Here is a 57671-nt window from a genome sequence, read left to right on the forward strand (position 1 = left end):
TCATCCCTTTTAAATAATGCACTGCTAAATATAATATTGCTAATAGCAAGATTAAACCGTGAAAATGGCTTCAAGTTCCATGCTCCCGAAATAGCACCAAACTTGGCTGCCTTGCAATAGACTAATTTTAAATTCTTATTCTGAATAAATGCTTTAACAGCTTGATGCAAATAGTCCTTTCCTATTTTATCATCAGCATCCAAAGGCAAAATATAGCTGCCTTTTGCTGTTTTAATACCATTATTTCTAGCAGTACTTACCCCATAATTGACTTGCTCTAAATATCCAAATCGTGCATCCAGCTTTGTCCAGTACTCAGATTTCGTTTTAGTATTGTCGGTCGATCCATCATTAATTATAATGCACTCCCAATTAGTATAGACCTGATCCAAAACAGACTGTAAAGCATCATCCAAGAACGCAGCTTGGTTGAAACACGGCACAATTACTGATACTAAAGGGTTTTTATCATACATTTTTTAACAAAATGTCTTTATAGGCTTGGTTAAATGTATTAATATTAAACGTTGCTTTGGCATATCGTTGTGAATTTAAGGATAATCTTTCTAGCAAAGCTCTATCTTGATAAAGTTTATTTAAAGCGCCTATCATATCTCTTACTATATATTTTTCATTTGAAAAATTTTCAATAATATAACCTGTTTCATCATTTTTCACATGTTCAAAAATACTTCCAATGTTTGTGGAAATAACCACAACTCCCATTAACATTGCCTCTATCACGGCCAATGGCATGCCTTCTCGGTAGGATGTGATCAACAAAACATCTATATCATTGTAAAAGCAAACCATGCTTTTATCATTTAAAATACCTTTATAAGATATGTTAAATTCATCTTTATTGCTAATATCTAAAGGATCAAACCCTGTCATTAAAAATTGGGCTTCTAATTTTTTTGTGCAAAATGCATTGGCTACTTTAATAAATAATTCTGGTCTTTTTTCCTTTGCCCAACGCCCTACATAACCCACATTAAATGTATTAAACCTTTCTTTTTTACTATTGAAAGTACTTTTAATAGCATTTTCTATTGTTACGATGTTTTTTATGTAAATATCATCAATGTTATTCTCTTTATAAAGATGTATAAGGTCTTCCTTTGACCTAGAATTTATAACAATTCGCTTACCCAAATAAGAAATATAAGGCAAACTAAATTGTTCAATGCCATAGTCTGGAAAAGAGAAAGCATGAATAAGATCTATTTTCTTTATGTTGTTACTTAACAGAGGTAATAATTCGTAATAGAATTCTGTATTACATCCAAAAACAACAGCTGCTGAGTTGATATTTTTAATAAGATATTTTAAAAAAAGTGCTTTTACCAAACCGTTATGCCTTATAAACTTATGGATTTGGCCAACATTAGTTGTCTCTTTAAAACATTTATAAAATTTACTATCGTTCGAAATCTTGGTAAAAAAAACAAAGCTTGTAACATCCAACACAGATTGCACAATTTGTAAATGGATCCGTTCTGCACCACCGGTATGGTAAAAAGGAAAAAAAAATAGAATCTTAGCCTTTTTTACTTTCTTTTTTTGTAATCCAAAAAATAGAAGCAACTGCAACAGAAGCAACAACTTCTTAAATCCATTATTTACACGGTTAAAAAATGACTTCATGAGTTATAAAAAGTCTTGTCTCTTAACTTAATTTTAAAATATTGCAAGATAAAATTACCAAAAGAATAGCCCATAAGATTCTTAATTAGTAATATTTGTTTCCAAAAAGATATAATACCAAACTTGTAAAACAGCCTAATAAGCACGAGTGATTCTTTTATTTTACTGCTTTGTAGAGGAATATAAATTTCTTTAAACCAAAGTTTTAAATAATTGGCCAAATGCTTTTTATATGGCTTTTTTCCATTTACATCAAGGTGACGAGATATGTCCGGAATAAAAAAAAGTAAACTTTGGTAAACTTTATCTTTAAATACTTTTGGATCATTCTTACTAGGAACATAAACAGTATCATAATCCGCATCATTAAAGACTTTAAATTTAACGTTTGGTTCCAATAAAGCCCTTATCATTAACTCTGGATCATTAAACCTAGGATAACCCTCTGTAAAACCTCCCAATTGCTGTATAAATTCAACCTTCCAGATAGGATTCATAATCGACCAAGGTAAGTTGAATTTTAAAAAATCAATTAGGTACGATGAACTCACGGGTAATTTTATTTTTTCAATATATCCAATCTTTTTTAAACCTAATGGAAAAACTAAAAAATCTTTATCTAAATTTTGATCAAATAATAACAAACGCCTTTCTAAACAGTGAGGCATCAAATAATCATCACTATCCAAAAACATTACATATTCTCCACAGGCATGTCTTAAACCAATATTTCTACAGGTAGGGGCACCTTTTGGCAATTTATTCCTTTCAAAATATTTTATCCTATTGTCTAAATCAATGTAAGACTCTAAAATATTTATGGTACCATCCATTGAGCCATCATCTACCACAATACATTCCCACAAACCGTAGGTTTGTGCAAGAACACTATCTAAGGCTTGCTTTATTAATTGCAACCTATTATAAACTGGGATAATAATAGAAACCTTTGGAGGCATAGGTATGTGTTTTACTAAATTAAAGCTAATCCATCTAAGCAAATTGATTTTTTAGAGAATTCAATCATTTTCATCCAAGGTGTTTTTAATTTTAACAGCTATAATTTTAGTAGCTGTTGGCGACCAATGCGTATCATCCGCAAAATACACATCTTTTACACCATCATCAATATATGGTTTTAATACGGCCTTGGTGTCAATATACAAATAGTCTTTAGGTAACACTTTTAAATTCTCAAAAAAAAGGTTTTCCCTATGCCTGTTATTAACTATATAATCATAATATATGTCATACTTGTCAGCACATGGCATAACGATTAAATCGACACCTAAGGCTTTAAGTTCAATACTTAATCGATTAAGAATGTTATTAAATTGCTTAACATTTTCAACATTGCTGTAATTATTCATATTACTAATATCTCGATTATAAAAAAGAAGCATATCCTCGTTTGCCGAAAAAAGAGGCTTAGATAATTTTACTTTATATACAGAAGATTCAAAAGCACGATCATTAAAGCAATACAACAAACCATAACGATAAAAAAGCTCCATATCATTCATTCGCGTTCTAAAAGTACTATTTTGGGACTTCTCATTTAAAGTCAACTCCTCTTTTCTTTTCTCAAATAGTACATTCATTGTTATACCTTTATTTTCATTTAAATCATTCAAATGCCTTAGAATGTCTCTTTCTACAATTTGCAAAACAATGTAATCAGGCTTAACATGGTCAAAAACATCACTATTAAACATTTGAAATAAAAAATGAAGAGGCTTATAATTTTCCAGCCTAAATGTTTTATAATCAAAGTTCAAAACATTCAAACCATGTTCTCTAACTAAAATATTTTGATAACCATAAGCCCCTTGCTGGGAAAAAGAATCGCCTATGGTCAAAACATCTACATGCCGCACCGTATCTAAACGCAACTCAGAGAACTCATGATACCTTTTTTCTTGATTAAAGGCTTCATGAAATTGATCTCTATAATCTTTAGGGTAAGGTATTTTCCCCAAACGGTTTAAATCCCCTCCAGACTTCGTGTAACGAATTTCGGCCACTAAAGCCAGCAATACAAAAGGAATTAAAAACAATGCTACTTCTTTAAGAAATAATCTCATGTATTTTTTCTTTAATAACCCTTATAAATATTAACAAGCTGCTTTGTTTGTTTGTAAATATCATGGTTTGCAACTACATATTCTCTACCCAATCGGCTATACTCATCCCAGTTCATTCGCTCGTCTATCAACATGCTAAGCCCTTTACAAAAACCATCAATGTTCATAGGCGGCACTACAGTCCCACCTCGCACTATTTCTTTTACGCCTCCCACATCAGTTGCCAACACAACCATCCCACTAGCCTGAGCTTCCAGCAATACAGTCGGCAAAGCTTCTACTTTACTAGGCAAAAGAAATAAATCTGAAGTCGCCATTAATTTTGCCACATACGCAGAGTCCTTAGCTCCTAACAGTTTTACAATATGGCCCAAGCCAAGCTTGTCTATCAAATCTTCCAGTTTTAAACGCTCAGCACCTTCACCAATAATCATATAGTTTAATTCTAAATTAGTCCTTGTCGCTATTAATTTACAAATGGCATGTATAGCTATATGTAATGCCTTTTCTTCCACCAATCTGGCAACTGTCAAGATATTTATGACACCCGCCTTAGAAATCGCTTTTTCCCTTTTATAAAAAGAAGTATCTATACCATTAGATAATTTAAAAAGTCTTTCCTTTAATGCCCCAAATGACAACAACCTTGAATAATTAAAATCTGATATTGCAAATATCCCATCGCCAAATTCAAATAGATCTGCATAGATTGCCCCCCCTTTTTTTATACCTAACCTGATATCATAACCGTGAAATGTGGTATACAACCTTACGGGCAGTCCCACTTTTTTAAAGACAGCAGCCTCATTACCGTTGGTACCATAATGGGCATGTATGATATCAATACGGTGCTTTATAAGGTAATGCACCCTAAAGAAGGTATGTAACGATTGCTTCATTTTTTTAAAACTGGAAAAATCCAATGACCGCCTATAACATTTACCATATTCATGCCTAAACCCTTTTATCCCCAATATCCAAATAAAGAGCATTACTCTTAAAAACTTATTTTTTGGTGTAGATGCATCAATATCAATGAGCTTCTTTTGAAGCTCATAAGCCTCAAACCCTTGTAAAGCTTTTATTTCCTCTTGATTTATGCCTTTATGGTTGGTATAAATAAGCACATCTACACCTTGTATTATTAAAGTAATTATTTGATCCCTAATAAACGTTTCCGAAAAGGTTGGAAATTTATTTAACCAAAACAGTACTTTCATAACATAATGATGTGTTGCTAAAGTAGTGAATATACTATTTTTTGTTAGGAAAGAATAATAATGATTTTATAAAAAAAATAACATGGGTTCTAATGGAAAATCTAAAAGAAGAAATATGACATAAATTCAAATACTCAAAATATACTAGCAGATTAAATCGATCTCGATCCAAAAAATAGGACTTTACAGATTGATATTCTAAGGTATTCAAATAAGCTTTTAAACCATCGTTTTCAAAAAAAACTAAAGTTTTATTAGCCCTAAAAAGCTGCTTCTTTTTTTTGATTAAAATCTTTAACCCATTAAAATCCAAATTTTCACCCTTAAATACTTTTTTCCATACATCCTGCTCAATTCCACTAAAGGTTATGTTTAAATATTTGAATAATCGAATGCGTGTTTTAAGCTTACTCTCTATTTGTACAGCTCTTCGTTCTTGCGAGACTTGTTTATCATGAATACGGTACTTTAGTAAGGGTTCTTGTAAATTGTAAAATCTACCATATTGTAATAAATCTACCCACAAAGCATAATCCTCTGCCGGTTCACTAAAAACATCATATTTCAATTGATTTTCTACTAAAACAGATTTCCTTAACATAATAGTGGGATGTGCAAAACAAGTACCCTCCAACAACCTAAGCTTATTAGCCTCGTGCATTTCTGGATATGGTTTTATTACACCTGTACCAATAGAGATATACCAAGCACCACAAACAACAACATCGCTTTGTTCCTCCAAAAATGCAACTTGTTTTTCAAATCGTTCAGGCAAACTAACATCGTCACCATCCATTCGGGCAATATACTTGCCCTTGGCTAGCTCAACACCTAAATTTAAGCTAGTTGTATAGCCTGTATTAATGTTCTTTTTAATAAACTTAATTCTAGAATCCTTGATTTCAGAAACAATTTTAACCGTATTATCTGTTGATGCATCATCTAGTATTATAAGCTCAAAATTCTCATAAGTCTGATACAATATACTTTCAACAGCCTCCTTTACATAAAGCTCACAGTTGTAAACAGGCATAATAACACTTACTAGTGGGGTTTGAGACATACGACATTAATCGTTAAAAGTTTTCAATAAACAATCCTTAAGTTTTTGCGATACAGGAAACTCAAATTTTCTAGCAAACAGTTTATTGCTTGCTATTATTTTTTTCAAATCACTCTCATCTAAATTGGCGGGATGGTTCCCATTACGGGTATTCCAATCAATATAGCGCAAACTGTCATTAATCACTGTTAAAGCGTAAGGTGAATTCATAATAATGGTCTGAAAATAAATTTCTTCTGAACAAAAAGTATGTCGCAATCGCTTCAAAAATCTTGGGTTTTCATTCGTATAATCTAAAACATATTTTAAAGTACTATTGTTAAGGGTCCACCAAGTCTCACCACCAAATAACTTGGGAAGCCTTTTGGAAAGTCGTCGTTTAAAATGTATTTTTTTTTGGAAGTCAATCAATTTAAAGATATAATCCCTGTGCTTTTTGGCATCAATAAGGTCGTAAAAATTATAATACATTAACCGATTTAAACCACCTTCCTTCCATTTTTCAGATGGCAATTCATGATAATTTAAATAATTTTTTCTGGTATCAATATTGAGAAAATAAGAGATATTCTTTATGGGATAATCATGGCCACTAATTAAATGAAACATACTAATTTCCTTATTTAACAGAGCTTGTTCTGCTAGATGTAAAATACATTTTAAATGATTGATCCCGCCCCAATTAACCCTATACTTTCTTGAAATAAGCTTAACATTAGCAAACCCCTTTAACTGGTCAATATCAAAAGGTTCTACTTTAATTTTCCTATCAATATGGATATAGACACAAAAGTTGTTATCAAAAAAAGAAATGACATCTTTCAAATGATCAAAATTTTTATAGGCAGTAATTAAAAGGGCATGCTTCATAAAATAAATCAAAACTTAAATCGAAGATACCAATAATAACCTACTTGAAGCTTTGGCCATTTCCTAAACCTCAAGCTAGCTAAATCTAAATACAACTGGTTTAGTTTCTCTTTTACAATACTTTTCTCTTTTTTGTTCAATGCATTAAATATTGTTTTATAAAACCTTAAAAACTGGTACCTAGCTTGGGTTTGGGAAAGCTTAGAATAGACACCATCATGATGAACACGATACACGCTCATAAACTCGTTTATACACTGTATTTTTTTATTATCGGATATTATTTTATAAAGTCCTAAATCTCCAAACGGTAATTCATAGTACCATTTAGGCAACTCTAATTCCTCTGGTTTTCTAAACACAATACTTGCCGTTGCAATAAAATTATAGTATTTTAATAACTCTATATATTCAAACGCTTTGGTTTCAAACGGTTCTGGAATCTCATATGCATCTAGTATATTGTTTTTTAAAACCTGTGCGCTATGGAAGCAAATATTAATTTCTTTATTTTTTTCCAAAAAATCCACCTGTTTTTGCAATTTTAAGGGGTCAGTCCAATAATCGTCGCCTTCGCATAAGGCAACATACTTGCCTTTGGCACGTGGAAAATTATATCGAGCCATAATTCCCCTAACCCCAAGAGAATATTGATTTTCTTTTTGAAAAATGGGAAATACTACTTCAGGATGTTTTAGTACATAAGATTCAATAATTGATTTGGTTTTATCTGTTGAAGCATCATCATGAATTAATATTTCATATTCAAAATTAGTTTCTTGCATTAAAAAACCCTCTAATGCCTCCTCAATAAATTTTTCATGATTATATGTAATACAACATATGCTTACCAAGGGCTTAGTTTTTATCATGACAAATGTTTTTTAATATAAAAATAGGCCTATTCAAAAACTCTCCCAAACGATCATTACGTTCTATATTATTTTCGCTTAAGGGCTCATACACTATTACCTCTTTTTTATCAACGGCAACACCTATTGTTTCAATATTCCAATACTTACCAATCCCCTCTTTTATAAAATCTATTTGCTCTTGTTTTGTCCCATTGTTAAACAAACACCTATCCTTATCTCCTTTCCAGTTATAGCCCAATTGAAAAATAAGCGTACTTACTCTTGAACTTAAAAAATTAAGTTGGTTTATAATTTTTTCTTTTGCTTGTATAATGGAGTAATTTTTATTGCCATAGTCATCACCAACATGATGCAAAACATTTAATAGTAACCCAACATCAAATTTATGTGTGTCATTATTATTTTCGAAAGTGTAATAATCACCAATAATTTCGATTTTTTCATGATACCCTAAAATATTTGAGGCTAAATCAACAAATTTGGCATGTGTTTTATTGCCTTCAAAATAAGTAACATGGTGGGCATTTGCCTCTAAAAATTCATGAGAAAAAAAACCTGTGTTGCCCCCAATATCAATAATGGTCTTGTTAATGGGTTCAATATACTGCAATATAAAGTTTAAGCGTTCCTTTTCATATCTGGATATAGCAGGGGTTTTAGGCAATTGCATGAGCCTACTTAGCCTATCAGACAACACCTGATAAGAGGCATGCTTACTTTCACTTTCATAAAGCAATTTTATCGCTTCTAACTTATCCACCAACTTCTTTTTTATAATACTCTAAAGCGTCCTCTCTCTTATAAACATCAGAATCCAACCAATCTGTTATACTAAAACGTTTATCGCTGTAATAAACTAAAGAATTTAGTTCATTTATGCTTTTAATAAACCCTCCATGCCAAAAATACTTTTTATTTTTAGCTATATTGTTAAATGTTGGTGCTTTGTCAAGAAACTGGTAATCGAATAAAAAAGATTCAAATAAGTTGGCATTTGCATCTACAAACAATTGTGATGGCCCCCAAAATCTAGGATTTGCCTCAATCATATAATTTTTGAATTCTTTTTGTTTAACTTCAACCATAACCAACCCCCTGAAATTCAGAGATAAAAATAAAGCTTCGTATTTTTTTGATTCATCTGAAAAATGAAAATCAGACGAAGTAGCAGCTACTATTGACTTTCCGCCTGATTGCTGCACTATATTTTTTTGTGAAAATTTATATATCACTTTATTTCTACTAAAGTAATATAGCAAATAATGGCTATCCCCTTCAATAAACTCTTGAAAATAAAAATCGTCAATGGGATAGTTTTCCACAAAATAAACCTTTTCACTTTCATTAAATATGAGTTGAGGTGAAAAGGTCTTTCCTCCTTTTGAAAAATACTTCTTAGGCTTAGCTACAAATGGATAATCTATATTTTCAATTGTATAGAATTCTTTAGGAATAGATATTCCATTTTCTTTGCAAACAACTCCAAAACTGTATTTATCTGAAATTATATCATATAATGATTTTTTAGTAAGAGGCACAATAACTTTCATAGCTTCTAGCCGACTTCTTTCTTTTAACAAAAAACGGTTTAGAGCCTCTGTTGATGGAGCAATGAAGATATGAGTAGTCTTTACTTTTTGCCTTACTAAACATATATATTTCTTAATGACATCTAAATCTAAACTTAAATCATCTCTAATAGCAATAACTTTATTTTTATAAGTGGTAAAAAAGATAAAATCATCAAAAGATTTTGCGACAACAATATAATCCAACTTGTTCTTTTCAAGAGTTCTTATAAAAGAAACAACCGCTCTTTCATTAAATCCTGAGAAAATTAAGATTATAGGCTTACTCATAGTCTAACTATATTACAAATAGCTGTTATGTCAGCTTTTTTTAAACCTACATATAAAGGTAAACACAAAATTCTCTTTGATATAGATTCCGAAACACGTACCTCTTGTTTAGTTACATAAGGAAGTTTATTTAAACTCGGATAAAAATAACGTCTAGGAAAAACATTATTTTCATTTAAAACTTTTTTTGATTCTAGTAATTGGGTTTCTGTCTCAAATACTATAGGATAATAACTATAGTTCCATTGAGTCCCTTCCCTAATTTTTAATGCTTTTACATTTGAACCCTTTAAGATATCATTATAAATTTCAACACAATTAATCCTTGTATCTAATATTTTTGCCATATTTGGAAGTAAGGCAAGTCCCATAGCTGCTTGTAACTCACTCATTTTGGCATTTGTTCCCAAACCTTTAATGTCCTCTTGGCCATGATGACCAAAATTATGATAATCAAACAGTTTTTCATACAATTTAGTATTCTGCGAAAACAAGGCACCTCCTTCCCCTGTATGGAACAGTTTAGTGGCATGAAAACTACAGGTACTTACATCACCATAATTAAAAATTGATTGCCCTTTATAGGTTACCCCAAAAGCGTGGGCACCATCGTAAATAACCTTAAGGTTATATTTTTTTGCGATTTTATCGATAGCCTCTACATGGCATGGGTTTCCAAATACGTGAGTAGCTAAAATAGCCGTTGTTTTATCCGTAATAGCGTCTTCAATCTTGGACTCATCTATGGTTAAATATTCTGGGTGGATATCTACAAATACAGGAATACAGCCTTCCCAAAAAATACTGGAAGTAGTAGCCACATAACTAAAGGGAGTTGTAATAACCTCACCTTTTAAACCAAGAGCTTTTATGGCAATTTGCAAAGATAAAGTACCATTGGCAGTGGCCAAAATATGCTGCGTTCCCAAATAAACATTTAACTTGGTTTCTAACTCTTTTACCAATATACCTCTATTGGTCAGCCATCCTGTATTCCAAGCCTTCTCTAAAATGGCTTGGTAATCGTCTTGAGGAGGTAAATATGTTTTGGTAACAGGAATCATTCAGTAAAGTTTTGCCATGTTAATTGAGGTTTAATATAGCCCGGTTCTTTACCCATATAAACCCCTAAATCCCTTTTAGCATCAACAACAGTAAAACTCATAATATCCTTTTCAATAAAAACAGCTTTTCTTTTGTTTTCAACAACAAAAAAAGACAAAAAATACTGTCCAGAGCGTAAAAACGATTTTGGGAAACTACAATGTAATCGATTATATCCTTTAAGGAGGTCAATACTTCCACTTGAAAATGAAAACAGTGGCTCTCCTAACTCATTAAATAAATGATAAGTGACATGATATTGTTCTGGGCACGAAGATTTAATAGTAATACAAGTGACCAATTCTAGAGCATCATCTTCCAATATTAAGGCGCTTTCAGTTTTATTTTGACCCTTGGCAATAATCTCGTGCAAAATAAATAGATCATTATCATAAAGGTCATCAAATATCTTTTTATTTTCCAACTCAAAACCATCTTTCAAATAAAAGCTTACTGCTTCAGTAGTATCACCCATAAAAGCAATTTTCCCTTGTCGCAAAACCATACCCCTGGTACACAAGCTTTTTACTGCAGCCATATTATGACTAACAAATAGTACTGTTCGCCCATCACCTTTACTAATGTCTTGCATTTTACCAATGGCTTTTTTTTGAAATTCGGCATCGCCAACTGCCAACACCTCGTCAATAACCAAAATATCAGGTTCTAAAAAAGCGGCAACCGCAAAAGCCAACCGAACCCGCATCCCTGAAGAATATCTCTTAACTGGGGTGTCAATATAACGTTCACAACCCGAAAACGCAATTATCTCATCTTCTTTACCCTTTATTTCTACTTTGGTCATTCCCAAAATGGCTCCGTTCAAATAAATGTTCTCCCTACCTGTTAGTTCGGGATGGAAGCCTGTGCCTACTTCTAACAAGGAGGCTATACGCCCTTTTGTTTTTATGTTGCCTGTTGTTGGGCCAGTTACTCGGGATAATATTTTTAACAAAGTAGATTTGCCAGCACCATTTTTTCCTATAATCCCTAAAACCTCGCCTTCCTGTACCTCAAAATTGATATCCTTAATCGCCCAAACATACTGGCTATCTCCTTTTGTACTCCTATCATTAAGCTCTCCTACCTTTAAAAACGGATCTTCCTTACCCCTAACTTTATACCACCAGCGTTTTAAGTCATCACCCAATGCACCACTACCAATTAAACCTAATCGATACTGCTTACTTATATTTTCAACTTTTAAAATAACACCCATTTTCCTTTTCAATAACTATACAGTATCAATAAAATTCTTTTCAGTTTTATTAAAAACCAACATACCAAATAATAACAATATCATAGTGCTTATAATAGTAAAACCAAGCTCTTTAACTGAAAGGTCCCCTGTATTTAATAACACATACCGAGCTGCTTCTATAATATAAGCCATGGGGTTATATTCTACTAACCAAGCAAAGCGGGGTAATTTCTCTTGTACTAAAGCTATAGGATACATAACGGCCGAAGTGTACATAAGCAATTGTACGCCAAAGTTTAATAGATATTTTAAATCACGATACTTGGTTACCATAGACGATATAATCATACCTAAACCCAGGCCCAATAACCCCATAATCACTACCAATAACGGAAACAATAAAACACTCTCGTTTATAGAAACTTGAGCTCCTTTTAAATAATAGTATAAAAAGAAAATAATGAATATAAATAGTTGTATACCAAAACGCATTAAATTGGAAATAACAACAGATAATGGCGATATAATACGTGGAAAGTAAACCTTGCTAAAAATACCCGCATTACTACTAAAGGTATTTGATGTAGCCGTTAAACAACTTCTAAAATAATTCCAAACTGAAATACTAGCTAGGTTAAATAAAAATGGGGGCACACTTCCAGTCTCAATATTGGCAACTTTATTAAAAATCAGAGTAAAGGTTATTGCCGTAAATAAAGGCTGTATTAAGTACCAAAAGGGGCCTAAAATAGTTTGCTTATAGACCGTAACGACATCCCGTTTCACAAACAAAACTAATAAATCACGATAGCGCCAAATTTCCTTAAAATTAAAATTAATTAGTTTACGCTTTGAAGATATGGTATATAACCAAAGGTCATCATTGGAACCGTTCAAAATCTTGGGGGTTTTAGTTGTCTGCTAATATACTCAATTCTTGCCTTAACAAAAATAAAACACTTGTAAACAGCTCCCAGCTCCCCTCTTTAGATAAAGAGGTGAATGAATTTTGCGTAAGCAAAAGAAAGGGGAGTTTGAATTTTAATCATCAGAAGCCAAAAACAATCGAGTCTTAAAAATACATCCAGTGGATGTATTTAGCGAAGGGGCGAGCTGGCGCAAGGGCAAAAAAAGCGTATTCATTCAGAAATGCCAAACAGAACAATGCAAACTGCAACTGCCTACTGAACACTGAACCCTGCGACTGCAAACTGCGACTGCAAACCGAACACCGAACACTGCAAACTGCAACTGCCTACTGAACACTGCGTCTGCAAACTGAGATTACAAACTAACCTTTCAGTTTATTAATTCGGTTAAACACATCCTCATAGGGCAAGCCAACATAATCACAAAACTCCTTAATGGTAACAAATTGGTGTTTTTGCTTTTTTGAAAGCAATCGAATATCCCGTAAGACCTCTCGGGCATAACTTTCACTACGTCCGGTCAAAATAATAATATCTTGCGTATAAATACAAATACGATGCATGCTTTGGGGCATTACTAAATAATTGAAAACTAAAACACAACAAGCTTTAATTAGTCTGTTTCTTACAATAATATAAATTTAGACAAAAATAACCTACAAAAAAATTATAATTAACAAATTATAAACAGAAATTCTATAATATAAAATCCAAAATTTAATCATACAACCTAATTATACTGCCTCCTCCCGAGCCTAGCGAAAAAAAACGGTCTAGTAGACTGTTTTAGCGAAGGAGCCAGATGGCGCATGGTAAAGAGGTGGCTCACACCAAAAGCATGAGGCGGAGTTCAGAAATTAAACACGGCACAACATCAATAACAAGGAAAACGTGCCTTATAGCTGGCAGGCGAGCGTCAAAAGATTGAAGAAGACGTAAAAAACCTATGCTGTTTGACGACCAACGGAAGGAGTCCATAGGTTTTAGACTTCAAAATCCTTTTTGACCGCCGAAGCTATAAGCACTAGACTTTTTTGTTACTTTTTTGGGCAATGCAAAAAAGTAAAACCAACCTTGTTCATCCCGGGTCTAGCGTAAAAAAACAGTCTAGTAGACTGTTTTAGCGAAGGAGCCAGATGGCGCATGGTAAAGAGGTGGCTCACACCAAAAGCATGAGGCGGAATTCAGAAATTAAACACGGCATAACATCAATAACAAGGAAAGCGTGCCTTATAGCTGGCAGGCGAGCGTCAAAAGATTGAAGAAGACGTAAAAAACCTATGCTGTTTAACGACCAACGGAAGGAGTTCATAGGTTTTAGGCTTCAAAATCCTTTTTGCCCGCCGAAGCTATAGGCACTAGACTTTTTTGTTACTTTTTTGGGCAATGCAAAAAAGTAAATACCTATATGGCCAGTCACCAAGCCATCAAACTGAATGGAGACACCTAAATGTATTAGTATTTCGTATGTGGATTAAATTTTAATTAGTATCAATTAAGCATTCTTTCCATACGGTTAGTGTATGGCTCAAGTATGGATAATGTATGTCAAGGGCATTTCAGCAGAATACATAAAAAACACCATTTTTTAAATAAATCAGCTAAATAGTTTATAATTCAACATATTCTAATACCTACAACAGTAATTCAATACAACCAGTATAAATCCAGTATACATTAGCAACGGTACATAAAGAGTATATCACATTACTAAATTCAAAATATGGTATACAACCCCAAATCAAGTACCACATAAAAGTTTAACCAGAGTGTCTTAATAAAAGATACTCACAAATCTTATTATTATGGCAAAACTTAAAAGTTTTATCAAAATTGAAGGAACCCTAGACGACTTGACCTTTTACAAAGGTAAAGAAGGGTATTTAGTAAAAACCAAAAGCGGTGTTAGTGCTAAACGCATTAAAAACGATCCTGCTTTTGCACGAACCCGCGAAAACGGTGCCGAATTTGGCCAGGCAGCAACAAGTGGCAAACAATTGAGAAGGGCTATTTTAGCCTTATTAACCGATGCTAAAGACGACTTGGTAACCTCACGCTTAACACAAACAATGACCAAGGTAAAGAATGCCGACACCACCTCCCCAAGAGGAGAACGTAAGGTCGCTATTGGATTAACAACGGCACAAGGAAAATTGGCTTTAAATGGTTTCAACTTTAACGAAAATGCCATTTTAAGTAGTGTACTGTTAAGCGATTATACACTTAATACAGCCACTGGAGCAATTGACATCCCCGATTTTATACCCCAACAAAACTTAGATGCTCCAGAAGGTGCTACTCATGTAAGCTTAGAAGCAGGGTTTTTAAACATCGATTTTACAACCGATGACAAAGACCTGCAATTAAGTCCAATCTTTAATACCGCTATCAATAACACGATAACACCAGTGGTATTAACTCCAGTTGGGGTGCCAAGCGGATCGGGAAATGCACTCTATTTTTTAAAAGTAGCCTTCTTTCAGGAAATCAACGGCATACAATACGCCCTTAATAACGGTGCTTTTAATGCCTTACAATTAATTGAAGTCTTATAAAAAAAGGAAGCAAAAAAAAAAAAAAAAAACACCTCCCTTATCCAAAGGGAGGTGACTAAACGCTATAGCGTTTAGACGGAGGGTTCAGAAATGACTCCCAACGAAGGGACAGGTACAAAACCCTAAAAAATCATAACTACAACTGCTTAAAAAGACGCTTCACCCTACCCAAAACCGAGGTCTTATCTTTTTCATGATAGGCCTCACCATAAACCCCATAGCCATAGCCGTAGCCATAACCGTAACCATAGCCATAATTTTGGTTGGTTTTATGTTTGTAGAAGTTTAATATAAAACTAATATTTTTTAATTCGCCTTTACGGTATTTGGCATTTACCAATTGCAACATGCCCTTTTTAGTATAATCCAAACGCACCACAAACAAAATGGCATCGGCAAAGTTCGCAATCTCCAAGGCATCGGTAACCAACCCTACCGGAGGGGTGTCCAACACGATAATATCATAAGTCTTTCGCAACCTACCAATCAGTTCATCCAGTTTACCCCGCATTAACAATTCACTCGGATTTGGAGGTATCGGCCCACTGGTGACTACATGCAGGTTATCAATATGGGTTTTTCTCAACACAGATTCAAAGGTTTCTTCTCCTATAAAATAATTAACAAGTCCCTTATCATTATCGAGGTCAAAATCATTAAATATTTTAGGTTTACGTAAATCCAGGCCCAATAATATGGTTTTCTTCCCCGATAGGGCATAGGCCGTAGCCACATTAATGGAACAAAAGGTCTTGCCTTCCCCACTTACAGATGAGGTCACCATAACCGTACGTCCCCCTTCCTTTGGTAACTGTTTATAAAAAAACTGTAAACTGGACCGTATAGCCCTAAAGGATTCCGCAACGGCCGATTTGGGCTTTTCAAATACCACCAAATTGTTTTTATAACGGTATTTGCCTATTAAGCCTATAATAGGAATAGTAGACAGGCGTTCCACTTCATCCGAGCCATGAATGGTGGTATCCAATAAAAATACAATAAAGATGAGGCCCAGTGGTGCAAAGAAGCCTACCATAAGGGCCATCATATAATTTAAGCTCTTGTTAGGCCCTATAGGCGGATTCCCTATATCCTTGGCTTCATCAATCATGGAAATATCCGACACATTAGCGGCCTTTACAATAGCGGCCTCACTGCGCTTGGCCAGATAAATATCGTAGGCTTCCTGACTTAAATCCAGCTTACGCTGTATTTTTAAATACTGTTGCTGGTCTTCGGGCAATTCACTCAGCTTCGCCTCCAGCTTACGTATTTGGGCATTTAGTGTATTTAGTTGTATGGTAATGTTTCTTTTGGTTCCTGATATAATTTCAAACAGCACATTTTTTTCGGCATCAATACGGCTATCCAACTCCTTAAACAAAGTGGAACCTTCCTTGGTGGTTGCTTCCAAATTTTGGCGCTCAATGGCCAAATTGGTAATCTTACCCACGCTTGTTAAAATATTACTTTCCTCAATACCTACTGAGGAGGGAGCGGCAATATCGGTATAGTCGGTTTTGGTTTGTAAATAAGTCTCCAACAGGTCTAAATAACGTAACTTGTCGTTAACCACATCTTTTTCCCTATCAAATGCCTTGAGTTTAGCCGACACCTCCTGCATTTCCACATCTACATCAAATATTTTATTTTGGGTTCTAAAGGCATCCATTTCCTCGCTCACGGCCTTTAAATCCACATTAACCGCATTTAAGGTACTATCGATAAATTTAATGGTGTTAGTAGCATACTGGTTTTTACGTTCCAATTCGGTTTTACTCAATATGGCAACGGTAGTATTTAAGTAATCTACAATCTTGGCCTTATTGGTGCCAGACATCGCTAAGTTTAATACTGCCGAAGACTGCCTGCTGGGAGCGGCACTAACCGCTCTGGAATACTGGTACACAATCCCGTCATAATTGGCAAATTGAATATAATATTCAGCACCCGATGTTACACTTGCTCCCTGCCTTATTTGTAAGGTCAAGTTTAAAAAAGAAAGATGTACAGGTGTTCCAACTTTAAACCGCTGATTAAATTCACCCAAAGGAACAGCAACACCTTGTATGGTCTTATCATCATACTTCTGTACCGAAATACGTTCCCTTTCAAAAGTGGTGAACACCTCATAAACACTATCGTTTACAAAACGAATACCTATGGGCTTACCTAATAGCTGCCCTTTTGTCTTATCTATATCCACACGAAACGGTGCCCTGGTATAAATATCCTCCATACGATACTTGCCCTCGACCAAATAGCTTAGGTAATACTGTAGGGAATCGACAACCAGTTCGTTATGTGCTCGAGTATTGAGCGAGGTCATTATTTTTCCCACCTTTCCAGAGACGCCACCCCAATTAAAGGAAATGCTGGTATTGGCCGTAAAAAAGGGGTTTTGGTCATTCTCAATAGAGACCAAAGCTCCTAGACGATAAATGTTTTGCTTACGTACATTAATGGAATAGGCAATCACCATGGCAATCCCTATACTCAATAAAATAAGTTTCCATAGGTGGAGCACCTTAAACAATAAACCCTTAAAATCGAAGGTCATCCCTTTCGATTCTATATGGTCAAGATCTTCAAATTCGTTATAAGACATGTTTACAGGCGATTAAATAGTAAAATGGTGGTGGTTACCAACGACAATATGGTAGCTACGGCACTAATATTTTGCAAGGCATTGGTACCCGTACCCCATGATTTTTGTCTTAAGGGTTTTACATAAATCATATCATTGGGTTGAATATAGTAATAAGGCGATTGCATCACTTGCCTATCGGTTAAATCGATATGGTGGATCTTTTGGCCATCAGGGTATTGCCTTATAATAAGCACATCCTTTTTGTTTCCTGTATCCGGTATATCGCCAGAGTTGGCAATAGCCTCAAAAATATTGGCGCGCTCCTGATATAATATTTTTGTGCCTTTACCATTAATTTCGCCGTAGGTTGTGTATTTTAATCCTGTAAGTTTAACCGTAACAAAAATATTGGCGGTTTCCTTAAACTGGTCTTCCAAAAGTTTTTTAGTAATGAGCTGCTCAATTTCCTTAGCTGTATATCCCAAAACAGATAGTTCACCAAGTTCTGGAACACGGATCTTACCATGTAAATCTACCGTAAACCCATCAAAATAGGCACGCTCACCGGCGGTAGCGTTTAAATTACCCTCCCCAATGGGGTTAAATATCTCTGCGTTTTCTTGATCGGTTACTTTGATACGTATATTTAAAATGTCATTGATTTGAACACGATAAGGCTTTTGCTGTTCTACTATAACAGGGATCGAATCGGTTGCCTGGGCCTTATTTTGTAAATAAAGCGTATCCTTATAAGGAATGCAGGACACCAACGCAACCTGCATAAGTATAATGGTAATAAAAAAAGCGTTTTTCATATTGAGGCCTAATGCTTAGTCACAAAGCTACATATTTTTTTATTATATCGAACGCCCTAACTCCGCCCTAATTTATAATGGAGGTGGGTTCAAAGCACATATTATGGATAACCAAAATGTGCTTTTTAGCTGGCAGGCGAGTGTCAATGGATTGAAGAAGTCGTAAAAACCTATGCTGTTTGACGACCAACGGAAGGAGTTCATAGGTTTTAGGCTTCAAAATCCTTTTTGACCGCCGAAGCTGTAAGCACTAGACTTTTTTGGTTCTTTTTTTGGCAATGAAAAAAAGAACAAAACCAAACTCCCCTTTCTCCCGCTTTACAGCGGCATTCATTCCCCTCTTAAGCTTAAGAGGGGAACAAGTGATATTAAACTTTATGGCAAACTAGCTCCTCCCTTGCCCTGTAAGGGAGGTGACTAAATGCAATAGCATTTAGACGGAGGGTTCAAAGCGGATATTATCACAAACCAAAATGTGCATTGTAGCTGGCAGGCGAGTGTCAATGGATTGAAGAAGTCGTAAAAACCTATGCTGTTTGACGACCAACGGAAGGAGTTCATAGGTTTTAGGCTTCAAAATCCTTTTTGACCGCCGAAGCTGTAAGCACTAGACTTTTTTGGTTCTTTTTTTGGCAATGAAAAAAAGAACAAAACCAAACTCCCCTTTCTCCCGCTTTACAGCAGGATTCATTCCCCTCTTAAACTTAAGAGGGGAACAAGCAATATTAAACTTTAAGGCAAACCAGTTCCTCCCGGGCCAAGCGTAAAAAAACAGTCTAGTAGACTGTTTTAGCGAAGGAGCCAGATGGCGCATGGCAAAGAGGTGGCTCACGCTTACAGCGTGAGACGGAGGGTTCAAAGCGGATATTATCACAAACCAAAATGTGCATTGTAGCTGGCAGGCGAGTGTCAATGGATTGAAGAAGTCGTAAAAACCTATGCTGTTTGACGACCAACGGAAGGAGTTCATAGGTTTTAGGCTTCAAAATCCTTTTTGACCGCCGAAGCTGTAAGCACTAGACTTTTTTGGTTCTTTTTTTGGCAATGAAAAAAAGAACAAAACCAAACTCCCCTTTCTCCCGCTTTACAGCAGGATTCATTCCCCTCTTAAGCTTAAGAGGGGAACAAGCAATATTAAACTTTATATTAAATCAGCTCCTCCCTTGCCCTGTAAGGGAGGAGGCTAAATGCTTTAGCATTTAGACGGAGGGTTCAGTAATAGTTCAATTAAAAACCGTAACTAGCTCCAATCCTTAATAATCAAACTCCCCGACCACACTAATCGTGTACCTACCCCCCTTTGTCATAAGAGGAGAACAAGTGATTTTAAACCTCCTAAACTTCCCATATTTTTCCGTTCTTTGCAAAAAAAGACCCATTGAATTACCTAACAGTTGAAAACATATCGAAATCCTACGGCGAATTAACGCTTTTCGAGAATATTTCCTTCAGCATACATAAAGACCAAAAAATTGCTTTTGTAGCTAAAAACGGTACGGGAAAAACCTCTATTCTAAACATCCTTTCGGGTGAAGATCAAGCCGATTCAGGTAATATCATTTACCGAAAAGACATTAAAGTATCCTTTTTGGCGCAAGACCCAAAGTTTGATAGTTCGCTTACGGTTGAAGACACCATTTTTGCCAGTGACAACCCCATTTTAAGCATTATTGACGATTACGAAAAAGCACTTTTAAATCCCAACGACACCGAAACCTACCAAAAGGCATTCGAAGCCATGGAACAGCATCAGGCCTGGGATTTTGAGACCCAATACAAGCAAATCCTTTTTAAACTGAAACTGGATGATATAACATTAAAAGTTGGTACGCTTTCGGGCGGACAAAAAAAAAGGCTGGCATTGGCCAACGTCCTAATCAATAAACCCGATTTGCTCATCTTAGATGAGCCCACCAACCATTTGGATCTAGAAATGATAGAGTGGTTGGAAGCTTTTTTTGCCAAAGAACAAATTACCTTGTTTATGGTAACCCACGACCGGTATTTTTTAGAAAGGGTCTGTAATGAAATCATTGAACTGGATGAAGGTCAGCTCTATAGCTATAAAGGTAATTATTCCTATTACCTTGAAAAACGGGAGGCCCGTATAGAACGGGAAGCAGTAGAAACCGGAAAGGCCAAGCAACTCTTTAAAAAGGAACTGGAATGGATGCGCCGGCAACCCAAAGCCAGAACGACCAAATCCAAATCGCGTATAGACGATTTTAAGGACATCAAGCACCGTGCCCACCAACGTCGCAAAGACCATCAAGTGCAATTGGAACTCAATATGGAACGCTTGGGCAGTAAAATTATAGAGTTTCATAATGTTTCTAAAGCCTTTAAGGATAAAACCATTTTAAACAGATTTGATTATACCTTTAAAAAGGGGGAACGCATAGGGATTATTGGAAAAAACGGTACAGGAAAAACCACCTTTCTAAATATTTTAACCCAAGTCGCAAAACCCGATTCGGGCAAGGTGGTGAAAGGCGATACGGTTAAATTTGGATACTACACCCAAAACGGCATTAGCATAAAACCAGAACAAAAGGTCATTGATGTTATTCGAGAGTTTGGAGATTACATTCCATTAAAAAAAGGCCGACAGATTAGTGCTCAACAACTATTGGAACGCTTTTTATTCAGCAGAAAAAAACAATACGATTTTGTTGAAAAACTAAGTGGTGGTGAACGCAAGCGCCTGTATTTGTGTACCGTGTTAATTCAAAACCCTAATTTTTTAATCCTTGATGAACCTACCAACGATCTGGATATTGTTACCCTGAACGTTTTGGAAGAATTTCTACTGGATTTTCCTGGTTGTATTATCGTTGTATCGCACGATCGCTATTTTATGGATAAGGTTGTAGATCATTTATTTGTATTTAAAGGTGAGGGTATAATTGAAGATTTCCCTGGAAACTATACCGATTATAGAATTTACGAAGATAGCCAACCCATTGTAAGTACAACTTCTGAAAATAAAAAGGATAAAACGGCATGGAAACAAAATGAAGCATCAAAACTCTCCTATAATGAAGAAAAAGAACTAAAGAATATAGAAAGCAAGTTGAATAGCTTGGCCTATGACAAAAAGGAATTGGAAAGCAAATTTAACAACCCCGATTTAACCCAAGAAGAGATCAACACCCTTTCAGATGAATTACAACAACTTATAAAAACCATTGAAGCTAAAGAAGAACGCTGGTTTGAACTATCGGCTAAACTGGAGGAGTAATTCTTTGTCACCTCGAGCGTGATACAATACCATATATTATCTCTACTGTCAGGGTGAGCGCAGTCGAACCCCAATTTATTTTATTATGTTTGTATTACCTAAACACCTACTATCATTTAACTATGCTTATTTATTATGTATACATACTCCAATGTAAAGATGGTAGTTACTACACAGGAATAACCAGTGATTTAGAAAAAAGATTTGCTGAACATCAATCTGGCTTCAAAAAAGATTCATATACCTGTAAAAGAAGACCTTTAACTTTAGAGTTTTATCAAGAATTTAATGATGTCGAACAAGCTATATATTTTGAAAAGAAAATAAAAAAATGGACTAAGGCTAAAAAAGAAGCCTTAATAAAAGGAGACTTTAATATGTTGCAAATACTTTCAGAGTGTAGAAATGCAACTCATTTTAAATATAGGTGATGCAGCCAAGAGGCTTCGACTGCGCTCAGCCTGACAATCAAATACTTTATCTTTAAGTGCATCAAACATTCCAATACATAAAGTTTCTACTTAAATCTACCAACCAACATGGTGTACACTCCCCTTTTGTGTATAATTTGGCTACAAAATGTTTTTATGACAGAACAGTGTATAAAGACTATAAAACAATCACCAAATACAGGAAAAAACTATTAAAGAACAATACTAAAATTTTGGTAACCGATTTGGGCGCAGGCTCTCAAATTATGAAACACCAAGAGCGTAGCATTTCCCAAATGTCCAAACACGCTGGCACAACCCTCAAAAGAGCCAAACTCTTATATAGGCTTAACCGCTATTTTAAGTTTGAACATATTTTAGAGCTGGGCACATCGTTGGGCGTTGCAACACACGCATTAAGTTTAGGCTATCCAGAATCCTATATCGAAACTATTGAAGGATGCCCTACAGTTTCTAAATTCACCATACAACAGTTTAAAAATCAGAAAATAAAAAATGTTAGTTTCATTGTAGACGACTTCAACAATTACCTTAAACAAGAAACCTTAAACCCTAAACCAAGGTATGACCTTATCTTCTTTGACGGCAACCATCAAAAAGAAGCGACTTTACATTATTTTGAATCGTTATTGAAAACCATCCATAATGATTCTGTATTTATCTTTGACGATATTTATTGGAGTAATGGCATGACAGAAGCTTGGAAAACCATAAAACAGCATCCAAAAGTTACCGTAACCATTGACACTTTTTACTGGGGTTTCGTCTTTTTTAGAAAAGAACAGGCTAAAGAGCATTTTACGATTAGGGTTTAAAAACGTAAATTGCCTAAACTATTCCAACTTTAAATCATGCTTTGGATTCTAATAATAGGTTTTTAATTATAACATTTTTTGTTGGTAATTCTAGTGGACAAATAAAGAGACTTCAAAAAGAATAATAAGTTAAAGAAAGTAAATAAGAAATTAAAAAAGGAAGTTATTATTTTATTTCTAATAGTCTATCTTTAATCTTCAACTGTCATTCCTATGTTTGTGAATATGTGGCAAAAAAATCTTTTAACTTCTAACTTTTAACCTTTAACTTTGAAATTATGAAGATTTACACCAAAACAGGAGACCAGGGCACAACAGCTTTATTTGGAGGCACCCGAGTACCAAAACACCATATTCGTATTGAAAGTTACGGCACCATAGATGAGTTAAACTCCCATTTAGGGTTAATTCGCGATCAGGACATCCATGAGGATTATAAAAATGTAATTATTAATATTCAAGAACTCCTGTTTACTATTGGTGCTATATTAGCTACCGACCCCAAAAAGGCTATATTAAAGAATGGTAAGAAACGCTTGAATATTGAAAAAATAAGCGCTAAAGACATTGAACATTTAGAGCAAGAAATGGACCTAATGAACGAAAACCTCGCACCAATGACACACTTTGTTCTTCCTGGTGGCCACCAAACCGTGTCATTCTGTCATATAGCACGTTGTGTATGCAGACGAGCAGAGCGTTTAGCATCTGCTTTAAACGAGTTGGAACCGTTTGAACCTAATGCCTTAATATACCTAAACCGCCTTTCTGACTATCTTTTTGTATTGGCACGGAAGTTGACCTACGACTTACAGGTAAATGAAATTAAATGGATTCCTGAGAAGCATTAAATTTTAGTCATTGTGAAGCATTTGAAAAATGTTGTGGCAATCTGTTAAATGAAATAAAGATTACCTCATCGCAAAAGCTCATTGTAATGACCATATATTAAGCGAAACTTAGGCCATGCTTAGGGATTACAGCGGCATCCTTTTTAAAACCTGAATGAAACAATATATTGTAAGTACTGGAATTTGGCAGATTGCCACGTTCTTCATGTTGCAATGACATTTTAAAAAGATATAGCGGAAAGCCCGACCAAAAAAGGTAACGCCAAAAAAACAATTAAAATCCTAGTGATTTTGAAAAATTGGGCCTTTTAAAGATTTTGATTTCAGATGATTATAACACAAAATAAACGCTCTTTTAAGTAATGATTAAATAATTCATTTTTTTCTTGTTAGTTTGAACTAAAAAATTATTTTTGCACAAAATTAAACGCATAAAGAAATGTATTGGACTTTAGAACTTGCATCCTACTTAAGTGATGCGCCCTGGCCAGCAACCAAGGACGAGTTAATAGATTATGCTATTAGAACCGGTGCCCCTTTAGAGGTTGTTGAAAATTTACAATCAATTGAAGATGAAGGCGATTCTTATGATTCAATTGAAGAGATTTGGTCTGATTATCCAACAGATGAAGATTATCTGTGGAACGAAGATGAATATTAAATAAAAGCATAAAGAATAGTTAAAAAGTCTCGATTTTGAGACTTTTTTTTATTCAAATAATTAAACATAGTGTATCTTTGAATGCCTTAAAACGCACAAAAAACACTACTAAAATAACTGGAGAAGGGACCTGAAAAAGTTACTTTTTGTCAATCTGAACCATTACACTGAGCTTGGCGAAGTGTTGTTTCAGATTCTGAAATAAATTTAGAATGACAGATTCCAAACGTATTAGACTTCCTTATTCACTAAAATAATATACACCCATGAGTTTTTTAAATTCTGTATTGAAGGTTTTTGTTGGAGACAAATCCAAACAGGACGTAAAGTCCATTATGCCCATTGTAGACCAAATAAAAACCTTTGAATCGGCACTAGAAGCCTTATCACATGACGAATTAAGAGCTAAAACAACCGAGTTTAAAGCGAAAATAGCAGAGACCAACAAAGCCATAGATGAGGAAATTGCAAATCTGCTGGAAGAAGCTGAAAACACCGAAGACATAGACCGCCGTGAAGATATTTATCAGGACATTGATAAACTAAAGGACGACGCCTATAAAATAACCGAAGATGTATTAAACGACATCCTGCCCGAAGCCTTTGCCGTTGTAAAAGAAACCGCCAAACGCTTTGTAAACAACACATCCATTACGGTTAAGGCCAACGAATTTGACAGATCTCTCTCAGGGAACAAAGATTATATTACTTTAGATGGCGACAGTGCCATATATTCCAATTCATGGGATGCCGCCGGCAAACCCATAACCTGGGACATGGTACATTACGACGTACAGCTTATAGGCGGTATTGCTTTACATCAAGGTAAAATTGCCGAAATGCAAACGGGTGAAGGTAAAACCTTGGTGGCTACCCTTCCCGTTTATCTAAACGCTTTAGCTGGCAAAGGTGTACACCTGGTAACGGTAAACGACTACTTGGCCAAACGTGATAGTGCATGGATGGCACCCATTTTTGAATTTCATGGCTTGAGTGTAGACTGTATAGACTACCACCAACCCAACTCGGCGGCACGTAAAAAAGCCTATAATGCCGATATTACTTATGGTACCAATAACGAATTTGGTTTTGATTACCTAAGAGATAACATGGCCCATGCACCAGACGATTTGGTACAACGTCCACACCACTATGCTATTGTAGATGAGGTGGATTCTGTATTGGTGGATGATGCCCGTACCCCATTGATTATTTCAGGTCCTATTCCAAAAGGCGATCGTCATGAATTTAATGAACTTAAACCAAAAGTTGATGATATTGTTGGTGTACAACGTAAATATTTAACCGGGGTTCTAGCTGAGGCTAAAAAATTAATAAAAGAAGGTGATACCAAGGAAGGTGGTTTTCAATTGCTACGCGTGTTTCGAGGAATGCCAAAAAACAAGGCGCTTATTAAATTCTTATCGGAAGAAGGCATCAAGCAACTACTTCAAAAAACCGAAAATTTTTACATGCAGGACAACAATAGGGAAATGCCTAAGGTTGATGCCGAACTGTACTATGTAATTGACGAAAAAAACAATCAAATAGAGCTTAGCGATAAAGGGGTGGAATATCTTTCTGGAAAAGATGATCCTAACTTTTTTGTGATGCCAGAAATAGGGCTTGAAATAGCCCAAATTGAAAAGCAAGGTTTATCCCCTGAAAAAGAAGCCAACCTCAAGGAAGAATTATTCAAAGATTTTAGCGTCAAGTCGGAGCGTATCCATACCCTTAATCAACTTTTAAAAGCATACGCCTTATTTGAAAAAGACACCCAGTACGTGGTTATTGACAATAAGGTTATGATTGTTGATGAACAAACGGGACGTATTATGGACGGTCGTCGCTATAGTGATGGTTTGCACCAAGCGATTGAAGCTAAGGAAAATGTAAAAATTGAAGATGCCACCCAGACTTTTGCCACGGTAACCCTCCAGAATTACTTTAGAATGTACCGCAAACTTTCGGGTATGACGGGTACTGCTGTAACAGAGGCCGGGGAATTATGGGAAATCTACAAATTGGATGTGGTTGAAATCCCAACCAACCGCCCTATTGCCAGAGACGATAAGGACGATTTAGTCTATAAAACCAAGCGTGAAAAGTATAATGCCGTTATTGAGGAAGTGACCCAACTATCGCAAGCTGGTCGTCCGGTTTTGATTGGTACCACCTCGGTAGAAATTTCGGAGTTACTTGGTAAGATGTTGAGCATACGTAAAATACCACATAACGTACTGAACGCGAAACTTCATAAAAAAGAAGCCGATATTGTTGCCGAAGCAGGTAGACCTGGGCAGGTAACCATTGCCACTAACATGGCCGGTCGTGGTACGGACATTAAATTAACCGAAGAGGTTAAAAAGGCTGGTGGATTGGCCATTGTGGGTACCGAACGTCACGATTCGCGCCGTGTGGACCGCCAGTTACGTGGTCGTTCAGGTCGTCAGGGAGACCCAGGAAGCTCACAGTTTTATGTGTCGTTAGAAGATAATTTAATGCGCTTATTTGGTAGTGAACGCATTGCCAAAATGATGGACCGTATGGGATTGAAGGAAGGCGAAGTCATCCAACATTCCATGATTTCCAAATCCATTGAACGCGCCCAGAAAAAAGTGGAAGAAAACAACTTTGGGGTTCGTAAGCGTTTGTTGGAGTATGATGATGTTATGAATGCTCAACGTGAGGTGGTATACAAACGCCGTCGTCATGCCTTGCACGGTGAGCGCTTGCGTGTGGATTTGGCCAATATGATTTTTGATACTTCGGAAGGGATTTCTGAAACAAATAAGGGCGCTAACGATTACAAAAATTTTGAGTTTGAGCTGATTCGTTATTTCTCTATGAGCTCCCCCATTTCTGAAGCAGATTTCGAGAAATTAACCGCCCAAGAGATCACTTCAAAAATATACAAGGCAGCTTTTGAACATTACAGAGAAAAAATGGAGCGTAATGCCGATATTGCCTTTCCTGTGATTAAGAATGTATACGAAACACAAGGGGATAAATTCAAGCGTATTGTAGTGCCGTTTACAGATGGCGCAAAAACCTTGAATGTGGTTACCGATCTTGAAAAAGCATATGAAACCAATGGCAAGCAGTTAATTACCGATTTTGAAAAGAACATCACTTTGGCCATTATTGATGATGCGTGGAAAACCCATCTTCGTAAAATGGACGAATTAAAACAATCGGTACAACTGGCAGTCCACGAACAGAAAGACCCGCTATTGATCTATAAATTTGAAGCTTTTGAACTGTTCAAGGCTATGATAGACCAAGTGAACAAAGAGGTTATTTCATTCTTGTTTAAGGGTGAATTGCCACAGGAAACGCAAAACACAATACAAGAAGCACGTGCCAGAAAAAGAGAGAAGCTAAACACACAAAAGGACGAAATCCCTAATTTGGATGAGCGTTCAGCACAGGCTAGAGCTGCTGGTAATACTCAACGCAGACAAGAAGTTGTTGAAACCATTGTTCGTGATAGACCAAAAATAGGTCGTAACGACCGTGTAACCATTAAGCATGTCCTAAATGGTGAAAACAAAACCTTGAAATACAAGCAAGCCGAACCTTTAATTGCCAAAGGTGATTGGGTGTTGGTTGAGGATTAAATGACTTCCTTAAAAAGTAAATATTTAGAAATCCCGATAACAAACAGTTAATCGGGATTTTTTATTAGTCATTCAGAACGGAATGTAGTGAAGTGAAGAATCTCTTGTTGACCAAGGTTAATAAAGTTAAAATATCCTAGACAGAAAGAATGTACTCGAATTAAAATACAGATTCTTTAGTTTCACTAGTTCACGGGATCCTTCTAAACAACAATTTCAATAATAAACCCTACATTCGTTCCGGTACTTGAATACCAAGTACACTAAACGCATCTTTAATGGTAGATGCAACTTTTTGTGACAGTTGTACCCTAAATATTTTATCAGTTTCGGTATCTGCACCCAAAATAGAAACGTTTTGATAAAACGAATTGAATTCCTTAACCAAATTATAAGTATAATTGGCTATTAAAGCAGGACTATGCTGTTCTGCTGCAAATTGAACAACCTCTGGAAATGACTGCAATTGCTTGATAAGCTCTCGTTCCTTGATATGCAAATCGATTTTGACCACGCTGACTTTATAATTGAAATCGGCTTTTCGGATTATGGATTGAATACGCGCATAGGTGTACTGAATAAACGGTCCTGTATTGCCTTGGAAATCGATGGACTCCTTAGGATCGAACAAAATTCGTTTTTTAGGATCCACCTTAAGAATAAAATACTTTAGTGCTCCTAATCCAATAACTTTGTACAGCTCCTGTTTTTCTGCTTCGGTATAGCCATCAAGTTTCCCCAATTCTTCCGAAATCTCAGCGGCCGTTTGTGCCATTTCATCAATCAAATCGTCGGCATCAACTACTGTACCTTCCCTGCTCTTCATTTTTCCACTGGGCAAATCGACCATCCCATAACTCAAGTGATATAAGTTTTCAGCCCAATCAAAACCTAATTTTTTTAGAATTAAAAACAGTACTTTAAAGTGATAGTCCTGTTCGTTACCAACGGTATAGACCATACCACCTACCTCGGGAAAATCCTTGATACGCTGTATTGCAGTTCCAATATCCTGAGTCATATAAACCGCTGTGCCGTCGGCACGTTGTACAATTTTTTTATCAAGCCCTTCATCTGTTAGATCACACCACACCGAACCGTCCTCAGCCTTTTCAAAAACACCAGTTTTTAAACCTTCTGTTACAAGCTCTTTTCCCAACAAATAGGTGTTGCTCTCGTAATACAATGTATCGAAATCAACTCCAAGGTTTTTATAGGTTTCGTTAAATCCGTTGTAAACCCAACCATTCATTGTTTCCCAAAGTTCAACCACAGCTTTATCACCTGCTTCCCATTTACGGAGCATCTCTTGGGCTTCTATAAGAAGAGGTGCCTGTTTTTTGGCTTCTTCCTCTGGTATTCCCTTTGCTACTAAACCTTGAATCTCGGTTTTGTATTCTTGATCGAACTTCACATAATAATTACCAACCAGTTTATCTCCTTTCAAGCCTGTACTTTCTGGTGTTTCCCCATTACCAAACCTTTTCCAAGCCAACATACTTTTACAAATATGAATACCTCTATCGTTTATAATTTGTGTTTTATAGACTTTTTTACCCGAAGCTTTTAAAATTTCGGCAACACTATAACCTAAAAGGTTGTTTCTAATATGTCCTAAATGTAACGGCTTATTAGTATTTGGTGAAGAGTACTCCACCATTATGGCCTTCTCCTCTGGATTTGGCTTTACAAATCCGAAGTGATCTTGCTTGTAGATATTATTAAAAAAATTGATATAATACGAATCGTTAATCTCAAGGTTTAAAAACCCCTTAACAACATTAAAGGCTTTTACGTCTGTAGCATGTTCAAGCATATAAGCTCCAATAGTTTCACCTATCTGTACTGGATTGCCTTTAACAAAACGTAACAAAGGGAAAACAACCACGGTAATATCGCCAGCAAATTCCTTTCTTGTCGCTTGGAACTCCACTGTGTCGATATCTACTTGAAATGCTGATTTTACAGCTTGTTTTACCTGAATTTCTAATGTCTCTTGAAGAATCATCCTATCTTGATTAATAAGTGTGCAAAGATAGAATTTTTATCAAAAAATATGGTAGACTATCTATTATTACATAGTTTGTACTTTCAATAAAATTCATCCTCATTAACCATCAAAGTTGTTAATTCAACCGTATGTCCATCGGGGTCTTTGGTATATATGGAATGGAAAAAATAATGGTCTTGAATATTAAAATCCATATTCAATTGAGCATAACGCTCTTTAGCCTTTTCAAAATTCTCTTTGGTAACATGAAAAGCAAAGTGGTCAATCTTTATGTTCTTTGAAAAAGCATCCAATTTGGGATCATCTAATTTTGCAGGGAACAATGCAATTCCGGATTTACCCGACAGTAAAAATATGGGGTATGCTCCCCATTCCGGCAATTGGTACTTTTTAAGACCTAAGACCCGTTGATACCATTCAGCTGAAACACTCAAATCTCGAACACGAATAGCAACATGGTCCAAAAATCCAATTTCTATATTATCTTCTATAGTTTTTTCTTTTAAATTTTTAGTCAACTTTTTTACCTGCAACCAAACTTAACACTATAGCTACCAAACCTAAAGCAATGGTAATATAGGCATCCGTATTGTCTTGAGCCTCTACGCTAAAATCACCTATACTAACCGATGCTTCTGGCGCAATCAAAGTATAAATGCCATAAACTAATAATCCAAGTCCAGCAACTAAAAGAATTGTTTTAACTGATTTATTCATAATACAAATTAAGTAAGATTTACATGGTTAAGATACAAATTATTAACTTGAATTATAACCAATAATATTTAATGTTATTTAAGCACATATAAAAACAGACTTGTTTAAGGTGTATTTCATCGACAAAAGTGTAGTTTGTATATAATATTTGCCGTTAATCTATTCATCGATTTTTTAACGAATTTTTGCTATTCATTTCATCTAATTTATTGGTATTAAAACCTAAATATTAGCTTTTAATATGTGATTTTACAACTTTTGTTAAGCTATTAATTATCCATTTCAAGCAAAATAATTTAATAACGCTAAAAAATACATTTAAATTAGTAAACGATAGAGCACTCTTATTCCCTCAATGAAAGTCTCCTTAAGATACCTATTTATTAAATGATTTAGTTTAATGTAGATATTGTATGAGGAAATTAATTACGTTAGGCACTCTTTTAATTATGTTCTTAGGTTTTTCGCAAACCCAGGATATAGATAGCCTTACGATACAATTAGCCTTTCAAAAACAGGATACACTAAAAGCAAAGACTTCCTTAGAGCTCATTAAACTCCTCTACGATAAAAAAGATTATAACAAGGCTGTAAAGTTTATTGTTAAAACAGAAAAACTAGCTACAGATTTAGATTATAAAAAAGGGCTTGCCGATGTTATCTACTATAAAGCCTTAATTTATGCTCATAAAAACGATTATATCAATGCCATTAGTAGTTATGCAAAATGTAAGGACTTGTATAACACGCTCAATGATACACTTGGTATCGCAAAAGTGAATAATGGTATTGGCTTAATAGAAATTAAACGCGGTAATTATGCTAAAGGATTACAGTATGCCTTATCGGCTATTGAAATCCTAGAACAGCAAGATTTAAAACAGGAACTTAGCTTGGCGTATAGTAATCTTGCTGATGCTTATTATAATATAAGTGCCTATGATAAAGCGATTAACTTTTACTTAAAAGCCCTACCCTTACAACAAATCTTAGGAGATATTAAGGGCATTAACATATCTTACAGCAAATTAGCCGATTTATATTCCATGAAAAAGGAACATAGAAAAGCTATTGAATACTATAAAAATCTTTTAAATGCCAATATTGAAAACGACTCCATACAGGGCGTTGTTTCTGCTAAACTGGGCGGCGAATACTTGCAGTTTAACGACTTTACCAATGCTTCAAAATATTTATTACAAGGGTTAAACTTAAACAGACGTAATGACAACCAAGCTGGTTTATTGACCACCTTAAACCATTTAGGTACCTTAAATTTAAATCAAGGTCGATTGATTCTTGCCGAACGGCAATTATATGAAGCTGGAACCATGGCCAAAAGCTTAGATAACAAACAAGAACTCCTTAGGTATTACAATATAATGAAACGCTTGGACTCAACCAGAAAGCGATTTGATCGGGCTTTTGTATGGCAGCGTGAATATTACAGCTTAAAAACATCATTAGAACAAAAAAGATTGTCTGCTATTGACATCGATTCTAATATTGACATTGATATCAATCCAACTTTAAATTTAGACAATACAATTGAAGAAAGCGGTAAAACCTTAACGTCTCAAGCCGAAGTCGATAAACAGAAATCGTTTAAGCTATTGTTCTATATTTTACTGGCCATACTTGTTATGGCTATCGTATTTATTATTTTGACCAACTCTAAACGTATGGACAACATTAAACTGGTTCAGAGTTTAGAAGAAAAAAACCTAAAAGCCAACTTACAGCACGAAGCAGATCTCGAGCAAATAAAGCATTTAGAGAACATTAACAATGTAAAGGACAAGTTATTTTCCATTATATCGCACGATTTAAAGGATTCACTATCGTCTATTAATGGTTTTATAGACTTATTAAAAGACGATACGCTTTCTAAGGAAGAATTTGATAATTTAATCCCCGAATTAAGTGATAATGCAAGTAATGCTTCCCTATTACTGTTCAATCTTTTAAATTGGTCTAAATCTCAAATGCAATCACTTGAACCTAAACCTAGTCTGTTTGATATTCAAGAAGTTTTTGAGGACAAAGTAAATTTAGTTGAGCAACGTATGGCACAAAAAGGTATAAACCTTATTGATCATTCTTTACGCGATTTTGCTTATGCAGATAGAAGTATGATAGAAATCGTGATTCAAAACCTATTAGCCAATGCATTAAAGTTTTGTAATAAAGGCGACACGATTACAGTGTCCAACCATATCAGTAATGGTAGCTGTATTTTAAGTATTGCTGATACCGGTGTGGGAATTTCAAAAGAAAATCTTGGGAAGCTTTTTAAAAGTAGCACTTTTACCACTGCAGGAACCAATAACGAAAAGGGTACTGGTTTAGGTTTATCTATTTGTAAAGAACTGGTTGAACTTAATAATGGTAAAATATGGGTGGAAAGCACATTAAATGTTGGCACTACATTTTATGTACAACTACCAAAATCTAAGCCTGCTTAATACTTAGGCTTTTGGCAAAAAGACTTCTGCCATCATACAACGGGCACCACCACCACCACAAGCTTCAATAGTATCCAGTGAACTTGATAGTAAGTTTGTATGCTTTTCCAATTTTTGTACTTGTTCATTGGTCAATGCATTATATGCAGCTTGACTCATTATTAAATAACGGGAATCATTTTTGCCCCTCACTTGAAGCATATTACCTGCAAAGTGGTTAACTTGCTCTTCGGAAATATCAATTATATCCTTACCATCTTCCTTTAAATGCTTTAAAATATTTTTGCGTTCTTTTTTATCGTCAATACTATTTAAACAAATAACAGCAAAGCTTTCCCCTATGCACATCATCACATTGGTATGATAAATGGGCAATCGTTTATTATTAACCCATTGATAAGCGGTGAAAATAACTGGTGTAAATTCAAAATCTTCACAAAATTCTATAAACAAATCTTCATCTGCCCGGGCAGACAAGGCGCAATAGGCCTTTCGGCTTACACGATCCAACACTATACTACCGGTACCTTCGAGAAAAACACCTTCTTCTTCAGCACTTGTATAGTCTATAATATTTTTAATAATAAATCCTTGTTCTTCTAGGGTTAGCAATATATCTTCACGTCTTTCCAAACGTCTGTTTTCTGCAAACATGGGATAAAGGCCAACATCACCATTTTCATGAAAGGACACCCAATTGTTTGGGAATATAGAGTCTGGAGTATCATACTCGTTAGTATCACTAACAACAATCACATTAACCCCTATTTGTCTTAGCTTTTCAACGAAAGCATCAAATTCTTGTTGTGCCCTAATATTTACTGTTTCCGGTAAAATTTTATCCAAAACTTTTTGGTAGTAATTATTAATGGCCGTTTGCTCGTTCATCCTGTAATTTATTGGACGAATCATTAAAATGGTATTTGTGGTTTGCTGCATAATTTCTTAGAAATAAAAACTAGTCCCTTATTAAAGGTAGGGTTGTACAACGCAAGAGTCCTTCTTGTTTTCCTATTTCGGCGTAGGGCACCTCTTCTACCGTAAAGCCTTGCTCCCTAAGCCACTTATTTAAACGTATGAAACTTTTTTCGGAAATAACAACATCTTCCGAAATTGAGAACACGTTACTATACATCTCGTACATTTCATCCTTGGTTATTTCAAAAACATTGTCCTTTCCAAAAAAGTTTACGAGCCATTCATATTCCTCCTCTACCAAAAATCCGTTCTTATGAATAATAGCCTTTCCTTTACCCAAGGGATTAAAGCAACAGTCTAGATGCAATGCATTTTCTTTTGGATCTGTATTTGATTTTCGTAGTTCGAACGATTTCACCTTTTTATGAGGAAACATTTCCTGAATGGAAATAACAGCTGCTTTATTGGTCCTAGCAGTGATATAGCTAGCATAATCTTCACCCGTATAAGTACCAATAAAAATATAATCGTTCCAAGGCATAACATCACCACCTTCAACATGACAGTCTTCTGGCAAAACAATTCTGTTTTTTCTATCTATTTGGTTCCACACATAGCGTATGGCTTCAACCTCTTCTTCTCTATTGGGTAATATATTGGCACGTATTATCTTATCCTCTATTACGAAAGCAATATCCCTTGAAAAAATTTGATTGCAGTTTTCAATCACTTCAGGCCGATAAACCCTAACATCATATTTTTTAAAAACAGCAGCTACGGCCTCCATTTCTTGAACCATATCTTCTTCCTTTGGATAAGTACCAGCCAATACATGTTGAATGCTTTTAGGATCGTAACATTCTGAAACACTAGGTGTTGGTCCATTGCTTTTGGCTGTTCCTAAAATTACAGCTCTTAACCTAGATGTTTCATTTTTTACATTGAGTTTTAGCATAAAATTTTTTATCTGTATAAGTCTAAAAACAGACTTAATTTCAAGCTTCAAAACTAATGATTATTACACAATTTTTACATTATTCTAAAAAATATTACTTTAAAAAAGAAAAGCTTCATGAAAAACCCATGAAGCTTATAAATTCTATAAAATCTAATAATCTTATCTTTTGTCAATTGGCACAAAAGCCCTATATGTTTCACCTACATATAACTGTCTTGGCCTTCCAATTGGTTCACCATTTAAACGCATTTCCCGCCATTGTGCAATCCAACCTGGTAAGCGCCCCAAAGCAAACATTACCGTGAACATGTCGGTAGGAATACCCATAGCTCTGTAAATAATTCCTGAGTAGAAATCTACATTGGGATACAGTTTTCTATCAACAAAATATGGATCTTCCAAAGCTTCTTTTTCCAGACCCTTTGCTATATCTAATATAGGGTCTTCAATACCTAAATCACCTAAAACTTCATCAGCAGCCTTTTTTATAATGCGGGCACGGGGATCGAAATTTTTATATACTCTATGCCCAAAGCCCATTAAACGGAACGGATCATCCTTGTCCTTGGCTTTAGCCATATATTTTTTAGTATCACCTCCATCTGCTTTTATAGCTTCCAGCATTTCCAATACAGCTTGATTAGCCCCCCCGTGTAACGGCCCCCACAATGCAGAAATACCAGCTGAAAGCGATGCAAATAACCCCGCATGTGAAGAACCGGTTATTCTAACTGTAGATGTAGAACAATTTTGCTCATGATCGGCATGCAGGATTAATAATTTATCCAATGCATCAACAACCACTTTGTTTTGAACATAATCTTCATTGGGTTGCTTGAACATCATTTTCAAGACATTCTCTACATAACCCAAGTTCTTGTCACCATAATCTAACGGCAGGCCTTGTTTTTTACGCAAGGTCCAAGCTACCAATACTGGAAACTTACCTAGTATTTTTACAATGGCTTTATACATATCCTCTTCCGACTTAACATTTACAGATGAAGGATTAAAAGCTGTAAGTGCACTTGTTAAAGAAGAAATGATTCCCATAGGGTGTGCCGATTTCGGGAAAGCATCAACAATTTTCCTGACATCATCGTCAACAACAGATTGTGCTTTTATATCACTATGGAATCTTTCACTTTGTTCTTGAGTTGGAAGTTCTCCAAAAATAAGTAAGTAGGCCACTTCTAAAAAACTTGCTTTTTCTGCTAATTCTTCAATGGAATAGCCCCTATATCTTAATATGCCTTTTTCACCATCAAGAAATGTAATGCTACTGGCACAAGATCCAGTATTCTTATAGCCAGAGTCTAAAGTTATTACACCACTAGTAGCTCCTCTTAAGCTTTTAATATCTATTGCAACTTCATTCTCGGTTCCAGTAATTAATGGAAAGTCATATTTTTTCCCATCTATTTCAATGGTAGCAGTTTTTGCCATAAGTTCAAGTAAATTTATTTTGTTTAAGCGGAATGCTAAATTACAAAAAAAGAGCCTATTTTTAAAGTTTATCAATAATGATATTAATCAATTTAAACATAATTAAAATTGATAGTAAATAAAAAAGTGATTATCAAAAAAACAATCACTTTTTTATGTATCCAAAAACAGTTAGTTTTAATTTGTTTCGACTAGTTCTTGATTAGGCTTAACCATTTTTTCGAGCATATCCGTAGTTACAGATTTAGGTCTTTCTAAGGGATAACCCAATGCTCTATCCCAAATAATATTGGATAGGACACCTATTGATCTACCAATAGCAAACAAAACTGTATAAAAGTCGTACTCAGTAATACCATAATGCCATTGTACCACACCAGATTGAGCATCAACATTTGGCCACGGGTTTTTTGCTTTTCCTTGTTCTCGTAAAATATCTGGAACTACTTTATATAATGCATCCACATACTTAAACAACTCGTCATCAGGCATATGCTTTAAACAAAACTCTCTTTGAACTGTATACCTAGGATCTGTTTTTCTCAATACCGCATGTCCATAACCAGGAATTACTTGACCACTATTTAAAGTATCCCAAACATATTGTTTCATTTCCTCCTCAGTTGGTAAATTTCCATTCATTTGATTTCTCAATCCCTGTAACCATCTTAACACTTCTTGATTTGCTAGACCATGTAAAGGTCCGGCCAAACCATTAATCATGGCTGAAATTGAATAATACACATCAGATAGGGTACTTGCTACTAAATGACCCGTATGAGCACTAACATTACCACTTTCATGATCTGCATGTATTATGAAATACATGCGAGACACATCATCATAAGGTTTATCCTTACCCATCATATAAGCAAAATTTGCGCCTAAATCCATAGACGGATCTGGATAACGGTGCCCTTTCCCTTTTTGATATAATTTGTTATAAATATAGGCTCCTATCAATGGCATTTTAGCTATTAAGTTAATAGCATCTTCAAAGGTACTGTCCCAATAATCCCATTTGCTTAAACCTCTCTCGTACATCACATTAAAATGAGACTCCCGCTGTAGACTCATTACAGCTGCAGAAAGAATTGCCATAGGGTGACTTTCACTGGGAAAAGAATCTATTACATCCCAAACATAACGCGGTATTATACGACGGTTTCTAAAGGTTACCATAACCTCGTGAACTTCTTCTTTTGTTGGCATCTCACCAGTTAACAACAAATAATAAAGCCCTTCTACATAAGGCATTTCAGCTCCTTCTGCCTTTGGTAATTTATTTAACACTTCTTGAAGTGTATACCCTCGGTATCGAATACCTTCGTATGGATCTAAATATGAAATATCTGTTATTAGACTTTTTATCCCTCTCATACCACCAATTATCTGAGATACGGTTACCTGGTCAACAACTTTATCTCCACTTTCTTTTAAAAGCTTAGCAGTTCGCTTTCTATGATCTAGAATCTTTTGGTATAAGGTATCTTTTAATTTACTCATGACAAATATGATATTAGATTATTAAATAAGTACATTTTATAAATCTATCACTTATTTAACATTTAAAATATGATATTTATCAACAAATGGAATATATATAAAATATTTCACACGTAATCCATATTAAAACTAAAAGAACAAAAAAAAAGCCAAATTCAAGATATGAATTTGGCTTCCAACTATAGTTAAACTAGGTTTATTTTACCTTAAAAGCTTTTTTACGAGGAAAATAAGCAACTTCCCCCAATTCCTCCTCTATACGAAGTAACTGGTTATACTTTGCCATACGATCACTACGTGACGCAGAACCTGTTTTTATTTGTCCGCAGTTTAAAGCTACAGCTAAATCGGCTATCGTATTATCTTCTGTTTCTCCTGAACGGTGTGACATTACAGAAGTATAACCAGCATTTTTAGCCATATTAACCGCTGCAATAGTTTCGGTTAATGACCCTATTTGGTTTACTTTAATTAAAATAGAATTGGCAATACCGCTTTCAATACCACGAGATAAACGTTCCACATTGGTAACAAATAAATCATCACCAACTAACTGTACATGATCTCCAACTTTATCGGTTAACAACTTCCAACCATCCCAATCGTTTTCATCCATACCATCTTCAATCGAAACAATTGGATACTTTTCACATAATTGGGCCAAATATTCGGCTTGTTCTGCAGATGTCCTTACTGCTCCTTTATCGCCTTCAAATTTAGTGTAATCGTACTTTCCATCCACAAAAAACTCGGCGGAAGCACAATCTAAAGCAATCTTTACTTCATCACCAAATTTATAACCTGCATTTTCAACCGCTTTAGCAATGGTTTCAATAGCGTCTTCTGTTCCATCCAATGTAGGTGCAAAACCACCTTCGTCACCAACAGCTGTGCTTAGCCCTCTGTCATGTAACACCTTTTTTAAATGATGAAAAATCTCGGTTCCCATTTGCATAGCATGGGTAAAATCTTTTGCCTTTACAGGCATAATCATAAATTCTTGGAAAGCGATAGGAGCATCACTATGAGAGCCTCCATTAATGATATTCATCATTGGTACAGGAAGTGTATTGGCCGAAACACCGCCTACATATCTGTATAAAGGTAAACCTAGTTCTTCTGCTGCAGCTTTGGCTACTGCTAATGAAACTCCTAAAATCGCATTAGCTCCTAATCTTGATTTATTTGGTGTTCCATCTAAATCGATCATCGTTTGATCTATAAAGTTTTGCTCAAAAACAGAAACCCCCAATAGAGCATCTGCTAAAGTGGTATTAACATTTTCAACAGCCTTTAAAACACCTTTTCCCATATAGGCTTTGCCTCCATCCCTTAATTCTACAGCTTCATGCTCTCCCGTAGAAGCTCCAGAAGGTACTGCAGCTCTACCCAACACGCCATTCTCTGTAACAACATCTACCTCTACGGTTGGGTTACCTCTTGAATCTAATATTTGTCTTGCGTGAATATTAAGTATTGCACTCATAATTGATTTATTTATAAACTTTTAACTTATTGAAGTAATTCAAAAACTTTCATCAAATTTACGACTAAATCTTAGCACTATTATGTAATTTTCTAACAAATACATAAAAATGCACCTATAACGTTTTAGTGATATTCAGTTGTGTTTTAACAAGGGTATTTCCTAAAACAAACAATCTAAAAAGACTGATTTTCAAAGAAATTCTATTTTGTTAAATTATTCAGCTACTGAGAGTTTACTTTTTTTTAATGTTTTCAATAAACTGATCAAAAAGATAATCAGAATCATGCGGTCCCGGACTAGCTTCCGGATGGTACTGTACTGAAAAACAATTTTTATTTTTCATTGCCAATCCTGCTACCGTATTATCATTTAAATGAAGGTGCGTTACCTGTAAATCTTCATTTACTTCAGCCTCTTCCCTGTTTACGGCAAAACCATGATTTTGGGAGGTAATCTCACCTTTTCCCGTCAGTAAGTTTTTTACAGGGTGGTTAATACCTCTATGTCCGTTGTGCATTTTATAGGTCGACACGCCATTGGCAAGTGCTATAACTTGGTGTCCCAAACAGATACCAAACAATGGTAAGTTTCGCTTAATAATTTCTTTTGCTACCGCCTGCGCTTCCTTTAATGGCTCCGGATCGCCAGGACCATTAGACAGGAAATATCCATCTGGGTTAAATGCTTCTAAATCCTCAAACTTAGAATTGTAAGGAAACACTTTTATATACACATCTCGTTTAGCGATGTTTCTTAAGATATTCTTTTTTATTCCTATATCTAAAGCTGCTACCTTATATGTCGCATTCTCATCCCCAAAATAATATGGTTCTTTAGTAGATACTTTTGAAGCTAATTCCAGACCTTCCATATTGGGAACTTCTGCTAGTTGTTTTTTAAGTTCATCAATATTATCTACATCTGTTGAAATGACGGCATTCATTGCGCCATTATCCCGTATATAACTAACCAAAGCTCTGGTATCTACATCTGAAATGGCAAAAAGGTTATTTTTCTCTAAAAATTCTTCTAAAGAAGCATCGGCATTATGTCTTGAATATTCATAACTAAAATTCTTTACTATTAGGCCTGCTATTTTAACAGAGTCTGACTCTACTTCGTCTGCATTGGTCCCATAGTTACCTATATGCGCATTGGTAGTCACCATAAGCTGACCAAAATAAGATGGATCGGTAAAAATCTCTTGATACCCAGTCATCCCTGTATTAAAACATACCTCACCAAATGCTGTTCCTTGTTTACTACCTACTGCTTTCCCGTGAAAAATGGTACCATCTGCCAGAAGAACGATGGCCTTTTGTCTTTTTTGATATTTCATGTTTTTAAAAAAGTTTTACAAAATTGCAAAAAAAAAGGATAAACTAATAATAGTTTATCCTTTATATTTCAAATGCTTATCAACATTTATTCTTCCTCTTCGTTTGTTGCTTTTGTTTCAACAGCAGGAGCAGCCGCAGGTTTAGAACCACCTCTTCTACTTCTTCTAGTTGTTTTCTTTTTAGGCTTGTCTGCGTTATAGATTTCGTTGTAATCTACAAGCTCTATCATAGCCATATCGGCATTATCACCTAAACGGTTACCCAATTTAATAATTCTGGTGTAGCCTCCCGGTCTGTCACCAACTTTTGTAGCAACTTCCCTGAACAATTCAGTAACTGCTTCTTTTTGTCTTAATCTACTAAAAGCAATACGTCTATTATGCGTAGTATCTTCTTTAGACTTAGTAATGAGTGGCTCAACAAACTGTTTTAATGCTTTAGCCTTAGCTACAGTTGTATTAATACGCTTATGCTCTATTAGCGAACAAGCCATATTTGCCAACATCGATTTTCTGTGAGCAGCCTTTCTGCCTAAATGGTTGAATTTTTTTCCGTGTCTCATGACATTTGTTTTAAACCTTTATCTTGCTCAATCCATGTTTACGGAGAGCAAATTATAAAGGAGTTAGAAATAATTAATCTTTATCTAATTTATATTTACTTAAATCCATTCCAAAGTTTAAACCTTTAACGCTTACCAACTCTTCTAGCTCTGTTAAAGATTTTTTACCAAAGTTTCGGAACTTCATTAAATCGTTTTTGTTGAATGAAACCAAGTCACCTAAAGTATCTACCTCAGCAGCTTTTAAACAATTAAGTGCACGTACAGACAAGTCCATATCGATTAACTTTGTTTTAAGCAACTGCCTCATATGAAGCGATTCTTCATCATAAGTTTCAGTTTGTGCAATCTCATCAGCTTCAAGAGTGATTCGCTCATCAGAGAATAACATGAAGTGATGAATTAAGGTTTTAGCAGCCTCAGTCAATGCATCTTGTGGGGTTATAGAACCATCGGTAATAATTTCAAAAACCAATTTTTCATAATCGGTTTTTTGCTCTACACGATAATTTTCTATACTGTATTTAACATTTTTTATTGGTGTGTAGATTGAATCGGTAAAAATAGTACCTATTGGTGCCGAAGCCTTTTTATTTTCTTCTGCAGGCACATACCCTCTACCTTTTTCGATTGTAATCTCTAGATTGAAATTAACTTTAGGATCTAAGTTACAGATAACCTGCTCTGTGTTAAGCACCTGAAATCCAGATATGAACTTTTGAAAATCGCCTGCCAATATTTGTTCTTGACCAGAAATTGAAATAGAAACTGATTCGTTGTCTATATCATCAATCTGTCTTTTAAAACGTATTTGTTTTAAATTCAATATAATTTCAGTAACATCTTCCACCACACCAGCTATTGTGGAAAATTCATGATCTACACCTTCAATTCTAACCGATGTAATTGCAAATCCTTCTAAAGAAGACAATAAAACTCTTCTTAGCGCATTTCCTACTGTTAAACCGTAACCAGGTTCAAGAGGTCTGAATTCGAATTTACCTTCAAAATCAGTAGAATTGATCATGATTACTTTATCCGGTTTTTGAAAACTAAATACTGCCATATCTTTTTCTTCTTTTTAATTGTTATTTAGTTGCGCGGTCTATAAGTTTGAAGAAGAACGAATAGACCCTTTGGCTAAATACCAATGTTATTAATTTATTATTTAGAATATAATTCGACTATGAATTGTTCGTTGATGTTTTCTGGAATTTGAATTCTAGCAGGAACAGAAACATAAGTTCCTTGTTTAGTATCATCATTCCAAGTAATCCATTCGTAAACGTGGCTTGAATTTGAAAGTGATCTTTCAATAGCTTCAAGCGATTTAGATTTTTCCCTAACAGCAACAACATCTCCTGCTTTCAATTGATAAGATGGTATATTTACCAAATTTCCGTTAACGGTAATGTGTCTGTGTGAAACTAACTGTCTTGCAGCACTTCTAGAAGGAGCTATACCCATTCTATACACAACATTATCTAACCTAGACTCACAAAGCTGTAAAAGAACCTCACCGGTAATACCCTGGGCAGCTCTAGCTTTTTTAAATAAATTTCTAAATTGACGCTCTAAAATACCATAGGTATATTTTGCTTTTTGCTTTTCCTGCAATTGGATAGCATACTCCGATTTTTTTCCTCGTCTTCTGTTGTTTCCGTGTTGACCAGGAGGGTAATTTCTTTTTTCGAAAGACTTATCGTCTCCAAAAATAGCTTCACCGAATTTACGGGCTATTTTAGTTTTAGGACCAGTATATCTTGCCATTTTTAAATTGTTTTTTAAGAGTGATTATGAATTAAGGTCTTAATCTTATCCTTCGATAATCGTAAATCTCTTGTTGATACTTGTTATTAAATTATTTATTAAAGTGAAACTAACTCGGTAATATCAAAAACCTCAATCACCAAGTCTTTTCAAAAAATTCCTGCAAAGATAAGAAGAATATTAGAAACAATAGTTCTTAAACCCTTCTGCGTTTTGGAGGTCTACATCCATTATGTGGCAATGGTGTAACGTCTACTATTTCTGTTACTTCTATACCCGCATTATGAATAGATCTAATAGCAGATTCTCTACCATTTCCCGGACCTTTTACAAAAACCTTTACCTTTTTCAAGCCAGCTTCCAATGCAACACCAGCGGCATCTTCGGCAGCTAATTGTGCTGCATAAGGCGTGTTCTTTTTAGATCCTCTAAATCCCATTTTACCTGCTGAAGACCATGAAACTACATCGCCTTTCTTATTGGTAAGTGAGATAATAATATTATTGAATGACGCTGTTATATGGGCTTCACCTATAGCGTCTACAACAACTTTACGTTTTTTTGTACTTGTTTTTGCCATATTCTTTTAGTTTCTAGTTGTTAGCTTTTAGTTATTGGAATCCTAAACTTTTACATTTCGAACAGATTCTTCTAACGTCCAAATACTAATGACTAATGACTATTGTTTAATTATTATTTAGTTGCCTTTTTCTTGTTAGCAACAGTTTTTCTTCTACCTTTTCTGGTTCTGGAGTTATTCTTTGTTCGCTGACCTCTAAGTGGAAGTCCAGCTCTATGACGAATACCTCTGTAACATCCAATATCCATTAAACGCTTAATGTTTAATTGGGTTTCAGAACGTAATTCACCTTCAATTGTATAAGTTCCAACAGCCTCACGGATTGCTCCAATTTCGTCGTCTGTCCAATCTTGAACTTTAGTGTTTTCGTCAACTTTAGCAGTTGCTAAAATTTCCTTTGCCCTACTTTTACCTATTCCATAAATATAGGTTAAAGAGATAGCTCCTCTTTTGTTTTTTGGTATGTCTACACCTGCAATTCTTGCCATACTAATTTTAGTTTTTAGTTGTTAGTTTTTAGTTGTTAGAATCCTAAACATTTCTATTTCGAACAGATTCATCTAACTTCTAATAAACTAATGACTTTTATCTATTTTAACCTTGTCTTTGTTTAAATCTAGGATTCTTTTTGTTTATCACGTAAAGTCTTCCTTTTCTGCGCACTATTTTACAATCTGCGCTTCTCTTTTTAACTGATGCTCTTACTTTCATCTTTTTTGAATTTTGGAACTCTTTGTGGTTTCGACTACGCTAAACCAAAAGTTCAAATTTTTAATATCTATAAGTGATGCGAGCCTTAGTTAAATCGTAAGGACTCATTTCTAATTTTACTTTATCGCCAGGTAACAATTTAATGTAATGCATCCGCATTTTACCAGAAATATGTGCCGTAACAATATGGCCGTTTTCTAGTTCAACACGAAACATAGCATTAGATAATGCTTCTATAATTGTTCCGTCCTGTTCTATTGCTGCTTGTTTTGCCATAGTTTATAATATATTAAGCTACTGCTTTTCTATTTTTACCAGTTTTCATCAAGCCATCATAATGTCTATTCAACAAATAGGCATTTATCTGTTGCATGGTGTCTATAGCTACGCCAACCATAATCAATAGCGAAGTACCTCCAAAAAATATGGCCCAATTAGATTGTACGTTCATCAACTTAACAATGAATGCTGGAAAAACAGCAATTAATGCTAAAAATATAGAACCAGGCAATGTTATTTGAGACATGATCTTATCCAAATACTCTGATGTTTCAGAACCTGGACGAATGCCGGGAATAAAACCCCCACTGCGCTTTAAATCATCAGCCATCTTATTGGTAGGTACTGTAATTGCAGTATAGAAATAGGTAAATACTATAATCAACAATGCAAACACCACATTATACCAAAATCCAAACATATCCGAAAATTGTGTTTGCATCCATGCTCCAACAGCCGTTTCTTTCAATAAAGCTGAACCACCAATTAAACTAGGCACAAACATGATAGCTTGAGCAAATATAATTGGCATTACACCAGAAGCATTCAATTTTAACGGAATATATTGTCTGGAACCAGCCATTACATTTCTTTCATAGCCTCCAGAAGCCGTTCTTCTGGCATATTGTACAGCTATTTTTCTAACAGCCATAACCAATAGAATAGACAACAAAATAATAACGAACCATATTACCAATTCAAAAAGAATAAGCATCACGTTATTACCTTCTAATCTCGTAGCAGCATTTTGTAAAAACGCTTGTGGCAAAGTGGCAATAATACCAACCATAATTAATAAGGAAATACCATTACCAATACCCTTATCAGTAATTTTTTCTCCTAACCACATAGCGAAAATACACCCGGTTACTAATATTACAACAGATGAAAAATAGAACAAACCTCCGGTTCCTAATAAGAAAGCCGATTGAGGCACACCCAATGCTGGTAGACTAGCAAGATATCCTGGCGCCTGTAACAAACAAATACCGATGGTTAACCAGCGTGTAATTTGTGTTATTTTCTTCTGGCCACTTGCGCCTTCTTTTTGTAGTTTTTGTAAATATGGAATAGCTATTCCCATTAACTGAACCACAATAGAAGCAGAAATGTATGGCATGATACCTAATGCAAAAACAGAAGCATTTGCAAAAGCTCCACCAGTAAAAGCACTAAGTAATCCTAATATACCACCTTCAGTGCTATCTGCCAAGCCACTTAACTGTTCAGCGTCAATTCCTGGTAAAACAACTTGGGCACCAAATCGATAAACCAATAACAGACTCAAGGTTAATATGATTCTGTTTCTTAGTTCCTCAATTTTCCAAACATTCTTTATTGATTCTATAAACTTCATGTATTGTATAGTCTTATAACGTTATTGCCTCACCACCTGCAGCTTCTATAGCAGCTTTAGCCGAAGCAGAGAACTTGTGGGCAGATACTTTTAATTTAGCTTTTAATTCGCCACGACCTAATACTTTAACCAAGTCGTTCTTATCAACCAAACGGTTTACGAATAAGGTTTCAAAATCTACAGTATCCTTAATTTTCTTGTCATCCACCAACTGTTGTAACGTATCCAAATTGACACCTTGATATTCCACGCGATTAATGTTATTAAAACCAAATTTAGGTACACGTCTTTGAAGTGGCATTTGTCCACCTTCAAATCCTATTTTCTTAGAATAACCAGAACGCGACTTAGCACCTTTGTGACCACGGGTAGCAGTACCACCTTTACCAGATCCTTGTCCGCGACCTACTCGCTTGCCTTGTGTTTTTACCGAACCTTCTGCCGGCTGTAAGTTACTTAAATCCATTTTTCAGTTTATATTTTTAAGCTTCTTCAACAGAAACTAAATGTGAAACTTTAGCAATCATCCCTAAAATGTTAGGCGTCGCTTCATGCTCTTTTACTTGACCAATCTTTTTAAGACCAAGAGCTTCTAAAGTTCTTTTTTGTCTTAGCGTACGATTGATAGCGCTTTTAACTTTTGTTACTTTAATCTTTCCCATTTCTGATCGTATTAAGCGTTAAAAACTTTTTCAAGTGAAATACCTCTATCCCTTGCAATGGTATTAGCGTCCCTTAATTGTAATAAAGCATCGAATGTTGCCTTTACTACATTGTGTGGATTAGAAGACCCTTGCGATTTAGATAATACATCGTGTACACCAACAGCTTCCAATACCGTTCTTACAGCACCACCGGCTATAACTCCTGTACCAGGTGCCGCAGGTATGATATTTACCCTTGCTCCACCGTATTTTCCTTTTTGTTCGTGTGGCAACGTTCCTTTTCTAATAGGAATTCTAACCAAGTTTTTCTTGGCATCTTCCACGGCTTTTGCAATAGCACTAGCTACGTCTTTAGATTTTCCTAAGCCTTGTCCTACAACACCAGCTTCATCACCAACCACTACAATCGCTGAAAAGCCAAAAGCTCTACCACCTTTAGTTACTTTAGTAACTCTTTGTACACCAACTAAACGATCTTTAAGATCTAATCCACCTGGTTTTACTAACTCTGCACTTTTATATTTTTGAAACATAATTTCTTAGAATTTAAGTCCTGCTTCTCTAGCTCCGTCGGCTAATGATTTAACTCTACCGTGATACAAATAACCACCTCTGTCGAAAGCAATGGTCTCTACTCCTGCCTTTAAAGCTTTTTCAGCTAAAGCTTTACCTACAAGGGCAGCAGCTTCAGTTTTATTTGCTTTAGCAGTATCAATATCTTTATCCCTTGAAGATGCAGCAACAATGGTTTTTCCAGTTACATCATCAACTATTTGGGCATAAATTTCTTTATTACTTCTGTAAACAGCCAATCTAGGTCTCGCTTCTGTACCAGAAACTACCTTTCTTATTCTGTTCTTTATTCTTAATCTTCTTTCGTTCTTTGTCAATGCCATAACTAAATTATTAAGCTGATTTACCTGCTTTTCTTCTTATTTCTTCACCAACAAACTTGATACCTTTTCCTTTGTAAGGCTCTGGTTTTCTAAAGCTACGAATCTTAGCCGCTACCTGACCTACAAGTTGTTTATCATGAGACGTTAATTTAACGATAGGGTTCTTTCCTTTTTCAGAAACTGTTTCAACTTTAACTTCAGGAGCAATGTCCATTACAATGTTATGTGAGAATCCTAATGCTAAATCTAATTTTTGACCTTGGTTAGATGCTCTATAACCTACACCAACCAATTCCAATTCCTTAGACCAACCTTTAGAAACACCTTCTATCATGTTGTTTACTAAAGCTCTATATAAACCATGTTTTGCTTTTTGGTCTTTAGTATCAGAAGAGCGAGTAACCAATACATTACCTTCTTCTACTTTTACCTCTACAGCATCAAAACTTTGTGTTAACTCTCCCAATTTTCCTTTTACAGTAATTACGTTATCGTTTACGTCTACTGTTACACCTTCTGGAATGGCTACTGGATTATTTCCTATTCTTGACATTTCTTTTGGGTTTTAATATTAGTAAACGAAACATAAAACTTCGCCACCTACATTTTCTCTTTTAGCTTGTTTACCTGTCATAACGCCATGAGACGTTGAAACGATAGCTACACCAAGACCATTCAAAATTCTAGGTAATTCATTAGCACCAGCATACTTACGTAAACCTGGTTTACTAACACGTTGAAGTTTTTTAATTACGGGTTCTTTAGTTTCTTTGTTGTACTTAAGCGCTATTTTAATAGTGCCCTGTACTGTTGAATCATCAAACTTGTAACTTAAAATATATCCTTGCTCGAATAATATTTTAGTGATGTCCTTTTTTAAATTAGAAGCAGGAATCTCCACCACTCTGTGGTTGGCACGCACTGCGTTTCTAATTCTAGTAAGATAATCCGAAATTGGATCTGTATACATATTTATTAATTTGCGGATGTGGTTTTCAATACCGTCCCTCGGCTTTGAACCTTCAACCAGTTTATAATTCTTTTTTTACCAGCTAGCCTTTTTTACGCCTGGAATAAGACCTTGGTTAGCCATTTCCCTAAACGTTACACGAGAAATTCCAAAAACTCTCATATATCCCTTAGGTCTCCCTGTTAATTTACATCTATTATGCTGACGTATTGGGGAAGCATTTTTTGGTAACTTTTGTAACGCTTCGTAATCTCCAGCTTCTTTTAAAGCTTTACGTTTAGCTGCGTATTTAGCTACTATTTTTGCTCTTTTTACCTCACGGGCTTTCATTGATTCTTTAGCCATAACTTAGTTCTTTTTAAAAGGTAACCCTAATTCAGTTAATAATGATTTTGCTTCCTTATCTGTTTCGGCAGACGTTACAAAAGTAATATCCATACCAGAAATTCTGTTTACCTTATCGATATTTATTTCTGGAAAGATGATTTGTTCGGTAATACCTAAGTTGTAGTTACCGCGTCCGTCAAAACCTGTAGCCTTTATACCGTTAAAATCTCTTACCCGTGGTAAGGCAGAAGTAACTAAACGATCTAAAAACTCGTACATTCTCTCGCCTCGTAAAGTAACTTTGGCACCAATTGGCATGCCTTTACGTAATTTAAAAGAAGCAACATCTTTTTTAGATATGGTTGCTATAGCTTTTTGTCCAGATATAGTAGTTAATTCTTCTACAGCGTAGTCTATTAACTTTTTGTCTGCAACTGCAGCTCCAACTCCTTTAGATATTACTATCTTTTTAAGTTTAGGAACCTGCATTACATTTTTATATCCAAATTCGTCTGTAAGAGCAGCAATTACTCTGCTTTTATACTCTTCCTTAAGTCTTGGTGAATATGCCATAACTACTAAATTACTTCTTTAGATTTTGTTGAAAATCTTACTTTCTTATCACCTTCCATTTTGTAACCAATTCTAGTTGTTTCTCCTTTTGAAGTTAACAACGATAAATTAGATACATGGATTGGTGCTTCTTTCTCTACGATACCACCCTGAGGATTTTGTGCACTTGGCTTAGTATGTTTCTTTACTAAGTTTACACCCTCTACGATAGCTTTGTTCTTATCGATAAATACTTTCTGTACTTTTCCTTCTGAACCTTTATGGTCTCCGGCAATAACACGTACTGTATCTCCTGTTTTTATTTTAAGCTTTCCCATCTTAATAATTTGTATTAAAGCACCTCAGGTGCTAATGATACAATTTTCATAAACTGTTTATCACGAAGTTCCCTTGCAACAGGACCAAATACACGAGTACCTCTCATTTCACCTGCTGGGTTTAAAAGTACACAAGCATTATCATCAAATCTAATATAAGATCCGTCAGGCCTTCTTACTTCTTTTACAGTACGTACTACAACTGCAGTAGAAACAGCACCCTTTTTAATGTTTCCATTAGGTGTTGCATCTTTAACGGAAACTACAATTTTGTCTCCTACAGAAGCATATCTTCTTTTAGTACCACCTAGAACACGAATGGTCAATACCTCTTTTGCTCCAGTGTTATCTGCTACCTTAAGTCTTGATTCTTGTTGTACCATAATTACTTCGCTCTTTCAATTATTTCAACTAATCTCCAACACTTGGATTTACTTAAAGGACGTGTTTCCATGATCCTTACCGTATCACCTTCGTTGCAGTCATTTTTCTCGTCGTGTGCTACGTACTTTTTCGTTTTTAAAACGAATTTTCCATACATAGGATGCTTTACCTTTTTCACCTCAGAAACCACAATAGACTTCTGCATTTTGTTACTTGTAACAACTCCTATACGTTCTTTTCTTAAATTTCTTGTTTCCATCTTTCAGCAGAATTATTGTAATTCTCTTTTAGTTAATTCAGTCGCAATTCTAGCTACAGTACGTCTAATAGTACGTAATTGAATTGGATTCTCTAAAGGAGATATTGCGTGTGCCAGTTTAAGGTCTGTATAACTCTTTTTGGTCTCACCAAGTTTCTCTTGTAACTCAGCTGTAGATAATTCTTTAATTTCTGATTGTTTCATATCATTAAATAAATTATGCTTCGTAATCTCTAGCAATAACAAACTTAGTCTTAACCGGTAGTTTTTGTGCTGCCAAACGTAATGCTTCTTTAGCAATATCTAATGGCACCCCACCAATTTCAAATAAAACACGTCCTGGTTTCACAACAGCTACCCAATACTCAACGGCACCTTTACCTTTACCCATACGTACTTCAAGAGGCTTTTTAGTGATTGGTTTGTCTGGAAATATTTTAATCCAAAGTTGCCCTTCCCTTTTCATGTAACGTGTAGCGGCAATACGCGCTGCTTCTATTTGGCGTGATGTTAAAAAATTCGAGTCTAATGCTTTTATACCAAAAGTACCGTTAGAAAGTTGATTTCCTCTTTGGGAAATCCCTTTCATACGTCCTTTTTGCTGCTTACGAAATTTTGTTCTTTTAGGCTGTAACATTTTTCTTTTACTTTAAAAAATTACTTTCTACGACGAGGTGCTTTAGTTCCTCGTCCTGCTCCACCTTTTCCACCTTGCTTTTTAGATAATCCTACAAGCGGAGAAAGCTCTCTTTTACCATATACTTCACCTTTCATGATCCATACTTTAACACCTAATCTACCATAAGTAGTATGTGCTTCTACTAAAGCATAGTCAATATCGGCCCTAAATGTTGATAATGGAATACGTCCTTCTTTATAGTGTTCGCTACGTGCCATTTCAGCACCATTTAAACGACCACTAATTTGAATCTTGATTCCTTCAGCATTCATACGCATTGTAGCAGCAATAGCCATTTTTATTGCACGACGGTAAGAGATACGATTCTCTATTTGACGGGCAATACTTGATGCTACTAAAAACGCATCCAGTTCAGGTCTTTTAATTTCAAAGATGTTAATCTGAACCTCTTTACCAGTAATTTTTTTAAGTTCTTCTTTTAACTTGTCTACCTCTTGACCGCCTTTACCAATAATGATACCTGGACGTGCCGTAGTGATAGTAACGGTTACAAGCTTAAGAGTTCTTTCAATAATTACTCTACTCACACTAGCTTTAGCTAGACGTACGTGAACGTACTTTCTAATTTTATCGTCTTCGGCTAGCTTGTCGCCATAATCGTCTCCTCCGTACCAGTTAGATTCCCATCCCCTGATAATTCCTAAGCGATTTCCGATTGGATTTGTCTTTTGTCCCATACTTCTATCTTAGCTTTGTGTGTTATTGTTAGCACCAACCACTAATGTTACGTGGTTGGAACGTTTTCTAATTCGGTGTGCACGGCCTTGTGGTGCTGGACGCAATCTCTTCAACATTGATCCACCATCAACTCTAATTTCTTTTACAAACAATTCAGCCGACTCTACATCTGCATCTTCGTTTTTTGCTTGCCAGTTAGCTATGGCAGAAAGCAATAACTTTTCTAAACGAGCTGATGCTTCTTTTTGGTTGAATTTTAAGATATTAAGTGCTTTTTCTACGCGTTCACCTCTTACTAAATCGGCTACTAAACGCATTTTTCTTGGTGACGTAGGACAGTTATTAAGCTTTGCAAAAGCGATTTGCTTTTTTTCTTCCTTAATAGCGTCTGCCATTTGTTTTTTACGACTTCCCATAGCTTACTACTTTTTACCTTTGTTTTTAGCACCTGCATGTCCACGGAATGAACGTGTTGGTGAAAATTCTCCTAATTTATGACCTACCATGTTTTCAGTCACATAAACTGGTACAAATTGGCGGCCATTGTGTACTGCTATGGTTTGCCCAACAAAATCAGGCGTAATCATACTAGCTCTAGACCAAGTTTTGATTACCGTTTTTTTGTTAGCTTCTACGTTTGCAGCAACTTTTCTTTCTAATTTATAATGAACGTAAGGTCCTTTTTTTAATGATCTTGCCATGTCTTATTTCTTTCTACGTTCTACAATATATTTATTACTTGCTTTAGTTTTAGAACGTGTTCTATAACCTTTAGCTGGGATACCTTTTCTAGATCTTGGGTGACCTCCAGAAGCACGTCCTTCACCACCACCCATTGGGTGATCGATTGGGTTCATTACTACTGGTCTAGTACGCGGTCTTCTACCTAACCATCTCGTTCTACCAGCTTTACCAGAGATAAGCAACTGATGGTCTGAGTTAGAAACAACCCCTATAGTAGCCATACAAGTAGTCAACACTAAACGGGTCTCACCAGAAGGTAATTTAATAGTAGCAAATTTGCCATCCCTAGCCATTAACTGGGCAAAAGCCCCAGCACTACGAGCCATTACAGCACCTTGACCTGGACGCAACTCCACACAAGAAATAATAGTTCCTAATGGAATTTGACTTAATGGCATAGCGTTTCCAATTTCAGGAGCAATACCCTCGTTACCAGACACAACATTTTGCCCAACCTGTAAACCATTTTGAGCAATAATGTATCTTTTCTCACCATCTTGATAGTTCAATAAGGCAATAAAAGCGGTTCTGTTTGGATCGTATTCTATCGTTTTAACCTCGGCTGGAATACCAGTTTTGTTACGTTTAAAATCGATAATACGATACTTTTTCTTATGACCACCACCTATGTAACGCATGGTCATTTTTCCTTGACTGTTTCTACCACCAGACCTTTTTTTCGGAGCCAATAAACTTTTCTCCGGCTTATCAGTAGTAATGGCGTCAAATCCATTTACTACTCTAAAACGCTGCCCTGGTGTGATTGGTTTTAATTTTCTTACTGACATTGTTGTCTAATTACATGTTACTGTATAAATCAATCATTTCACCTTCCGCCAGTTGTACAACCGCTTTTTTCACAGCGTTTGTTTTACCATGTTGAATACCCGTTTTTGTATAACGTGTTCTTCTATCTGGACGGACATTTATTGTACGAACTTTTTCAACAGAAACACCATAAGCAGCCTCAACCGCTTGTTTAATTTCTATCTTGTTCGCCTTTGGGTTCACTGAAAACCAATAGCAATTTTTCATCTCGCTATCTGCTGTCGCCTTTTCAGTAATTATAGGTTTAATTAAGATACTCATGGTTTCTATTTACTTAAATTTGATTCTATTCCTTCTAATGCGCCTTCTAAAAGCACTACTTGATTAGCATTTAAAATCTTGTAAGTATTTAATTCTGAGTTTGTTATAACTTCAGAGCCTTTTAAATTACGCGATGACAAATATACATTATTATTTGAGCCACCCAACACAAACAAAGATTTTTTGTTTTCTAAGTCTAAAGCCTTTAAAACCGCAGTAAAGTTTTTGGTTTTAGGTGCATCAAAATTGAAGTCCTCCAAAACAACTATCGACTTCTCGTTAGCTTTGATACTTAAAGCCGATTTACGTGCTAAACGCTTTAAATTCTTATTAAGTTTGAAGCTATAATTTCTAGGCCTTGGACCAAACATACGCCCACCACCTTTAAACACTCCAGACTTAATACTACCTGCTCTAGCTGTACCAGTACCTTTTTGTTTTTTAATCTTACGTGTACTTCCTGCAATCTCACTTCTTTCCTTAGACTTGTGAGTCCCTTGTCTTTGGTTAGCTAAGTATTGCTTAACATCTAAATACACTGCATGATTATTAGGCTCAATAGCAAACACTTCTTTAGAAAGCTCGGCTTTTCTACCAGTGTCTTTTCCGTTTATATCTAAAACTGCTACTTTCATTACTTTCTAATAATTACATAAGCGTTTTTGTGTCCAGGCACACAACCTTTAACAACAAGTAAGTTCTTTTCTGGAACTACTTTTAAAACCCTTAAATTTTGAACTTTCACTTTTACTCCACCCATTCTTCCGGCCATTTTCATGCCTTTGAATACTCTCGCAGGGTAAGATGCAGCTCCAATAGAACCTGGTGCTCTTAAACGGTTGTGTTGCCCGTGGGTAGACTGACCTACTCCTCCAAAGCCATGACGCTTTACAACACCTTGGAAACCTTTTCCTTTTGACGTTCCTGCAATATCAACAAATTCTCCTTCGTTGAAATGTTCTACGGTGATTGCATCACCTAACTTGTACTCCTCGTCAAAACCCTTAAATTCTACGACTTTGCGTTTTACAGAAGTACCCGCTTTTTTAGCATGACCTAAGTCTGCCTTAGTAGCGCTTTTTTCTGTCGCGTCATCGAAACCAAGCTGAACTGCTTCATAGCCATCAACTTCTTTGGTTCTGACTTGGGTAACGATACATGGTCCAGCTTCGATTACAGTACAGGGAATATTTTTCCCGTTTTCGTCGAAGATGCTGGTCATACCGATTTTTTTTCCAATTAACCCAGACATACTGATTTTTGATTTACGATTGCAGATACTTGTCTACAATCTTGTTAATAATTAATTTACTATTTAAAATATTTCAGGGACAAAATACTTTTCGTCCCTGAAATGTATTTTTCCGTTTTTCCCGCGACCGCATCGGTGGGACATGTAAGATTCCGAAACATGTTCGGAATAACAAACTATACTTTTATCTCTACTTCTACGCCACTTGGTAATTCAAGCTTCATCAAAGCATCGATAGTTTTTGATGAAGAAGAGTAGATATCCAATAAGCGCTTAAATGAACTTAATTGGAATTGCTCTCTAGATTTCTTGTTTACGTGTGGAGAACGTAATACAGTGAAAATTTTCTTGTGCGTTGGTAATGGAATAGGACCAGTTACTACAGCACCTGTACTCTTTACTGTTTTTACAATCTTATCGGCAGATTTATCTACCAAGTTGTGATCGTAAGATTTTAATTTTATTCTGATTTTCTGACTCATGTTCTTAGTTTTTAAACTTCAACGCCTTTAGCTGCCTTGATTACTTCTTCAGATATATTAGAAGGTGTTTCAGCATAATGTGAAAATTCCATAGTTGATGTTGCGCGACCAGATGATAATGTACGTAGTGATGTTACATAACCGAACATTTCAGATAATGGCACATTGGCTTTTACAACTTTAGATCCTGCTCTATCGCTCATATCATTTACTTGACCACGACGACGGTTAAGGTCTCCTACAATGTCACCCATGTTTTCTTCTGGAGTCAATACCTCCAATTTCATAATAGGTTCCATAATTACAGCTTTTGCAGCTTTTGCAGCAGCTTTAAATCCTATCTTAGCAGCTAATTCAAACGATAACTGATCAGAATCTACATCGTGATAAGATCCATCCGTTAATGTTACTTTCATAGCATCTACTTCGTAACCTGCCAATGGACCATTCTTCATGGCTTCTTTAAATCCTTTTTCAACAGAAGGAATAAATTCCTTAGGAATGTTACCTCCCTTAATCTCTGATACAAACTCAAGACCTTGCTTACCTTCTTCGGCTGGTTCAAGTTTAAATACAATATCTGCGAATTTACCACGTCCACCAGATTGCTTTTTGTAAACTTCTCTGTGCTCGGCAAGTTGTGTAATCGCTTCTTTATACTCTACTTGTGGCTGACCTTGGTTTACTTCAACCTTAAATTCACGTCTTAAACGGTCTACAATAATATCCAAGTGAAGCTCACCCATACCAGAAATAATGGTTTGCCCTGAAGCCTCATCGGTTCTAACAGTAAATGTTGGATCTTCTTCAGCCAATTTACTTAAAGCCATACCTAGTTTATCTACATCAGCTTTAGTTTTTGGCTCAACAGCAATACCAATTACTGGATCTGGGAAATCCATGGATTCCAATACTATAGGGTGTTTTTCATCAGACATGGTATCACCTGTCTTAATATCTTTGAATCCTACTGCAGCCCCTATATCTCCAGCTTCAATATATTCAATAGCATTTTGTTTATTTGAGTGCATTTGGTAAATACGAGAAATACGCTCTTTTTTACCTGAACGGTTGTTCAAGATATAAGATCCTGCATCTAAACGTCCTGAGTATGCACGGAAGAATGCCAAACGTCCTACGAAAGGATCGGTAGCAATTTTAAATGCTAAAGCGGAAAATGGTTCTTTAGCATCTGGCTTACGCGATATTTCAGCACCTGTATCTGGATTTGTTCCTACAATATTATCTCTATCTAATGGAGAAGGTAAGTAACGACAAACAGCATCCAATAAGAACTGTACCCCTTTATTTTTAAATGAAGACCCACAAATCATAGGAATGATAGCCATATCCATTACAGCAGCTCTAAGCGCAGCGTGCACTTCTTCTTCTGTAATAGAATCTTCATCTTCCATAAATTTTTCTAAAAGATTTTCATCATAAGTAGCTACTTCTTCTATTAAAAGTGCACGATACTTATGGGCTTCTTCTTTTAATTCTTCGGGAATTTCAATAACATCAAAAGTAGCTCCCTGGGTTTCATCATGCCAAACAATAGCACGGTTTTTTACCAAATCGATAATTCCTTTAAAGTCTGCCTCATCACCAATATTTAATACAATTGGCACTGCGTTAGACTTCAACATATCCTTAACCTGTTGACAAACCCCTAAAAAGTTAGAGCCCTGACGGTCCATTTTGTTAACAAAACCTATACGAGGCACCTTGTAATTATCTGCTAGCCTCCAGTTAGTTTCAGATTGTGGCTCAACAC

The 57671-nt window shown here is 35.5% G+C and carries 64 protein-coding genes (2 of these 64 only partly in view); 8 read left to right on the forward strand and 56 right to left on the reverse strand.

Going from position 1 to position 57671, the window contains the following annotated elements:
* From K7G79_RS03770 to K7G79_RS03835, 14 genes are all read right to left on the reverse strand, one after another.
* Window positions 1-476 carry the 5' portion of a glycosyltransferase family A protein gene (locus tag K7G79_RS03770; RefSeq protein WP_223549294.1) on the reverse strand. Its footprint begins 364 nt before the window's first position, so only the first 476 of its 840 coding nucleotides appear in the window; it begins with the start codon at window positions 474-476; its stop codon lies beyond the left edge, outside the window.
* Window positions 469-1647, reverse strand: coding sequence for a glycosyltransferase family 4 protein (locus tag K7G79_RS03775; protein ID WP_223549296.1), 1179 nt, complete (start codon window positions 1645-1647; stop codon window positions 469-471). Before K7G79_RS03775 ends, K7G79_RS03770 begins: the two co-directional genes overlap by 8 nt.
* Window positions 1644-2606 carry a glycosyltransferase family 2 protein gene (locus tag K7G79_RS03780; RefSeq protein ID WP_223549298.1) on the reverse strand — a complete coding sequence of 321 codons (963 nt, stop codon included), beginning with the start codon at window positions 2604-2606 and terminating at the stop codon, window positions 1644-1646. The genes K7G79_RS03775 and K7G79_RS03780 overlap by 4 nt, the downstream gene beginning before the upstream one ends.
* 60 nt (window positions 2607-2666) lie before the next feature.
* Window positions 2667-3731, reverse strand: a complete 1065-nt coding sequence (locus K7G79_RS03785) for a hypothetical protein (protein WP_223549300.1) — start codon at window positions 3729-3731, stop codon at window positions 2667-2669.
* Between the two features lie 11 nt (window positions 3732-3742).
* Window positions 3743-4951, reverse strand: coding sequence for a glycosyltransferase (locus K7G79_RS03790; protein ID WP_223549302.1), 1209 nt, complete (start codon window positions 4949-4951; stop codon window positions 3743-3745).
* Window positions 4952-4985: 34 nt separating this feature from the next.
* Window positions 4986-6014 (reverse strand): glycosyltransferase family 2 protein, encoded by a 1029-nt coding sequence (locus tag K7G79_RS03795; protein ID WP_223549304.1) that lies wholly within the window; start codon window positions 6012-6014, stop codon window positions 4986-4988.
* A 6-nt stretch (window positions 6015-6020) separates the two neighbouring features.
* Window positions 6021-6884, reverse strand: a complete 864-nt coding sequence (locus tag K7G79_RS03800; protein WP_223549307.1) for a beta-1,6-N-acetylglucosaminyltransferase — start codon at window positions 6882-6884, stop codon at window positions 6021-6023.
* 8 nt (window positions 6885-6892) lie between these two features.
* Window positions 6893-7756, reverse strand: coding sequence for a glycosyltransferase (locus tag K7G79_RS03805; RefSeq protein ID WP_223549308.1), 864 nt, complete (start codon window positions 7754-7756; stop codon window positions 6893-6895).
* On the reverse strand, window positions 7743-8519 hold the full coding sequence (locus tag K7G79_RS03810) for a class I SAM-dependent methyltransferase (protein ID WP_223549310.1): 777 nt from the start codon (window positions 8517-8519) through the stop codon (window positions 7743-7745). The genes K7G79_RS03805 and K7G79_RS03810 overlap by 14 nt, the downstream gene beginning before the upstream one ends.
* Window positions 8512-9618, reverse strand: a complete 1107-nt coding sequence (locus K7G79_RS03815) for an ATP-grasp domain-containing protein (RefSeq protein WP_223549312.1) — start codon at window positions 9616-9618, stop codon at window positions 8512-8514. Before K7G79_RS03815 ends, K7G79_RS03810 begins: the two co-directional genes overlap by 8 nt.
* Window positions 9615-10682 carry a DegT/DnrJ/EryC1/StrS aminotransferase family protein gene (locus tag K7G79_RS03820; RefSeq protein WP_223549314.1) on the reverse strand — a complete coding sequence of 356 codons (1068 nt, stop codon included), beginning with the start codon at window positions 10680-10682 and terminating at the stop codon, window positions 9615-9617. Before K7G79_RS03820 ends, K7G79_RS03815 begins: the two co-directional genes overlap by 4 nt.
* Window positions 10679-11941, reverse strand: coding sequence for an ABC transporter ATP-binding protein (locus K7G79_RS03825; protein WP_223549316.1), 1263 nt, complete (start codon window positions 11939-11941; stop codon window positions 10679-10681). Before K7G79_RS03825 ends, K7G79_RS03820 begins: the two co-directional genes overlap by 4 nt.
* Window positions 11942-11956: 15 nt before the next feature.
* Window positions 11957-12820: an ABC transporter permease gene (locus K7G79_RS03830; RefSeq protein WP_223549318.1), complete on the reverse strand. Its 864-nt coding sequence runs from the start codon at window positions 12818-12820 to the stop codon at window positions 11957-11959.
* A gap of 394 nt (window positions 12821-13214) precedes the next feature.
* A complete protein-coding gene (locus K7G79_RS03835) occupies window positions 13215-13415 on the reverse strand; it encodes a hypothetical protein (RefSeq protein WP_223549320.1) in 201 nt (66 codons plus the stop codon).
* 1242 nt (window positions 13416-14657) lie between these two features.
* Here K7G79_RS03835 and K7G79_RS03840 point away from each other — a divergent pair.
* On the forward strand, window positions 14658-15407 hold the full coding sequence (locus K7G79_RS03840) for a hypothetical protein (RefSeq protein ID WP_223549322.1): 750 nt from the start codon (window positions 14658-14660) through the stop codon (window positions 15405-15407).
* Between the two features lie 136 nt (window positions 15408-15543).
* On the opposite strand, the gene K7G79_RS03845 is transcribed toward K7G79_RS03840, so the two are convergent.
* Window positions 15544-18015 carry an exopolysaccharide transport family protein gene (locus tag K7G79_RS03845; RefSeq protein ID WP_223549324.1) on the reverse strand — a complete coding sequence of 824 codons (2472 nt, stop codon included), beginning with the start codon at window positions 18013-18015 and terminating at the stop codon, window positions 15544-15546.
* 2 nt (window positions 18016-18017) lie between these two features.
* Window positions 18018-18812 (reverse strand): polysaccharide biosynthesis/export family protein, encoded by a 795-nt coding sequence (locus K7G79_RS03850; RefSeq protein ID WP_223549325.1) that lies wholly within the window; start codon window positions 18810-18812, stop codon window positions 18018-18020.
* A 1378-nt stretch (window positions 18813-20190) separates the two neighbouring features.
* Between K7G79_RS03850 and K7G79_RS03855 the strand changes: the two genes are divergently transcribed.
* The 4 genes from K7G79_RS03855 to K7G79_RS03870 all read left to right on the forward strand — a co-directional run bounded on the left by K7G79_RS03855 (window position 20191) and on the right by K7G79_RS03870 (window position 24171).
* Window positions 20191-22053 (forward strand): ABC-F family ATP-binding cassette domain-containing protein, encoded by a 1863-nt coding sequence (locus K7G79_RS03855; protein WP_223549327.1) that lies wholly within the window; start codon window positions 20191-20193, stop codon window positions 22051-22053.
* A 122-nt stretch (window positions 22054-22175) separates the two neighbouring features.
* The gene (locus K7G79_RS03860) at window positions 22176-22484 is read left to right on the forward strand and encodes a GIY-YIG nuclease family protein (RefSeq protein WP_223549329.1); all 309 of its coding nucleotides are present in this window, start codon (window positions 22176-22178) and stop codon (window positions 22482-22484) included.
* Between the two features lie 56 nt (window positions 22485-22540).
* Complete coding sequence (locus K7G79_RS03865) at window positions 22541-23320, forward strand: class I SAM-dependent methyltransferase (RefSeq protein ID WP_223549330.1); 780 nt, start codon at window positions 22541-22543, stop codon at window positions 23318-23320.
* A gap of 278 nt (window positions 23321-23598) precedes the next feature.
* Complete coding sequence (locus tag K7G79_RS03870) at window positions 23599-24171, forward strand: cob(I)yrinic acid a,c-diamide adenosyltransferase (RefSeq protein WP_223549332.1); 573 nt, start codon at window positions 23599-23601, stop codon at window positions 24169-24171.
* 97 nt (window positions 24172-24268) lie between these two features.
* On the opposite strand, the gene K7G79_RS14720 is transcribed toward K7G79_RS03870, so the two are convergent.
* Window positions 24269-24391 carry a hypothetical protein gene (locus K7G79_RS14720; protein WP_255575938.1) on the reverse strand — a complete coding sequence of 41 codons (123 nt, stop codon included), beginning with the start codon at window positions 24389-24391 and terminating at the stop codon, window positions 24269-24271.
* Between the two features lie 219 nt (window positions 24392-24610).
* On the opposite strand from K7G79_RS14720, the gene K7G79_RS03875 reads away from it, so the two are divergent.
* Entirely contained in the window at window positions 24611-24832 is a 222-nt protein-coding gene (locus tag K7G79_RS03875) for a DUF2795 domain-containing protein (RefSeq protein WP_019387375.1), read from the forward strand.
* A 266-nt stretch (window positions 24833-25098) separates the two neighbouring features.
* Complete coding sequence (secA, locus tag K7G79_RS03880) at window positions 25099-28452, forward strand: preprotein translocase subunit SecA (protein WP_223549334.1); 3354 nt, start codon at window positions 25099-25101, stop codon at window positions 28450-28452.
* A 229-nt stretch (window positions 28453-28681) separates the two neighbouring features.
* Here the strand turns inward: secA and argS are convergent, their stop codons facing one another.
* From argS to K7G79_RS03895, 3 genes are all read right to left on the reverse strand, one after another.
* Window positions 28682-30460, reverse strand: a complete 1779-nt coding sequence (gene argS, locus K7G79_RS03885) for an arginine--tRNA ligase (RefSeq protein WP_223549336.1) — start codon at window positions 30458-30460, stop codon at window positions 28682-28684.
* 83 nt (window positions 30461-30543) lie between these two features.
* The gene (locus K7G79_RS03890) at window positions 30544-30981 is read right to left on the reverse strand and encodes a VOC family protein (RefSeq protein WP_223549338.1); all 438 of its coding nucleotides are present in this window, start codon (window positions 30979-30981) and stop codon (window positions 30544-30546) included.
* The gene (locus tag K7G79_RS03895; protein WP_223549340.1) at window positions 30974-31180 is read right to left on the reverse strand and encodes a hypothetical protein; all 207 of its coding nucleotides are present in this window, start codon (window positions 31178-31180) and stop codon (window positions 30974-30976) included. The genes K7G79_RS03890 and K7G79_RS03895 overlap by 8 nt, the downstream gene beginning before the upstream one ends.
* Before the next feature lie 413 nt (window positions 31181-31593).
* Between K7G79_RS03895 and K7G79_RS03900 the strand changes: the two genes are divergently transcribed.
* On the forward strand, window positions 31594-33645 hold the full coding sequence (locus tag K7G79_RS03900) for a tetratricopeptide repeat-containing sensor histidine kinase (RefSeq protein WP_223549342.1): 2052 nt from the start codon (window positions 31594-31596) through the stop codon (window positions 33643-33645).
* A 3-nt stretch (window positions 33646-33648) separates the two neighbouring features.
* Here the strand turns inward: K7G79_RS03900 and ctlX are convergent, their stop codons facing one another.
* From ctlX to fusA, 36 genes are all read right to left on the reverse strand, one after another.
* Complete coding sequence (gene ctlX, locus K7G79_RS03905; RefSeq protein ID WP_223549344.1) at window positions 33649-34584, reverse strand: citrulline utilization hydrolase CtlX; 936 nt, start codon at window positions 34582-34584, stop codon at window positions 33649-33651.
* A 19-nt stretch (window positions 34585-34603) separates the two neighbouring features.
* The gene (locus tag K7G79_RS03910) at window positions 34604-35518 is read right to left on the reverse strand and encodes a dimethylarginine dimethylaminohydrolase family protein (RefSeq protein WP_223549346.1); all 915 of its coding nucleotides are present in this window, start codon (window positions 35516-35518) and stop codon (window positions 34604-34606) included.
* Window positions 35519-35680: 162 nt separating this feature from the next.
* The gene (locus K7G79_RS03915; RefSeq protein ID WP_223549348.1) at window positions 35681-36967 is read right to left on the reverse strand and encodes a citrate synthase; all 1287 of its coding nucleotides are present in this window, start codon (window positions 36965-36967) and stop codon (window positions 35681-35683) included.
* A gap of 177 nt (window positions 36968-37144) precedes the next feature.
* The gene (locus K7G79_RS03920) at window positions 37145-38473 is read right to left on the reverse strand and encodes a citrate (Si)-synthase (protein ID WP_223549350.1); all 1329 of its coding nucleotides are present in this window, start codon (window positions 38471-38473) and stop codon (window positions 37145-37147) included.
* A gap of 196 nt (window positions 38474-38669) precedes the next feature.
* Window positions 38670-39959 carry a phosphopyruvate hydratase gene (gene eno, locus K7G79_RS03925; RefSeq protein WP_223549352.1) on the reverse strand — a complete coding sequence of 430 codons (1290 nt, stop codon included), beginning with the start codon at window positions 39957-39959 and terminating at the stop codon, window positions 38670-38672.
* Window positions 39960-40194: 235 nt separating this feature from the next.
* A complete protein-coding gene (gene carA / locus K7G79_RS03930) occupies window positions 40195-41301 on the reverse strand; it encodes a glutamine-hydrolyzing carbamoyl-phosphate synthase small subunit (RefSeq protein ID WP_223549354.1) in 1107 nt (368 codons plus the stop codon).
* Between the two features lie 86 nt (window positions 41302-41387).
* Window positions 41388-41864, reverse strand: a complete 477-nt coding sequence (rplQ, locus tag K7G79_RS03935; protein ID WP_223549356.1) for a 50S ribosomal protein L17 — start codon at window positions 41862-41864, stop codon at window positions 41388-41390.
* 73 nt (window positions 41865-41937) lie between these two features.
* The gene (locus tag K7G79_RS03940; RefSeq protein ID WP_223549358.1) at window positions 41938-42930 is read right to left on the reverse strand and encodes a DNA-directed RNA polymerase subunit alpha; all 993 of its coding nucleotides are present in this window, start codon (window positions 42928-42930) and stop codon (window positions 41938-41940) included.
* A 98-nt stretch (window positions 42931-43028) separates the two neighbouring features.
* Window positions 43029-43634: a 30S ribosomal protein S4 gene (gene rpsD / locus K7G79_RS03945; RefSeq protein WP_223549359.1), complete on the reverse strand. Its 606-nt coding sequence runs from the start codon at window positions 43632-43634 to the stop codon at window positions 43029-43031.
* Window positions 43635-43830: 196 nt separating this feature from the next.
* Window positions 43831-44214 (reverse strand): 30S ribosomal protein S11, encoded by a 384-nt coding sequence (rpsK, locus tag K7G79_RS03950; RefSeq protein ID WP_223549361.1) that lies wholly within the window; start codon window positions 44212-44214, stop codon window positions 43831-43833.
* 113 nt (window positions 44215-44327) lie between these two features.
* Window positions 44328-44702 carry a 30S ribosomal protein S13 gene (gene rpsM / locus K7G79_RS03955; RefSeq protein WP_223549363.1) on the reverse strand — a complete coding sequence of 125 codons (375 nt, stop codon included), beginning with the start codon at window positions 44700-44702 and terminating at the stop codon, window positions 44328-44330.
* A gap of 106 nt (window positions 44703-44808) precedes the next feature.
* On the reverse strand, window positions 44809-44925 hold the full coding sequence (gene ykgO / locus K7G79_RS03960) for a type B 50S ribosomal protein L36 (RefSeq protein WP_013305171.1): 117 nt from the start codon (window positions 44923-44925) through the stop codon (window positions 44809-44811).
* Window positions 44926-44985: 60 nt separating this feature from the next.
* Window positions 44986-45201: a translation initiation factor IF-1 gene (infA, locus tag K7G79_RS03965; protein WP_007094967.1), complete on the reverse strand. Its 216-nt coding sequence runs from the start codon at window positions 45199-45201 to the stop codon at window positions 44986-44988.
* A gap of 13 nt (window positions 45202-45214) precedes the next feature.
* Window positions 45215-46561: a preprotein translocase subunit SecY gene (gene secY / locus K7G79_RS03970; protein WP_223549365.1), complete on the reverse strand. Its 1347-nt coding sequence runs from the start codon at window positions 46559-46561 to the stop codon at window positions 45215-45217.
* A gap of 13 nt (window positions 46562-46574) precedes the next feature.
* The gene (gene rplO, locus K7G79_RS03975; protein WP_223549368.1) at window positions 46575-47027 is read right to left on the reverse strand and encodes a 50S ribosomal protein L15; all 453 of its coding nucleotides are present in this window, start codon (window positions 47025-47027) and stop codon (window positions 46575-46577) included.
* A 16-nt stretch (window positions 47028-47043) separates the two neighbouring features.
* Window positions 47044-47223: a 50S ribosomal protein L30 gene (gene rpmD / locus K7G79_RS03980; protein WP_223549370.1), complete on the reverse strand. Its 180-nt coding sequence runs from the start codon at window positions 47221-47223 to the stop codon at window positions 47044-47046.
* Window positions 47224-47234: 11 nt separating this feature from the next.
* Complete coding sequence (gene rpsE, locus K7G79_RS03985; protein WP_167917012.1) at window positions 47235-47759, reverse strand: 30S ribosomal protein S5; 525 nt, start codon at window positions 47757-47759, stop codon at window positions 47235-47237.
* A gap of 6 nt (window positions 47760-47765) precedes the next feature.
* Window positions 47766-48122 (reverse strand): 50S ribosomal protein L18, encoded by a 357-nt coding sequence (rplR, locus tag K7G79_RS03990; protein WP_223549372.1) that lies wholly within the window; start codon window positions 48120-48122, stop codon window positions 47766-47768.
* A 10-nt stretch (window positions 48123-48132) separates the two neighbouring features.
* The gene (rplF, locus tag K7G79_RS03995) at window positions 48133-48675 is read right to left on the reverse strand and encodes a 50S ribosomal protein L6 (RefSeq protein WP_223549374.1); all 543 of its coding nucleotides are present in this window, start codon (window positions 48673-48675) and stop codon (window positions 48133-48135) included.
* A gap of 18 nt (window positions 48676-48693) precedes the next feature.
* On the reverse strand, window positions 48694-49092 hold the full coding sequence (rpsH, locus tag K7G79_RS04000; protein ID WP_223549376.1) for a 30S ribosomal protein S8: 399 nt from the start codon (window positions 49090-49092) through the stop codon (window positions 48694-48696).
* A 75-nt stretch (window positions 49093-49167) separates the two neighbouring features.
* Window positions 49168-49437, reverse strand: a complete 270-nt coding sequence (gene rpsN / locus K7G79_RS04005; protein ID WP_223549378.1) for a 30S ribosomal protein S14 — start codon at window positions 49435-49437, stop codon at window positions 49168-49170.
* A 3-nt stretch (window positions 49438-49440) separates the two neighbouring features.
* Complete coding sequence (gene rplE / locus K7G79_RS04010; RefSeq protein ID WP_223549380.1) at window positions 49441-49992, reverse strand: 50S ribosomal protein L5; 552 nt, start codon at window positions 49990-49992, stop codon at window positions 49441-49443.
* A 5-nt stretch (window positions 49993-49997) separates the two neighbouring features.
* The gene (gene rplX / locus K7G79_RS04015; protein ID WP_223549381.1) at window positions 49998-50309 is read right to left on the reverse strand and encodes a 50S ribosomal protein L24; all 312 of its coding nucleotides are present in this window, start codon (window positions 50307-50309) and stop codon (window positions 49998-50000) included.
* A gap of 14 nt (window positions 50310-50323) precedes the next feature.
* A complete protein-coding gene (gene rplN / locus K7G79_RS04020; RefSeq protein ID WP_027138502.1) occupies window positions 50324-50692 on the reverse strand; it encodes a 50S ribosomal protein L14 in 369 nt (122 codons plus the stop codon).
* Window positions 50693-50694: 2 nt separating this feature from the next.
* The gene (gene rpsQ / locus K7G79_RS04025) at window positions 50695-50952 is read right to left on the reverse strand and encodes a 30S ribosomal protein S17 (protein ID WP_044626931.1); all 258 of its coding nucleotides are present in this window, start codon (window positions 50950-50952) and stop codon (window positions 50695-50697) included.
* Between the two features lie 12 nt (window positions 50953-50964).
* Window positions 50965-51156, reverse strand: a complete 192-nt coding sequence (gene rpmC / locus K7G79_RS04030) for a 50S ribosomal protein L29 (RefSeq protein WP_223549383.1) — start codon at window positions 51154-51156, stop codon at window positions 50965-50967.
* A 13-nt stretch (window positions 51157-51169) separates the two neighbouring features.
* On the reverse strand, window positions 51170-51589 hold the full coding sequence (gene rplP / locus K7G79_RS04035) for a 50S ribosomal protein L16 (protein ID WP_223549384.1): 420 nt from the start codon (window positions 51587-51589) through the stop codon (window positions 51170-51172).
* 20 nt (window positions 51590-51609) lie between these two features.
* Window positions 51610-52329: a 30S ribosomal protein S3 gene (gene rpsC / locus K7G79_RS04040; protein WP_223549386.1), complete on the reverse strand. Its 720-nt coding sequence runs from the start codon at window positions 52327-52329 to the stop codon at window positions 51610-51612.
* A gap of 9 nt (window positions 52330-52338) precedes the next feature.
* Window positions 52339-52746 (reverse strand): 50S ribosomal protein L22, encoded by a 408-nt coding sequence (rplV, locus tag K7G79_RS04045; protein WP_223549388.1) that lies wholly within the window; start codon window positions 52744-52746, stop codon window positions 52339-52341.
* 6 nt (window positions 52747-52752) lie between these two features.
* The gene (gene rpsS / locus K7G79_RS04050; RefSeq protein WP_013869040.1) at window positions 52753-53031 is read right to left on the reverse strand and encodes a 30S ribosomal protein S19; all 279 of its coding nucleotides are present in this window, start codon (window positions 53029-53031) and stop codon (window positions 52753-52755) included.
* Window positions 53032-53034: 3 nt separating this feature from the next.
* A complete protein-coding gene (rplB, locus tag K7G79_RS04055; protein WP_223549390.1) occupies window positions 53035-53862 on the reverse strand; it encodes a 50S ribosomal protein L2 in 828 nt (275 codons plus the stop codon).
* Between the two features lie 10 nt (window positions 53863-53872).
* Window positions 53873-54163, reverse strand: coding sequence for a 50S ribosomal protein L23 (gene rplW / locus K7G79_RS04060; RefSeq protein ID WP_223549392.1), 291 nt, complete (start codon window positions 54161-54163; stop codon window positions 53873-53875).
* Between the two features lie 5 nt (window positions 54164-54168).
* Window positions 54169-54798 carry a 50S ribosomal protein L4 gene (gene rplD, locus K7G79_RS04065; protein WP_223549395.1) on the reverse strand — a complete coding sequence of 210 codons (630 nt, stop codon included), beginning with the start codon at window positions 54796-54798 and terminating at the stop codon, window positions 54169-54171.
* On the reverse strand, window positions 54798-55415 hold the full coding sequence (gene rplC / locus K7G79_RS04070; protein ID WP_223549396.1) for a 50S ribosomal protein L3: 618 nt from the start codon (window positions 55413-55415) through the stop codon (window positions 54798-54800). Before rplC ends, rplD begins: the two co-directional genes overlap by 1 nt.
* Before the next feature lie 176 nt (window positions 55416-55591).
* A complete protein-coding gene (gene rpsJ, locus K7G79_RS04075; RefSeq protein WP_223549398.1) occupies window positions 55592-55897 on the reverse strand; it encodes a 30S ribosomal protein S10 in 306 nt (101 codons plus the stop codon).
* A gap of 11 nt (window positions 55898-55908) precedes the next feature.
* Window positions 55909-57671: the 3' portion of an elongation factor G gene (gene fusA / locus K7G79_RS04080; RefSeq protein WP_223549400.1), read on the reverse strand. The gene runs 364 nt beyond the window's last position; 1763 of the gene's 2127 nt are visible here — the last part of the coding sequence; its start codon lies beyond the right edge, outside the window — the gene reads right to left on this strand; it ends in the stop codon at window positions 55909-55911.

The organism is Aestuariivivens sp. NBU2969 (assembly GCF_019931125.1).
Taxonomy (GTDB): Bacteria; Bacteroidota; Bacteroidia; order Flavobacteriales; family Flavobacteriaceae; genus Aestuariivivens; species Aestuariivivens marinum.

What these genes read in the sequence shown, in the direction of transcription:
- eno (WP_223549352.1), bottom strand. Translation starts at nt 39,959, where the DNA reads ATGAGTGCAATACTTAATATTCACGCAAGACAAATATTAGATTCAAGA.
- rplN (WP_027138502.1), bottom strand. Translation starts at nt 50,692, where the DNA reads ATGGTACAACAAGAATCAAGACTTAAGGTAGCAGATAACACTGGAGCA.
- rpsM (WP_223549363.1), bottom strand. Translation starts at nt 44,702, where the DNA reads ATGGCAAGAATTGCAGGTGTAGACATACCAAAAAACAAAAGAGGAGCT.
- K7G79_RS03850 (WP_223549325.1), bottom strand. Translation starts at nt 18,812, where the DNA reads ATGAAAAACGCTTTTTTTATTACCATTATACTTATGCAGGTTGCGTTG.
- rpmD (WP_223549370.1), bottom strand. Translation starts at nt 47,223, where the DNA reads ATGGGAAAGATTAAAGTAACAAAAGTTAAAAGCGCTATCAATCGTACG.
- rpsK (WP_223549361.1), bottom strand. Translation starts at nt 44,214, where the DNA reads ATGGCAAAAACAAGTACAAAAAAACGTAAAGTTGTTGTAGACGCTATA.
- K7G79_RS03860 (WP_223549329.1), top strand. Translation starts at nt 22,176, where the DNA reads ATGCTTATTTATTATGTATACATACTCCAATGTAAAGATGGTAGTTAC.
- rplE (WP_223549380.1), bottom strand. Translation starts at nt 49,992, where the DNA reads ATGGCATATTCACCAAGACTTAAGGAAGAGTATAAAAGCAGAGTAATT.
- K7G79_RS03835 (WP_223549320.1), bottom strand. Translation starts at nt 13,415, where the DNA reads ATGCATCGTATTTGTATTTATACGCAAGATATTATTATTTTGACCGGA.
- K7G79_RS03845 (WP_223549324.1), bottom strand. Translation starts at nt 18,015, where the DNA reads ATGTCTTATAACGAATTTGAAGATCTTGACCATATAGAATCGAAAGGG.
- infA (WP_007094967.1), bottom strand. Translation starts at nt 45,201, where the DNA reads ATGGCAAAACAAGCAGCAATAGAACAGGACGGAACAATTATAGAAGCA.
- K7G79_RS03870 (WP_223549332.1), top strand. Translation starts at nt 23,599, where the DNA reads ATGAAGATTTACACCAAAACAGGAGACCAGGGCACAACAGCTTTATTT.
- K7G79_RS14720 (WP_255575938.1), bottom strand. Translation starts at nt 24,391, where the DNA reads ATGTCATTGCAACATGAAGAACGTGGCAATCTGCCAAATTCCAGTACT.
- rpsD (WP_223549359.1), bottom strand. Translation starts at nt 43,634, where the DNA reads ATGGCAAGATATACTGGTCCTAAAACTAAAATAGCCCGTAAATTCGGT.
- rpsQ (WP_044626931.1), bottom strand. Translation starts at nt 50,952, where the DNA reads ATGGAAACAAGAAATTTAAGAAAAGAACGTATAGGAGTTGTTACAAGT.
- ykgO (WP_013305171.1), bottom strand. Translation starts at nt 44,925, where the DNA reads ATGAAAGTAAGAGCATCAGTTAAAAAGAGAAGCGCAGATTGTAAAATA.
- rplD (WP_223549395.1), bottom strand. Translation starts at nt 54,798, where the DNA reads ATGAAAGTAGCAGTTTTAGATATAAACGGAAAAGACACTGGTAGAAAA.
- secA (WP_223549334.1), top strand. Translation starts at nt 25,099, where the DNA reads ATGAGTTTTTTAAATTCTGTATTGAAGGTTTTTGTTGGAGACAAATCC.
- K7G79_RS03825 (WP_223549316.1), bottom strand. Translation starts at nt 11,941, where the DNA reads ATGGGTGTTATTTTAAAAGTTGAAAATATAAGTAAGCAGTATCGATTA.
- rpsJ (WP_223549398.1), bottom strand. Translation starts at nt 55,897, where the DNA reads ATGAGTCAGAAAATCAGAATAAAATTAAAATCTTACGATCACAACTTG.
- rplW (WP_223549392.1), bottom strand. Translation starts at nt 54,163, where the DNA reads ATGAGTATCTTAATTAAACCTATAATTACTGAAAAGGCGACAGCAGAT.
- rpsH (WP_223549376.1), bottom strand. Translation starts at nt 49,092, where the DNA reads ATGTATACAGATCCAATTTCGGATTATCTTACTAGAATTAGAAACGCA.
- ctlX (WP_223549344.1), bottom strand. Translation starts at nt 34,584, where the DNA reads ATGCAGCAAACCACAAATACCATTTTAATGATTCGTCCAATAAATTAC.
- K7G79_RS03790 (WP_223549302.1), bottom strand. Translation starts at nt 4,951, where the DNA reads ATGAAAGTACTGTTTTGGTTAAATAAATTTCCAACCTTTTCGGAAACG.
- rplQ (WP_223549356.1), bottom strand. Translation starts at nt 41,864, where the DNA reads ATGAGACACGGAAAAAAATTCAACCATTTAGGCAGAAAGGCTGCTCAC.
- K7G79_RS03815 (WP_223549312.1), bottom strand. Translation starts at nt 9,618, where the DNA reads ATGAGTAAGCCTATAATCTTAATTTTCTCAGGATTTAATGAAAGAGCG.
- rpsN (WP_223549378.1), bottom strand. Translation starts at nt 49,437, where the DNA reads ATGGCTAAAGAATCAATGAAAGCCCGTGAGGTAAAAAGAGCAAAAATA.
- rplR (WP_223549372.1), bottom strand. Translation starts at nt 48,122, where the DNA reads ATGGCATTGACAAAGAACGAAAGAAGATTAAGAATAAAGAACAGAATA.
- rpsE (WP_167917012.1), bottom strand. Translation starts at nt 47,759, where the DNA reads ATGTTTCAAAAATATAAAAGTGCAGAGTTAGTAAAACCAGGTGGATTA.
- rpmC (WP_223549383.1), bottom strand. Translation starts at nt 51,156, where the DNA reads ATGAAACAATCAGAAATTAAAGAATTATCTACAGCTGAGTTACAAGAG.
- K7G79_RS03800 (WP_223549307.1), bottom strand. Translation starts at nt 6,884, where the DNA reads ATGAAGCATGCCCTTTTAATTACTGCCTATAAAAATTTTGATCATTTG.
- K7G79_RS03785 (WP_223549300.1), bottom strand. Translation starts at nt 3,731, where the DNA reads ATGAGATTATTTCTTAAAGAAGTAGCATTGTTTTTAATTCCTTTTGTA.
- K7G79_RS03875 (WP_019387375.1), top strand. Translation starts at nt 24,611, where the DNA reads ATGTATTGGACTTTAGAACTTGCATCCTACTTAAGTGATGCGCCCTGG.
- K7G79_RS03840 (WP_223549322.1), top strand. Translation starts at nt 14,658, where the DNA reads ATGGCAAAACTTAAAAGTTTTATCAAAATTGAAGGAACCCTAGACGAC.
- K7G79_RS03915 (WP_223549348.1), bottom strand. Translation starts at nt 36,967, where the DNA reads ATGGCAAAAACTGCTACCATTGAAATAGATGGGAAAAAATATGACTTT.
- carA (WP_223549354.1), bottom strand. Translation starts at nt 41,301, where the DNA reads ATGAAATATCAAAAAAGACAAAAGGCCATCGTTCTTCTGGCAGATGGT.
- rpsS (WP_013869040.1), bottom strand. Translation starts at nt 53,031, where the DNA reads ATGGCAAGATCATTAAAAAAAGGACCTTACGTTCATTATAAATTAGAA.
- secY (WP_223549365.1), bottom strand. Translation starts at nt 46,561, where the DNA reads ATGAAGTTTATAGAATCAATAAAGAATGTTTGGAAAATTGAGGAACTA.
- K7G79_RS03920 (WP_223549350.1), bottom strand. Translation starts at nt 38,473, where the DNA reads ATGAGTAAATTAAAAGATACCTTATACCAAAAGATTCTAGATCATAGA.
- K7G79_RS03805 (WP_223549308.1), bottom strand. Translation starts at nt 7,756, where the DNA reads ATGATAAAAACTAAGCCCTTGGTAAGCATATGTTGTATTACATATAAT.
- rplF (WP_223549374.1), bottom strand. Translation starts at nt 48,675, where the DNA reads ATGTCAAGAATAGGAAATAATCCAGTAGCCATTCCAGAAGGTGTAACA.
- rplO (WP_223549368.1), bottom strand. Translation starts at nt 47,027, where the DNA reads ATGGATTTAAGTAACTTACAGCCGGCAGAAGGTTCGGTAAAAACACAA.
- K7G79_RS03780 (WP_223549298.1), bottom strand. Translation starts at nt 2,606, where the DNA reads ATGCCTCCAAAGGTTTCTATTATTATCCCAGTTTATAATAGGTTGCAA.
- argS (WP_223549336.1), bottom strand. Translation starts at nt 30,460, where the DNA reads ATGATTCTTCAAGAGACATTAGAAATTCAGGTAAAACAAGCTGTAAAA.
- rplX (WP_223549381.1), bottom strand. Translation starts at nt 50,309, where the DNA reads ATGGGAAAGCTTAAAATAAAAACAGGAGATACAGTACGTGTTATTGCC.
- K7G79_RS03795 (WP_223549304.1), bottom strand. Translation starts at nt 6,014, where the DNA reads ATGTCTCAAACCCCACTAGTAAGTGTTATTATGCCTGTTTACAACTGT.
- rpsC (WP_223549386.1), bottom strand. Translation starts at nt 52,329, where the DNA reads ATGGGACAAAAGACAAATCCAATCGGAAATCGCTTAGGAATTATCAGG.
- K7G79_RS03820 (WP_223549314.1), bottom strand. Translation starts at nt 10,682, where the DNA reads ATGATTCCTGTTACCAAAACATATTTACCTCCTCAAGACGATTACCAA.
- K7G79_RS03895 (WP_223549340.1), bottom strand. Translation starts at nt 31,180, where the DNA reads ATGAATAAATCAGTTAAAACAATTCTTTTAGTTGCTGGACTTGGATTA.
- rplB (WP_223549390.1), bottom strand. Translation starts at nt 53,862, where the DNA reads ATGTCAGTAAGAAAATTAAAACCAATCACACCAGGGCAGCGTTTTAGA.
- K7G79_RS03910 (WP_223549346.1), bottom strand. Translation starts at nt 35,518, where the DNA reads ATGCTAAAACTCAATGTAAAAAATGAAACATCTAGGTTAAGAGCTGTA.
- K7G79_RS03900 (WP_223549342.1), top strand. Translation starts at nt 31,594, where the DNA reads ATGAGGAAATTAATTACGTTAGGCACTCTTTTAATTATGTTCTTAGGT.
- rplC (WP_223549396.1), bottom strand. Translation starts at nt 55,415, where the DNA reads ATGTCTGGGTTAATTGGAAAAAAAATCGGTATGACCAGCATCTTCGAC.
- rplP (WP_223549384.1), bottom strand. Translation starts at nt 51,589, where the DNA reads ATGTTACAGCCTAAAAGAACAAAATTTCGTAAGCAGCAAAAAGGACGT.
- rplV (WP_223549388.1), bottom strand. Translation starts at nt 52,746, where the DNA reads ATGGGAAGTCGTAAAAAACAAATGGCAGACGCTATTAAGGAAGAAAAA.
- K7G79_RS03940 (WP_223549358.1), bottom strand. Translation starts at nt 42,930, where the DNA reads ATGGCAGTATTTAGTTTTCAAAAACCGGATAAAGTAATCATGATCAAT.
- K7G79_RS03775 (WP_223549296.1), bottom strand. Translation starts at nt 1,647, where the DNA reads ATGAAGTCATTTTTTAACCGTGTAAATAATGGATTTAAGAAGTTGTTG.